General features: G+C 65.6%; 57 protein-coding genes and 1 tRNA gene (1 of these 58 running past the window's edge). 34 read left to right on the top strand and 24 right to left on the bottom strand.

Going from position 1 to position 55,083, the window contains the following annotated elements; translation table 11 throughout:
• Positions 1-151: 151 nt before the first annotated feature.
• Entirely contained in the window at positions 152-1,132 is a 981-nt protein-coding gene (locus NNX35_RS05130) for a DMT family transporter (RefSeq protein ID WP_255862269.1), read from the top strand.
• A gap of 195 nt (positions 1,133-1,327) precedes the next feature.
• On the opposite strand, the gene NNX35_RS05125 is transcribed toward NNX35_RS05130, so the two are convergent.
• The gene (locus NNX35_RS05125) at positions 1,328-2,869 is read right to left on the bottom strand and encodes a long-chain fatty acid--CoA ligase (protein WP_255765435.1); all 1,542 of its coding nucleotides are present in this window, start codon (positions 2,867-2,869) and stop codon (positions 1,328-1,330) included.
• A 121-nt stretch (positions 2,870-2,990) separates the two neighbouring features.
• Here NNX35_RS05125 and NNX35_RS05120 point away from each other — a divergent pair, with 121 nt between their 5' ends.
• The 4 genes from NNX35_RS05120 to NNX35_RS05105 are packed head-to-tail and all read left to right on the top strand — an operon-like array spanning position 2,991 to position 5,665.
• Positions 2,991-3,464: an RNA polymerase sigma factor gene (locus NNX35_RS05120; protein ID WP_255765434.1), complete on the top strand. Its 474-nt coding sequence runs from the start codon at positions 2,991-2,993 to the stop codon at positions 3,462-3,464.
• Complete coding sequence (locus NNX35_RS05115; RefSeq protein ID WP_255765433.1) at positions 3,451-4,080, top strand: methylated-DNA--[protein]-cysteine S-methyltransferase; 630 nt, start codon at positions 3,451-3,453, stop codon at positions 4,078-4,080. Before NNX35_RS05120 ends, NNX35_RS05115 begins: the two co-directional genes overlap by 14 nt.
• On the top strand, positions 4,077-4,760 hold the full coding sequence (locus tag NNX35_RS05110; RefSeq protein WP_255765432.1) for an alpha-ketoglutarate-dependent dioxygenase AlkB: 684 nt from the start codon (positions 4,077-4,079) through the stop codon (positions 4,758-4,760). Before NNX35_RS05115 ends, NNX35_RS05110 begins: the two co-directional genes overlap by 4 nt.
• Positions 4,757-5,665 carry a DNA-3-methyladenine glycosylase gene (locus NNX35_RS05105; protein WP_255862270.1) on the top strand — a complete coding sequence of 303 codons (909 nt, stop codon included), beginning with the start codon at positions 4,757-4,759 and terminating at the stop codon, positions 5,663-5,665. The genes NNX35_RS05110 and NNX35_RS05105 overlap by 4 nt, the downstream gene beginning before the upstream one ends.
• 17 nt (positions 5,666-5,682) lie before the next feature.
• Here the strand turns inward: NNX35_RS05105 and NNX35_RS05100 are convergent, their stop codons facing one another.
• Positions 5,683-6,063: a DUF1304 domain-containing protein gene (locus NNX35_RS05100; protein WP_255765430.1), complete on the bottom strand. Its 381-nt coding sequence runs from the start codon at positions 6,061-6,063 to the stop codon at positions 5,683-5,685.
• 221 nt (positions 6,064-6,284) lie between these two features.
• On the opposite strand from NNX35_RS05100, the gene pstS reads away from it, so the two are divergent.
• The 3 genes from pstS to NNX35_RS05085 all read left to right on the top strand — a co-directional run bounded on the left by pstS (position 6,285) and on the right by NNX35_RS05085 (position 9,284).
• On the top strand, positions 6,285-7,400 hold the full coding sequence (gene pstS / locus NNX35_RS05095) for a phosphate ABC transporter substrate-binding protein PstS (protein WP_255765429.1): 1,116 nt from the start codon (positions 6,285-6,287) through the stop codon (positions 7,398-7,400).
• A gap of 126 nt (positions 7,401-7,526) precedes the next feature.
• Positions 7,527-7,727 carry a hypothetical protein gene (locus NNX35_RS05090; protein ID WP_227920152.1) on the top strand — a complete coding sequence of 67 codons (201 nt, stop codon included), beginning with the start codon at positions 7,527-7,529 and terminating at the stop codon, positions 7,725-7,727.
• A gap of 78 nt (positions 7,728-7,805) precedes the next feature.
• Positions 7,806-9,284, top strand: a complete 1,479-nt coding sequence (locus NNX35_RS05085) for a mannitol dehydrogenase family protein (protein ID WP_255862271.1) — start codon at positions 7,806-7,808, stop codon at positions 9,282-9,284.
• 24 nt (positions 9,285-9,308) lie between these two features.
• Here the strand turns inward: NNX35_RS05085 and NNX35_RS05080 are convergent, their stop codons facing one another.
• Together NNX35_RS05080 and NNX35_RS05075 are read right to left on the bottom strand one after the other, a co-directional pair.
• Positions 9,309-10,040: a GAF and ANTAR domain-containing protein gene (locus NNX35_RS05080; RefSeq protein ID WP_255862272.1), complete on the bottom strand. Its 732-nt coding sequence runs from the start codon at positions 10,038-10,040 to the stop codon at positions 9,309-9,311.
• A 59-nt stretch (positions 10,041-10,099) separates the two neighbouring features.
• Positions 10,100-11,050, bottom strand: a complete 951-nt coding sequence (locus tag NNX35_RS05075) for a lantibiotic dehydratase C-terminal domain-containing protein (RefSeq protein ID WP_255862273.1) — start codon at positions 11,048-11,050, stop codon at positions 10,100-10,102.
• Between the two features lie 377 nt (positions 11,051-11,427).
• On the opposite strand from NNX35_RS05075, the gene NNX35_RS05070 reads away from it, so the two are divergent.
• The 4 genes from NNX35_RS05070 (at position 11,428) to NNX35_RS05055 (ending at position 15,474) form a co-directional block, all read left to right on the top strand.
• Positions 11,428-12,975: an ATP-binding protein gene (locus NNX35_RS05070; RefSeq protein ID WP_255862274.1), complete on the top strand. Its 1,548-nt coding sequence runs from the start codon at positions 11,428-11,430 to the stop codon at positions 12,973-12,975.
• Between the two features lie 56 nt (positions 12,976-13,031).
• Entirely contained in the window at positions 13,032-14,177 is a 1,146-nt protein-coding gene (locus NNX35_RS05065) for a zinc-dependent alcohol dehydrogenase (protein WP_255862275.1), read from the top strand.
• 16 nt (positions 14,178-14,193) lie between these two features.
• Positions 14,194-14,769 (top strand): hypothetical protein, encoded by a 576-nt coding sequence (locus NNX35_RS05060; RefSeq protein WP_255862276.1) that lies wholly within the window; start codon positions 14,194-14,196, stop codon positions 14,767-14,769.
• A gap of 111 nt (positions 14,770-14,880) precedes the next feature.
• Positions 14,881-15,474, top strand: coding sequence for a DUF1992 domain-containing protein (locus NNX35_RS05055; RefSeq protein ID WP_255867169.1), 594 nt, complete (start codon positions 14,881-14,883; stop codon positions 15,472-15,474).
• Positions 15,475-15,477: 3 nt separating this feature from the next.
• Here NNX35_RS05055 and NNX35_RS05050 read toward each other — a convergent pair whose 3' ends face one another.
• The 5 genes from NNX35_RS05050 to NNX35_RS05030 form a co-directional block, all read right to left on the bottom strand.
• Complete coding sequence (locus NNX35_RS05050; RefSeq protein ID WP_227920127.1) at positions 15,478-16,518, bottom strand: hemolysin family protein; 1,041 nt, start codon at positions 16,516-16,518, stop codon at positions 15,478-15,480.
• The gene (locus NNX35_RS05045) at positions 16,511-17,872 is read right to left on the bottom strand and encodes a hemolysin family protein (RefSeq protein WP_255867167.1); all 1,362 of its coding nucleotides are present in this window, start codon (positions 17,870-17,872) and stop codon (positions 16,511-16,513) included. Before NNX35_RS05045 ends, NNX35_RS05050 begins: the two co-directional genes overlap by 8 nt.
• Positions 17,873-18,058: 186 nt before the next feature.
• On the bottom strand, positions 18,059-18,214 hold the full coding sequence (locus NNX35_RS05040; RefSeq protein ID WP_255867166.1) for a hypothetical protein: 156 nt from the start codon (positions 18,212-18,214) through the stop codon (positions 18,059-18,061).
• A 201-nt stretch (positions 18,215-18,415) separates the two neighbouring features.
• Positions 18,416-18,928 carry a CarD family transcriptional regulator gene (locus NNX35_RS05035; protein ID WP_255765420.1) on the bottom strand — a complete coding sequence of 171 codons (513 nt, stop codon included), beginning with the start codon at positions 18,926-18,928 and terminating at the stop codon, positions 18,416-18,418.
• 296 nt (positions 18,929-19,224) lie between these two features.
• Positions 19,225-20,064, bottom strand: coding sequence for a formate/nitrite transporter family protein (locus NNX35_RS05030; RefSeq protein ID WP_255765419.1), 840 nt, complete (start codon positions 20,062-20,064; stop codon positions 19,225-19,227).
• 230 nt (positions 20,065-20,294) lie between these two features.
• Between NNX35_RS05030 and NNX35_RS05025 the strand changes: the two genes are divergently transcribed.
• Together NNX35_RS05025 and NNX35_RS05020 are read left to right on the top strand one after the other, a co-directional pair.
• Complete coding sequence (locus NNX35_RS05025) at positions 20,295-21,044, top strand: response regulator transcription factor (RefSeq protein WP_255867165.1); 750 nt, start codon at positions 20,295-20,297, stop codon at positions 21,042-21,044.
• Positions 21,041-22,585, top strand: a complete 1,545-nt coding sequence (locus NNX35_RS05020) for a cell wall metabolism sensor histidine kinase WalK (RefSeq protein ID WP_255867164.1) — start codon at positions 21,041-21,043, stop codon at positions 22,583-22,585. Before NNX35_RS05025 ends, NNX35_RS05020 begins: the two co-directional genes overlap by 4 nt.
• A gap of 13 nt (positions 22,586-22,598) precedes the next feature.
• On the opposite strand, the gene NNX35_RS05015 is transcribed toward NNX35_RS05020, so the two are convergent.
• Complete coding sequence (locus tag NNX35_RS05015) at positions 22,599-23,129, bottom strand: GNAT family N-acetyltransferase (protein WP_255867163.1); 531 nt, start codon at positions 23,127-23,129, stop codon at positions 22,599-22,601.
• A gap of 157 nt (positions 23,130-23,286) precedes the next feature.
• Here NNX35_RS05015 and NNX35_RS05010 point away from each other — a divergent pair, with 157 nt between their 5' ends.
• The 4 genes from NNX35_RS05010 to NNX35_RS04995 all read left to right on the top strand — a co-directional run bounded on the left by NNX35_RS05010 (position 23,287) and on the right by NNX35_RS04995 (position 26,042).
• On the top strand, positions 23,287-24,102 hold the full coding sequence (locus tag NNX35_RS05010; RefSeq protein ID WP_255862283.1) for a DUF1295 domain-containing protein: 816 nt from the start codon (positions 23,287-23,289) through the stop codon (positions 24,100-24,102).
• A 155-nt stretch (positions 24,103-24,257) separates the two neighbouring features.
• Positions 24,258-24,992 carry a glucose 1-dehydrogenase gene (locus tag NNX35_RS05005; protein ID WP_255867162.1) on the top strand — a complete coding sequence of 245 codons (735 nt, stop codon included), beginning with the start codon at positions 24,258-24,260 and terminating at the stop codon, positions 24,990-24,992.
• A 99-nt stretch (positions 24,993-25,091) separates the two neighbouring features.
• Positions 25,092-25,715, top strand: coding sequence for a TetR/AcrR family transcriptional regulator (locus NNX35_RS05000; RefSeq protein ID WP_255867161.1), 624 nt, complete (start codon positions 25,092-25,094; stop codon positions 25,713-25,715).
• 96 nt (positions 25,716-25,811) lie between these two features.
• Complete coding sequence (locus tag NNX35_RS04995; protein ID WP_255867160.1) at positions 25,812-26,042, top strand: hypothetical protein; 231 nt, start codon at positions 25,812-25,814, stop codon at positions 26,040-26,042.
• Here the strand turns inward: NNX35_RS04995 and NNX35_RS04990 are convergent.
• The 7 genes from NNX35_RS04990 to NNX35_RS04960 all read right to left on the bottom strand — a co-directional run bounded on the left by NNX35_RS04990 (position 26,039) and on the right by NNX35_RS04960 (position 32,863).
• The gene (locus tag NNX35_RS04990) at positions 26,039-27,196 is read right to left on the bottom strand and encodes an alpha-hydroxy-acid oxidizing protein (RefSeq protein ID WP_255867159.1); all 1,158 of its coding nucleotides are present in this window, start codon (positions 27,194-27,196) and stop codon (positions 26,039-26,041) included. The genes NNX35_RS04995 and NNX35_RS04990 overlap by 4 nt on opposite strands.
• A 56-nt stretch (positions 27,197-27,252) precedes the next feature.
• On the bottom strand, positions 27,253-27,894 hold the full coding sequence (locus NNX35_RS04985; RefSeq protein ID WP_255867158.1) for a GNAT family N-acetyltransferase: 642 nt from the start codon (positions 27,892-27,894) through the stop codon (positions 27,253-27,255).
• A 28-nt stretch (positions 27,895-27,922) separates the two neighbouring features.
• On the bottom strand, positions 27,923-28,786 hold the full coding sequence (locus NNX35_RS04980) for a hypothetical protein (protein ID WP_255867157.1): 864 nt from the start codon (positions 28,784-28,786) through the stop codon (positions 27,923-27,925).
• A 99-nt stretch (positions 28,787-28,885) separates the two neighbouring features.
• Positions 28,886-30,970: a xanthine dehydrogenase family protein molybdopterin-binding subunit gene (locus NNX35_RS04975; RefSeq protein WP_255867156.1), complete on the bottom strand. Its 2,085-nt coding sequence runs from the start codon at positions 30,968-30,970 to the stop codon at positions 28,886-28,888.
• On the bottom strand, positions 30,967-32,046 hold the full coding sequence (locus tag NNX35_RS04970) for a xanthine dehydrogenase family protein subunit M (protein ID WP_255867155.1): 1,080 nt from the start codon (positions 32,044-32,046) through the stop codon (positions 30,967-30,969). The genes NNX35_RS04975 and NNX35_RS04970 overlap by 4 nt, the downstream gene beginning before the upstream one ends.
• Positions 32,043-32,663 carry a (2Fe-2S)-binding protein gene (locus tag NNX35_RS04965; protein WP_255867154.1) on the bottom strand — a complete coding sequence of 207 codons (621 nt, stop codon included), beginning with the start codon at positions 32,661-32,663 and terminating at the stop codon, positions 32,043-32,045. The genes NNX35_RS04970 and NNX35_RS04965 overlap by 4 nt, the downstream gene beginning before the upstream one ends.
• Before the next feature lie 123 nt (positions 32,664-32,786).
• A tRNA-Met gene (locus NNX35_RS04960) sits at positions 32,787-32,863 on the bottom strand.
• Between the two features lie 45 nt (positions 32,864-32,908).
• Between NNX35_RS04960 and NNX35_RS04955 the strand changes: the two genes are divergently transcribed.
• The 4 genes from NNX35_RS04955 (at position 32,909) to NNX35_RS04940 (ending at position 37,271) form a co-directional block, all read left to right on the top strand.
• Positions 32,909-33,844, top strand: a complete 936-nt coding sequence (locus tag NNX35_RS04955) for a metal-dependent hydrolase (protein WP_255867153.1) — start codon at positions 32,909-32,911, stop codon at positions 33,842-33,844.
• A gap of 204 nt (positions 33,845-34,048) precedes the next feature.
• Positions 34,049-35,431 carry a sugar ABC transporter substrate-binding protein gene (locus tag NNX35_RS04950; RefSeq protein WP_255867152.1) on the top strand — a complete coding sequence of 461 codons (1,383 nt, stop codon included), beginning with the start codon at positions 34,049-34,051 and terminating at the stop codon, positions 35,429-35,431.
• A complete protein-coding gene (locus NNX35_RS04945) occupies positions 35,432-36,376 on the top strand; it encodes a carbohydrate ABC transporter permease (RefSeq protein WP_255765405.1) in 945 nt (314 codons plus the stop codon).
• Between the two features lie 103 nt (positions 36,377-36,479).
• Positions 36,480-37,271 (top strand): carbohydrate ABC transporter permease, encoded by a 792-nt coding sequence (locus tag NNX35_RS04940; protein ID WP_255867316.1) that lies wholly within the window; start codon positions 36,480-36,482, stop codon positions 37,269-37,271.
• A 37-nt stretch (positions 37,272-37,308) separates the two neighbouring features.
• On the opposite strand, the gene NNX35_RS04935 is transcribed toward NNX35_RS04940, so the two are convergent.
• The gene (locus NNX35_RS04935) at positions 37,309-37,782 is read right to left on the bottom strand and encodes a VOC family protein (protein ID WP_255765404.1); all 474 of its coding nucleotides are present in this window, start codon (positions 37,780-37,782) and stop codon (positions 37,309-37,311) included.
• 497 nt (positions 37,783-38,279) lie between these two features.
• Here NNX35_RS04935 and soxR point away from each other — a divergent pair, with 497 nt between their 5' ends.
• Together soxR and NNX35_RS04925 are read left to right on the top strand one after the other, a co-directional pair.
• Positions 38,280-38,759, top strand: a complete 480-nt coding sequence (soxR, locus tag NNX35_RS04930; RefSeq protein ID WP_255867151.1) for a redox-sensitive transcriptional activator SoxR — start codon at positions 38,280-38,282, stop codon at positions 38,757-38,759.
• Positions 38,760-38,866: 107 nt separating this feature from the next.
• A complete protein-coding gene (locus NNX35_RS04925) occupies positions 38,867-39,349 on the top strand; it encodes a nucleoside deaminase (RefSeq protein WP_255867150.1) in 483 nt (160 codons plus the stop codon).
• Between the two features lie 39 nt (positions 39,350-39,388).
• Here NNX35_RS04925 and NNX35_RS04920 read toward each other — a convergent pair whose 3' ends face one another.
• Positions 39,389-39,913 (bottom strand): GNAT family N-acetyltransferase, encoded by a 525-nt coding sequence (locus NNX35_RS04920; protein WP_227920072.1) that lies wholly within the window; start codon positions 39,911-39,913, stop codon positions 39,389-39,391.
• A 126-nt stretch (positions 39,914-40,039) separates the two neighbouring features.
• On the opposite strand from NNX35_RS04920, the gene rlmN reads away from it, so the two are divergent.
• Entirely contained in the window at positions 40,040-41,296 is a 1,257-nt protein-coding gene (gene rlmN / locus NNX35_RS04915; RefSeq protein WP_255765400.1) for a 23S rRNA (adenine(2503)-C(2))-methyltransferase RlmN, read from the top strand.
• 88 nt (positions 41,297-41,384) lie between these two features.
• Here rlmN and purB read toward each other — a convergent pair whose 3' ends face one another.
• On the bottom strand, positions 41,385-42,800 hold the full coding sequence (gene purB, locus NNX35_RS04910) for an adenylosuccinate lyase (protein ID WP_255765399.1): 1,416 nt from the start codon (positions 42,798-42,800) through the stop codon (positions 41,385-41,387).
• A 308-nt stretch (positions 42,801-43,108) separates the two neighbouring features.
• Between purB and NNX35_RS04905 the strand changes: the two genes are divergently transcribed.
• A complete protein-coding gene (locus NNX35_RS04905) occupies positions 43,109-43,351 on the top strand; it encodes a hypothetical protein (protein ID WP_255765398.1) in 243 nt (80 codons plus the stop codon).
• Positions 43,352-43,353: 2 nt separating this feature from the next.
• Complete coding sequence (locus NNX35_RS04900; protein ID WP_255867149.1) at positions 43,354-44,700, top strand: WXG100 family type VII secretion target; 1,347 nt, start codon at positions 43,354-43,356, stop codon at positions 44,698-44,700.
• Positions 44,701-44,745: 45 nt separating this feature from the next.
• Here the strand turns inward: NNX35_RS04900 and NNX35_RS04895 are convergent, their stop codons facing one another.
• Entirely contained in the window at positions 44,746-45,177 is a 432-nt protein-coding gene (locus NNX35_RS04895) for a phage holin family protein (protein WP_255765396.1), read from the bottom strand.
• Positions 45,178-45,218: 41 nt separating this feature from the next.
• Between NNX35_RS04895 and NNX35_RS04890 the strand changes: the two genes are divergently transcribed.
• From NNX35_RS04890 to NNX35_RS04875, 4 genes are all read left to right on the top strand, one after another.
• Positions 45,219-46,358: a histidinol-phosphate transaminase gene (locus NNX35_RS04890; protein WP_255867148.1), complete on the top strand. Its 1,140-nt coding sequence runs from the start codon at positions 45,219-45,221 to the stop codon at positions 46,356-46,358.
• 143 nt (positions 46,359-46,501) lie between these two features.
• On the top strand, positions 46,502-47,728 hold the full coding sequence (pdhA, locus tag NNX35_RS04885) for a pyruvate dehydrogenase (acetyl-transferring) E1 component subunit alpha (protein WP_370646952.1): 1,227 nt from the start codon (positions 46,502-46,504) through the stop codon (positions 47,726-47,728).
• Positions 47,725-48,702, top strand: coding sequence for an alpha-ketoacid dehydrogenase subunit beta (locus NNX35_RS04880; protein WP_255867147.1), 978 nt, complete (start codon positions 47,725-47,727; stop codon positions 48,700-48,702). Before pdhA ends, NNX35_RS04880 begins: the two co-directional genes overlap by 4 nt.
• 46 nt (positions 48,703-48,748) lie before the next feature.
• Positions 48,749-50,188 carry a dihydrolipoamide acetyltransferase family protein gene (locus tag NNX35_RS04875; RefSeq protein WP_255867146.1) on the top strand — a complete coding sequence of 480 codons (1,440 nt, stop codon included), beginning with the start codon at positions 48,749-48,751 and terminating at the stop codon, positions 50,186-50,188.
• Positions 50,189-50,212: 24 nt separating this feature from the next.
• On the opposite strand, the gene NNX35_RS04870 is transcribed toward NNX35_RS04875, so the two are convergent.
• Positions 50,213-51,508, bottom strand: a complete 1,296-nt coding sequence (locus NNX35_RS04870; protein ID WP_255867145.1) for a PLP-dependent aminotransferase family protein — start codon at positions 51,506-51,508, stop codon at positions 50,213-50,215.
• A 103-nt stretch (positions 51,509-51,611) separates the two neighbouring features.
• Complete coding sequence (locus tag NNX35_RS04865) at positions 51,612-52,580, bottom strand: helix-turn-helix transcriptional regulator (RefSeq protein ID WP_255765391.1); 969 nt, start codon at positions 52,578-52,580, stop codon at positions 51,612-51,614.
• A gap of 477 nt (positions 52,581-53,057) precedes the next feature.
• On the opposite strand from NNX35_RS04865, the gene NNX35_RS04860 reads away from it, so the two are divergent.
• On the top strand, positions 53,058-54,017 hold the full coding sequence (locus NNX35_RS04860; protein WP_255765390.1) for a lantibiotic dehydratase C-terminal domain-containing protein: 960 nt from the start codon (positions 53,058-53,060) through the stop codon (positions 54,015-54,017).
• Between the two features lie 31 nt (positions 54,018-54,048).
• A complete protein-coding gene (locus tag NNX35_RS04855; protein WP_227920034.1) occupies positions 54,049-54,237 on the top strand; it encodes a hypothetical protein in 189 nt (62 codons plus the stop codon).
• A gap of 66 nt (positions 54,238-54,303) precedes the next feature.
• Here NNX35_RS04855 and NNX35_RS04850 read toward each other — a convergent pair whose 3' ends face one another.
• A complete protein-coding gene (locus tag NNX35_RS04850) occupies positions 54,304-54,864 on the bottom strand; it encodes an NADPH-dependent FMN reductase (protein WP_255867314.1) in 561 nt (186 codons plus the stop codon).
• Between the two features lie 112 nt (positions 54,865-54,976).
• Here NNX35_RS04850 and NNX35_RS04845 point away from each other — a divergent pair, with 112 nt between their 5' ends.
• Positions 54,977-55,083 carry the 5' portion of a TetR/AcrR family transcriptional regulator gene (locus tag NNX35_RS04845; protein ID WP_255867144.1) on the top strand. The gene runs 490 nt beyond the window's last position, so the window shows 107 of its 597 coding nt (coding positions 1-107); it begins with the start codon at positions 54,977-54,979; the stop codon falls past the right edge of the window.

Below are 55,083 nucleotides of genomic sequence, written 5' to 3'. Positions count from 1 at the left end.
TAAGGGCGAGAATAGCGTGCCTCTCCTCAGATAGCAAGGATGCAGATTATCCGGACAAAGAGCATATTGAAAGCGCTCCCCGGGCCGGGTAGCGTCGCCGTCGTAATCCCGGACCCTCAGTCCCGGGCTGTCCTAAACCGCAGGGAGATTCATGGCACGGGCGCGGACAAAAGGCAGCCAAACGGCACTGCGGCCGGGAGCGGCCGGGATTCTCGTGGCGCTGGCATCGTCGGCGGTGTTTGGATTGTCCGGATCCTTTGCGAAGGCGCTGCTGGAAACCGGTTGGAGCCCCACCGGCGCCGTTGCTGTCCGGATGCTCGGAGCAGCACTCGTCCTCGCGGTTCCCACAGCTCTCGTCCTGCGCGGACGCTGGAGCCAGGTGCGGAGCAACTGGCGCACCATCGTACTGTTCGGGTTCATCGGGGTGGCCGGTTGCCAGTTCTTCTATTTCAACGCGGTGGAGCGCCTGTCCGTGGGCGTTGCCCTGCTCCTGGAGTTCCTTGCCCCGGTACTGATGGTGCTTTGGATCTGGGTCGCCACGCGACGCCGCCCCGGCATCCGCACGGTCCTTGGTACGGTGGCCGCCGTGGCGGGGCTGGTCCTGGTCCTGGACCTGGGCGGGAGCACGCGGATTGACCCGGTGGGAGTGCTGTGGGGACTCGCCGCCGCGGTCTGCCTGGCGAGCTATTTCTTCATCACCGCCAAGCAGAACGATTCCCTTCCGCCATTGGTGCTGGCCACGGGCGGGATGTTCGTGGGCGGTGCCACCATGGCCGCGTTGGGCCTCACCGGCGTCCTTTCCCTGGATTTCAGCACCACGGATGTGGACCTGGCCGGCTGGCGGACCGCATGGTGGGTCCCGCTGATCGGCCTGGTGCTGTTTTCCACGGTGCTGGCGTACGTCACCGGGATTATTGCGGCCCGCTCCCTCGGCTCGCGGGTGGCTTCGTTCGTGTCCCTGACCGAGGTGCTGTTCGCGGTCCTGTGGGCGTGGCTGCTGCTTTCGGAGCTGCCACGCCCCGTCCAGCTGGCAGGCGGGTGCCTGATTGTTGCCGGTGTTGTGCTGGTCCGTTCCGACGAATCGGCCGGGCTGCCGGGGGAGGCAGCGGCCGACGTCGAGCCCTACGCCTAGCCGCCGCTTAACCCTTCAATTCCCGCAACGCCTGCGGGCCGCAAACTGGAGACTGGCACTTGCTGGCCCTTCCGCGGGCACCGGAGGGGCCTGGAGGAAGGCGGCTTTAATATTCTCGCGAGCTCTGCGAGCGGAGAATTTCGTTGCCGCCGTTCCAGGCCCCGTAGGGGCCTAAAGGCCCCAGGCCCCGGGCCGCTACACCCCGGGCGCCTCAGCCGCCAGGGGAGCGGAAACCTTGATTTCCCGCTTCAGGATCTTGCCCGTGGGCCCCTTGGGCAGCGCGTCGGTCAGCTCGATCCGGCGCGGATACTTGTACGCGGCCAGCCGGTCCTTGGTGAACTGCTGGATGTCTGCGATCAGCTCGTCCCGTGCTGCGTCGTCAGCGGGCATTGCTTCTTCACGAAGTCCGACCACCGCCACGATTTCCTCGCCGTGCAGCGAATCGGGGATGCCGATGACCGCTGCTTCGGCCACGGCCGGGTGCTCGTAAAGGACCTCTTCGACCTCACGCGGGTAGACGTTGTAGCCGCCGCGCAGAATGATGTCCTTCTTCCGGTCCACTATGTAGATGTTCCCGTCCTCGTCGAAACGGGCCAGGTCCCCGGTCCGGAACCAGCCGTCCGGGATGGCAGCGGCCGTGGCGTCGTCGTTCTTCCAGTAGCCCTTCATCACGCCGTCGCCGCGGACGGACAGCTCCCCGACCTCGCCGACCGGAACGTCGTTGCCGTCCGGGTCCAGCATCCGGACCTCCGTCCCCGCCACGGTTTTACCGATGGAGCCGGGCCGGCGGTCGCCGCCGGGAACATTGAAGGAGACAATCGGCGAGGTCTCCGAGAGGCCGTAACCCTCCAGGAGTTCGATGCCGAAAACCTCCTCGAACTCGTGCAGGATTTCCAGCGGCATGGCGGAACCGCCGGTGATGGCTCCGCGCAGGGATGACAGGTTGGTGGTCTTGACCGCCGGGTGGCGGAGCATGCCCACGTACATGGTGGGCACGCCTTCGAAGATGGTTACGCCGTCGCGCTCGATGATCTCCAGGGCCTTGCCCGCATCGAAACGAGGCAGCAGGCTGATGGACGCGCCGGACAGGACGGACGAGTTCAGGGCCGCGGTCTGGCCGAACACATGGAAGAAGGGCAGGCCGCCGAAGTGGACATCCGTCTCCACCGTGTTCAGCAGGGACTGCGCCACGTAGGCGTTGGTGAGGAGGTTCCGGTGCGTGAGGGCTGCGCCCTTGGGCCGTCCCGTGGTTCCGGAGGTGTAAAGGATCACCGCGGTGTCCTGGTCATCCACTTCAGCCACTTCGGTGCGGCTGTCCGCACCGGCCAGCAACTGCAGGAATGCGGCCGAATCCACGGAAACCACCTCCACTCCGCCGGCCTCTTCCGCCCCGGCAGAGACTTCCCCGGCCACGCCTTCCCACGCGAAGGCAATCCGGGCACCCGAGTCCTGCAGGTGGTAGGCCACCTCGCGGGCCTTCAGCAGCGGGTTCATGGGAACGACGACGGCGCCGTGGCGCAGGGCGCCGAAGTACAGGAACGCCATCTGCGGGATGTTCGGCATCACCAGCGCAACGCGGTCTCCGGGCTCCACGCCCCGGCTGGCGAGGAAACCGGCAACCTTGGCGCTCATGGCGTCGAGGGCGGCGTAGGAGACTACGGTTTCATCTAGCTTCAGGGCTGTCCGCTCCGGAAAGCGCGCCACCGTGTCGGTCAGAATGCCGGCGAGGTTGTGCATGGGGTGATCTCCTTTGATCTGCGACGTAGAGGGAAGTCTAGCCACCGCCGTCGGACGCGGGAAACTTTCTTGACCCGGCGGCTCACAAACGGAGCGCGGAAAACGTCTACCGTATGTGGAAGTGAAACCCTTTGAGCAGATTGTCCGCGAACACGGCCCGTCCGTGCTGCGCGTCTGCCGTGCCGTCGTGGGCCCGGACCAGGCCGAAGATGCGTGGTCCGAAACGTTCCTCGCCGCCCTGGGCGCCTACCCGGACCTGCCCGAGGGCGCCAACGTCCAGGCCTGGTTGGTGACCATAGCCAAGCGGAAGGCCGTGGACCAGCACCGTTCCGCCGCCCGAAACCCGGTTCCGGTGGACGAAGTCCCCGAACCGGTGAGGGCACCGCAGGTGGACACCGACGGACTGTGGTCGGCCCTGAAAACCCTGCCGGTCCGCCAGCGCGAGGCGCTCGCGTACCATCACCTCGCCGGGCTCCCGTATGCCGAAGTGGCCCGGCTGCTCGGCGGCAGCGAAGCCGCCTGCCGCCGCTCCGCGGCAGACGGGATCAAGAAACTACGAACCCTGTATGAGGAGGACCGCCATGGCATCCTTTGAGACCACCGACGCCGGCCCCTCCAGTGCCGGGCTCCTGGACCCCGACCCCCGCGAGGGCGCGGTCCTTGCCGCCCTGCATTCCCGCCTGGCCGCAGGAGCCGGGTTAGCCGGGCTGCTGGACGTTGCCTACACCGTCATCGACAGTCCCGTGGGCCGGCTCATCCTTGCCGCCACCGACGCCGGCCTGGTCCGGGTCGCGTTCGAATGCGAAGGGGTGGATACCGTGCTGCAGGACCTCAGCACCCGGATCAGCCCGCGGATCCTCGAGGCTCCGGAGCGCCTGGCCCGTCCCGCCGCCCAACTCCGCGAGTACTTCGAAGGGACCCGGCGCAGCTTCGACCTGGACCTGGACCTGCGGCTCACCGCCGGATACCGGCGGACCGTGGTCCAGGCGCTGCAGCAGATCGGTTACGGGCACACCTCCACGTATGCGGGCATAGCCGCACTAACCGGAAACCCCGGTGCCGTCCGGGCTGTGGGCACCGCCTGCGGCCGCAATCCGCTGCCCCTGGTCATCCCCTGCCACCGGGTCCTGCGCTCCGACGGGACTACCGGCGGCTACCGCGGCGGTCCCGCCGCCAAGAAGATCCTCCTCGACCTGGAAGCCGCCGCATGAGCAACTCCCTCTTTCCCCGCGAACGATCCGAACCCGCCGTCGGCGCCGTCCATGTGCCGGGTTGGCTGCCGCCGGAGAAACAGCAGCGCATTGTCCAGGCCTGCCGGCAGTGGGCCATCGGGCCCGTTCCCATGCGCGCGGCCGTCCTCCCCGGCGGGCACACCATGTCCGTGCAGACCGTATGCCTGGGCTGGCACTGGCAGCCCTACAAGTACACGCGGACGGCCGACGACGTCGGGGGCGGCCGCGTTGCCGAGCTGCCGGACTGGCTGGTCGAGCTGGGCCGCGACGCCCTACGCGAGGCCTATCGGCAGCCCGACGGCGGGTACGCCCGGGACGATTTCCGGCCGGAGAACTACACCCCCGATACGGCGCTGATCAACTACTACGCCGAGGGCGCCCACATGGGCATGCACCAGGACAAGGACGAGAAATCCAGCGCACCGGTGGTATCCATCAGCATCGGGGACACCTGCGTTTTCCGGTTCGGGAACACCGAGACGCGGACCCGGCCCTACACCGACTTGGAGCTGGAATCCGGAGACCTGTTTGTCTTCGGCGGTCCCTCCCGGTTCGCCTACCACGGTGTTCCGCGGACCCTGGCAGGCACGGCGGACCCGGCATCCGGCCTGCCCGCGGGGCGGATCAACATCACGCTGCGCATGACCGGACTGTCATGACCGAGGGGGCGGCCCTGGCAGGCAGGCAGCGGCGTCCACTCCGGCACCGCGGCCCCTTCGCCTGGGAACCGCTCGCCGGTGCCCTGCAGGCGCACGCCGTGCCCGGCCTGGAGCGGGTTACCCGGACGGACGACGGCGCTACGGTCGAGCGGTTGCTGGAGGGAGCTTCGTCCCCCGTCGCCGTGGCAGTGTCCCTGGCGGACGCCGGAGTAGTCCTCGACCTGCCCGCGCTGCCCGCGGCGGAGGAAGCCGCCCTCATATCAACGGTCCGGACCTGGCTGGACCTGGATGCTGATCCGGGCGTAGTGGACCCGTTCCTCTCCCGATTCGAGCTGCTGGAACCCCTGGTGAACAGGCACCCCGGCCTGCGGGTGCCCGGCTCCACGGACGGCTTTGAAACCGGCGTCCAGACTGTCCTCGGGCAGCAGGTATCCCTCGCGGCCGCCCGGACCTTCGGCTCCCGGCTGGTTGCGGCGTTCGGGGAGCCCGGGCCGAACGGGTTGTCCGCTTTTCCGACGGCGGAGCGGCTGGCAGCAGTGCCGGCCGCCGAGATCCAATCCGCGGTCCGGATCACCCATGCCCGTGCCCGAACTCTTTCTGCGCTGGCCGAAGCCGTGGCCGGTGGCCTGCCGCTGCGCCCGGGAGCGGAGCCGGCGGCCGTGCGCACCGGCCTGCTGGCCCTGCCCGGAATCGGACCGTGGACAGCGGACTACCTGGCTGTACGGGTGCTGGGGGACCGGGATGCCTACCCGGCCGATGACTTGGTGTTGAAACGCGCTCTCGGGGTGGGGAGCGGGCGGGAGGCAGCCCTGCTTTCGCAGCCCTGGCGCCCGTGGCGCTCCTACGCCCTGTTCCACCTGTGGACCCGGGCAGCCTACGCGGTGCCGGCCCCCGCTGCGCGGTAGCTTCCGCCCGCGGCCCGTCAGGTCCCGAGCAGCGCAAAGACGAGGGACAACGCCGCCGGACCGCCCTGCACCAGGGACAGCCTGCCCATTCTCCTGTCGCTGAGCACCAGGACCACCGCAGCGAGCAGCATGCACGCAGTGGTGAAGGTCATCAGCGTCAGCCCGGCCACGGCATTACCGGCGACAAGCAGGACCACACCCAGTCCTGCGCCCACCGCCAGGAACAGGTTGTAGAACCCCAGGTTGTAGGCCAGTTGTGCGGTGGCCGCGGCATTGGTTCCCCGCAGCTGAAAGATCGCCGCGGTTTCCGGCTCGGCCCAGCGCAGGGATTCGAGCATAAAGAAGTAGAACGCCACGGCGGCGGCTACTACGGCAAAAATTGCGGCGGCAATCAGCACGGGCACTCCTTGCGGATGCGGGGGCTGCCGGCGCAGTCGCGCCCCAGCAGTGTTCTCCGCAGTGCCGTCAATGCTGACAGCAGACCCCGGCGATCCTCAAGGGGGAAGGGGTTTTCGGTTGGCAGGCGGGACCGATTCCCCGCTAGCCTTGAAAGGGCAGCATTTTTGTACCTGCCTCCCCGGCGCTGGACGCCGTATCCGCTTCTTTGGAAGGACACCCCTTGCGCCCGATCCGCCCCGCCCGTTCCCTGGCCACGGTGGTGCTGGCAACGCTTGCCCTGACCGCCTGCGGATCCGATTACCCCCTCGGTGACGCCCAGCGCGAGGCTGCCGAGAACAGCACCTCCAACCTCACCGGAGTGCTGTCCGGCGCCGGATCGAGTGCCCAGGGCCCTGCAATGGATTCCTGGATCGCCGGTTTCGGGACGCTGCATCCCAAAGTCCAGCTCCAGTATTCGCCGGACGGCTCCGGTGCAGGGCGCAGCGCGCTGCTGGCCGGTGCGGTGAACTTCGCCGGGTCCGACGCCTATCTGCAGGAAGAAGAGATAGAGGACGCCAAGGCAGTCTGCGGGCCGGAGGGTGCCCTGGACATTCCCGCCTACATTTCCCCGATTGCCGTGGCGTTCAACCTCCCCGGCATCGAGTCGCTGAACCTGGATGCCGTCACCATTGCCCGGATGTTCCGCGGCGAGATTGACACCTGGAACGATCCGGCCATCGCCGCACTCAACCCGGGCGTGCAGCTGCCTGAAACCCGGATCACTCCCGTCAGCCGGGCGGATGACTCGGGCACCACGGAGAACTTCACCGAATACCTGCACGAAGTGGCGCCCGATGCCTGGCCGGATGCACCGTCCGGAACCTGGCCGGGAGGGCTGCAGGGCGAGAACGCACAGGGAAGCTCCGGCGTCGTCAGCACGGTGACACGCACCGAGGGAGCCGTCACCTACGCCGACGACTCGGTGATCGACGATTCCATGGGCACCGCCAACCTGCTCGTCGGAACCGAATTCGTGCCGATCAGCGCCGAAGCGGCAAGCACCGCCGTCGAACAGTCCAAGCGCGTCCCCGGACGCGGGGAACATGACATTGCGCTCCAGCTGGACCGGCGGACCACGGCGCCGGGGGCCTACCCGCTGGTGCTGGTTTCCTACCAGATCTACTGCAGTTCGTATGACGACGCCGACCTCGTCGAGCGGGTGCGGACCTTCGGCCAGTACGTGGTGAGCGAGGAGGGGCAGCAGACCTCCGCGGAAGCAGCGAAGAGCGCCCCCATCCCCGAATCCCTGGCCGAAGAGGCCCGCGAGGCGCTGGAATCCATCACCGTCCGCGACTAGTTCCACGGGCCTGCGGTGCTACCTGCCGGTAGCACCGCAGCTTCCCCTGCTGCTCTTTCGTTGCCCTCTTGCGCCCCCTCATCGCCGGTGTCACCGTGGATTTACGCAACGCTGAAGGGGGCTGCTGTGGAACCCATCCGAATCGAACGCTGGTGGCCTTACCTGGACGGTTCGGCCAAGGACTGGTTGAGGCACAATCTCCGCCAGGACGGCCTGCCGCCCAAGGTCCAGGACCGGATTGCCGAGGCCGGCGGCCCCGTCATGGACCCCATCCTCGCCGAGCCGGACTGGGCCTTCATCGAACTGGACGCCCAGGCCGTCGAGTAGGGGTGCGGCACCAAGGCTGCTATGGGAGGGGTCGAGCCAATCTGCTAGATTGGCCGCACCCCGGCCTAAGGCGGCATTATGACCAAGCTCAGTGACGAGTCCCTGCCCCATCTCCCGCAGTCCATTGCCCGGCCCGGCTATGACCGCTCCCGGCTCAGCACCGGCATCGTGCATTTCGGTGTCGGAGGATTCCACCGGGCACACCAGGCGATGTACCTGGACCGGCTGATGAACGCTGGCAAAGCCCTGGACTGGGCTATTTGCGGAGTGGGTGTACTGTCCTCCGACGCCGCCATGAAAACCGTGATGGACAGCCAGGACTGCCTGTACACCTTGGTCCTGAAGCACCCCGACGGGGCCCTGGAAGCCCGCGTGATCGGCTCGATTGCCGAGTACCTTTTCGCACCCGAGAATCCCGAAGCGGTCATTGAAAAAATGGCATCCCTGGCCACGCGCATCGTCTCGCTCACGATTACCGAGGGCGGCTACAACATCAGCGACACCACGGGAGAATTCGATCCCGGAAATGCCGGCGTGGCGGCGGACCTGCAGCCCGGTGCGGTGCCCTCAAGCGTCTTCGGCCTGGTGGTCGAGGCACTGCGCCGCAGGCGCGAGCGAGGGCTGGCACCGTTCGCGGTGATGTCCTGCGACAACGTCCCGGGCAACGGCGAAGTGGCGCGAAAGGCCTTCGGGGAGTTCGCCCGGCTGCGGGACCCGGAGCTGGGCAAGTGGGTGCAGGAGGCTGTTTCCTTCCCCTCCTCGATGGTGGACCGGATCACTCCGGCGACCACCGATGCCGACCGCGCGCTGCTGTCGGAGGAGTTCGGCGTCGAGGACGCGTGGCCCGTGGTGGCCGAGGACTTCGAGCAGTGGGCACTCGAGGACGCCTTCCCGCAGGGCAGGCCACCGTGGGAAGACGCCGGTGTGAGCATGGCGACGGATGTGGAGCCGTACGAGCACATGAAACTGCGCCTGCTGAACTGCGGCCACCAGGGTCTGGCCTATCTGGGCTACCTTGAGGGCTACCGCTACGTGCATGAAGCAGCCCGTGACCCGCAGTTGGCACAGTTCCTGCTGGACTACATGGATAAAGAAGCCACGCCCACCCTGCTCCCCGTCCCGGGCATCGATCTGGCCGAATACAAGAAACGGCTGCTGCAGCGCTTCGGCAATGAACACGTCCGGGACACCCTCGCCCGCCTGTGCGCTGAAAGCTCGGACCGGATTCCGAAGTGGCTGGTTCCTGTGGTCCGCGAGAACGTGGCGGCCGGCGGCGAAGTCTCCCGTTCCGCTGCGATCATTGCCGCCTGGGCACGTTACGCCGAGGGCGTGGATGAGGCAGGCGAACCGATACGGGTTGTGGACAACCGGCGGGACGAGGTAATGGCCGTAGCCGCCCGGAACCGGGAGGATCCGCTGGCCTTCATTTCCCAGCAGCAGTTCTTCGGCGATCTGGCCTCCGATGCCCGGTTCACGGAAGCGTACCTATCCGCTCTGGGGACCCTGCACCGCAGCGGAGCCGCGGCTGCCGTCGCCGCACTGGTGGACAAGGCCTGACCGGACAGCGTCCAGAGGCACGCCCTAGTCGACGAAGTGGGTTTTCACAGCCTGCGAGGTCACGGACTGCACCACGCGCTCGGCGACGTCCCGGAGTTTCACGTTCCGGTTGCTGGAGGCGTCGCGCAGGATTTCGAAGGCCGCTTCCTGGCTGCATTTGTTCTGCGCCATGACAATGCCCACGGCAACGTCGATGGTGGTCCTGGCTCCCATGGCCGCGCGGAGGTGATCGGCGGTGCTCCTGTGCCGGGCGATCTGGACGGCCAATTGCAGGGTAACTGCCGCCTCGGCGGCGAACATTTCGGCTGACCGGATGATGTCCGGCGTGAAGTGACCGGCGTCCCGGGCATACAGGTTGAGCCCGGCACCGCCGTCGTTACCGAGGATGAGCGGAACGCCGAGGATGGAATAGAAGCCGCGGTCCCGGATGGCGTCCGCATACTCCGGCCACCGCGGGTCGGTGCGCACGTCTTCCACCACGACGGTCCGCCCTGTCCGCGAGGCCCGCATGCACGGCCCGTCTCCGAAGCCGTACTGGATTTCGTCCAGCGCCCGCGCCGCCTCGCTGCTGCTGGCCACGGTGGTGCCCTGCTTGTTCCGAAGCAGGGTCACCCCGGCCAGGACTTCGGCATCGCTGCTGAAAAGCTCAGCGGCACGCATGGCGAACCCCTCAAGGAAGAACTCCACCGACTCAGTCTGCAGAATTAGCTGCTGCAATTCAGCTGCAACGGACTGCTGGTCCGCGGTTAGGCTCATACGCTGATTCTATCGCCGCCCGGCCCCGCACCCGTCCGCGCAACCGCTGCCCGCCACGCCTAGGTGGCCTCCACCAATTCGGTTTCCTTCTCCCTGCTCCACGTCCTGGCATAGACCCCGATCAGTGCCTCCTGGCGAAGCGTGAATCCCAGCCGGTTCAACAGGCCGTGCGCCTGGTACACAGTGAGGTGCTGGGCGCTGCGGCTGGCTCCGGCCTTGTCTGCCCGGTAGAGGTAGGTGTCAATGGTCCGCAGCCAGCGCCGGCGCCAGTTGGTGACGGCGGGTTCGGAGGCGGTGGCCATCATCAGCCGGTGCACGGGCATCAACTGGGCCTGGGCCTGCGCACCGGTAGCCTTCTGCACTCCGGCAGCCCGCGGATCGGAAGCGGTGCAGCTATAGAGATGGCTGTCCCAGTAGTACTCCCAGGAAACACGACGGCGGTCCGGCCATGTGGAGGCCCGCGGTCCCTTCATCATGGCGTAGGCCGAATCGAAGAGAAGCAGGGATGCCAGCGCCGATCGGTTCTGTGCCTTCGCAAACCGGGCGGTTGCCCAGAGGCAGAGATCGGAGGAAAGCTCGAAGACTTCCTCTGCCAAGGCCAGCCCGTCAACGCCGCCGTAGCGGGCCAGGTCCGCTTCGACCGACGGCAGCAGCGCGTCCGTGCCGATTGTCCGGTCCAGCACCGGTTCGTTGAATTCATGCTCCACCGAGAGGCTGCGCACCGGATCCCCGGACTGCTCCTGCAGTGCCCCCAGCAGGGACTGAAGCCGATCCAGGGTTTCCACGGGGGCAAGTACCCGAAGCCGGACCTGCGCATTGGACGGCTGCATCCGTCGGGTATAGAACCACCGCTTGGTTCCGCAAAGCCTCGCCTGCGCAACGAGGGGGGTCACAAGTTCACCGATGATCCGGTCTGCCAGTTCGAAACTACCGGCATCGACGGTCAGGTTCCACCATGTGGGGTGAGGAGAGGGGCGGGAGGGGGTGCGGAGCGCGGCTGGCTGGGTCATGGCCATCCTTTCGGTGCTTGTTGTGCTGAGCCACCCCACCCGGAACGCCTGTTTCAGCGCGTCCCGGGATGGAAGTCTTTCCCAATCCAGCGGCCGTGTCCACCACCTGAGGTTCCTCGCTGCGAAGACGGGCGGAACCCATCCCGAAGCGCTCGATTAGTAGTAATATCTCCTGCTTGTGCACGCGGGTCCGGGGGTGCCGCACAGCCGCACCCCCGGTACTGCAGGGGCCGGGAATAGGGTAATTCCGTCATATTTACGGATATCGCAAGCAGGCTGATAAATTGTTTGGCCGGGCACAAGACTTCTTCGAATATCCGATGAATGCGGGCCCCGGAAATTGTCCCTGCATAACTTGTTCTTCCAAAAGGTCCGGCATGCCCATGATTTCCCGCCGTTTTCCGCGCATCGGCCGGCAACGGACGTCCATTCCGGACTGGCCGGCCCTTTTCCACTGTTCCCCGTCCGGATACGTTGTGGTTTCCGGGCAGGGCGTCATCCTGGAATCAAACTCCACTTTCGCGGCGTGGATCGGCAGGAACCGGAGCGCGCTCGCAGGCACCGTTTTTGCCGATCTCCTTTCGCCCGAAGACCTGCTGGAATACCAGCGCTGGAGCGCGGCACTCACAACAACACCTGCAGCGAATCTAAGCGTCGACTTCAACGGAGCCGGAAACACCAGGCTGCCGGCTCACATCTCGGCGGTCCGGACCGCCTCCCGCGGCCGCACCGTGGACCTGGTCACGGTTTTCCCCATGCCCGGAAGGCGCAGGTATGAACGCGACCTGGTTGACGCGCTCCAGCAGGCCGAAGCCGCAGAAGCCGCACGCGGTGCTGCCGAGCGCGCGGCCAAGGAGCGGGAATCACTTCTGAAAACCATCCTGGACACGGTGGACGTGGGGGTGCTCGTGGTGGATGACGAGGGCCGGGAAATCCTCGCCAACGCCCATATGGAGGCCAGCCGGACCATATTGGGGGCCGAAGACCTGAGCGACTTCGAGTCCGGAGCGTGGTCTGTCTACGGTCCGGACCGGATCACACCGCTTCCGGACGAGTTGCTCCCCATCCGCCGTGCCGTTGCCGGTGAATCCTTTTCGCAGCAGATCATGTGGATCGGCACCGGCGAGGGCAAGATGGCGGTCAGCGTGTGTGCACGCCCGGTGCGGAACGGAGGGGACTTCAAGTGCTCGGTCCTGGCATTCAGCGACGTCACCCAGCTGGTGCGCGCGCTGGCGGCACAGGGTGAGTTCGTGGGTAATGTGTCCCACGAGCTGCGTACACCCCTGACGTCCATCCTCGGCTACCTGGATATGGCCCTGGAAGAAGAAGGACAGTTGCCGGGCACGGTCGAATCGGCCCTGCAGGCAGCGGTTCGAAATTCCGAGCGGCTGCTGCAGCTGGTCTCCGATCTGCTGTCCGTGGCATCCGACAACGGCGCGATGGAACTGCAGGAAGTGGATCTGGCTTCCACCGTCGCAGCCGCCGCCGATTCCTTCCGCCCCCACGCGCGGATCAACGGGGTGGAAATCGGTGTTGAGGTGGCGGCCGGGCTGCGGGCAGTGGCGGACGAAGGCCGGATCCGGCAGGTGCTGGAAAACCTGGTGTCCAATGCCGTCAAGTTTTCACCCGGCGGCGGAACGGTGCGGATAGGGGCGCGGAGGCAGGATGAAGCCGTGGTGATTGAGGTCGCCGACACCGGAATCGGCATGACGCCGGCGGAGCAGGAACAGGTCTTCAGCAAGTTCTTCAGGTCCGGGCAGGTTCTCACCGCGGCCATCCCCGGGGCAGGATTGGGCCTGGTGATCACCCGCAGGATTGTGGAAGAGCACGGGGGGAGCATCGACTTCAGCAGCGAGGCGGGGCGGGGAAGCGTCTTCACCGTGAAGCTGCCGGCGGCTGGGCCGGGTACAAGCTTGCAAAGTTAGTAAGTCTGCTTATCGTTAAGGGGCCAGATCCGGCTTCAGAGCGAGGAGACTGTCCAATGCGAGCGATGGTGTACCGAGGGCCCTACAAGGTGAGGGTGGAAGAAAAGGACATACCGCCGATCGAGCACCCCAATGATGCCGTCGTGCGGGTCACCCGGGCGGCCATCTGCGGCTCCGATCTGCACCTTTACCACGGCCTGATGCCGGATACCCGGGTCGGCACGACGTTCGGCCACGAGTTCATCGGAGTGGTGGAGGAAGTCGGATCGTCCGTGCAGAACCTCAAGGTCGGGGACCGTGTGATGGTCCCGGCCAACATCTACTGCGGATCCTGCTATTTCTGCGCACGGGGGCTCTACTCGAACTGCCACAACGTCAACCCCAACGCCACGGCCGTAGGCAGTCTCTACGGCTATTCGCACACCACCGGCGGTTACGACGGCGGCCAGGCGGAGTTCGTCCGGGTCCCGTTCGCCGACGTCGGACCCTCCCTCATCCCCGAGTGGATGGACGAAGAAGACGCCCTGATGTGCACCGATGCACTCGCCACGGGCTATTTCGGCGCCCAGCTGGGGGACATCGTCGAAGGTGACACCGTAGTGGTTTTCGGTGCCGGCCCGGTGGGTTTGTACGCCGCCAAGTCCGCCTGGCTGATGGGCGCCGGCCGGGTGATCGTGATTGACCACCTGGACTACCGGCTCGAAAAGGCCCGGACCTTCGCCCACGCCGAGACCTACAACTTCACCGAGTACGACGACATTGTGGTGCACATGAAGAAGATCACCGACTACCTGGGTGCCGACGTCGCAATCGACGCCGTGGGAGCCGAGGCTGACGGTAATTTCCTGCAGCAGGTTACGGGCACGAAGCTCAAACTGCAGGGAGGGTCCGCAGTGGCACTCAACTGGGCGATCGACTCGGTACGCAAGGCCGGCACCGTGTCCGTCATGGGCGCCTACGGTCCGCTCTTCAGCGCCGTGAAGTTCGGAGACGCACTGAACAAGGGCCTGACGCTGAACATGAACCAGACGCCGATGAAACGGCAGTGGCCGCGCCTGTTCGAGCACATCAAGGCCGGCTACCTCAAGCCCAGCGAGATCATCACGCACCGGATTCCGCTGGAGCACATCGCCGAGGGTTATCACATGTTCTCCGCCAAGCTGGATAACTGCATCAAGCCCGTCATCGTCCCCGGTTCCTGAAAGGAAGGACACTGCAATGGCCTACACGCCGCAAAAGCCGACCCGAACCCCGTCCAGCGAGGAACTGCGCGCGCGGATCCCGGGCTGGGGTGTTGACCTCGATCCTCGGGACCGTCCTGCCGTGCCCAAGCTGCAGTTTGATCCCACCCTCAGCGGCGCGCATTGGGAATTCCCGGAACGGCAGGAAGAAAAGTTCCCGCGGGAGCGCTCGATCGAGCACAAGTTCCTCACCCCGGTGTTCGGCACCGCCTGCCCGCCCAAGGGACTGTCCGGCGTGATGCGCCGGTACGCCTACCGCCGGTACAGCGAGGCCCGTGCGGCCCACTGGCTGATCCTGCTCGCCGCGGACCGCGTAGACGCCGTGGAGAGCCATCTTGCTTCCTTCGCGACCCTGCACCCGGATAATCCGATCACGGAGACCGGGGTGCTGAGCGAGTTCACCCGCCACGGCGTCTCCTCCCGGGTGGGCCGGAAGCGGGCGGACGTCAATCACCAGTGGATCGACCCGATCATCGTCGGCGGCCCGTGGCTGCTGGCCGGTGCGGGGGCGGCTACCGCCGTCGGCGCCGTGGTGCGCCGGCTGCGGAAGTAGCGCGGAACCGGGCACGCCTTCGTCGTGTCTGCCGTTGGTCCTTAGTAGGAATACCGGAGAGGTCCGAATCGGTTAAGACACCACACGGGACACGTTAGGCGGCGGGAGATCATGGACGGCAGGGGCGTTGAGCAGTACCGGCGCAGGATGGAACGGGCCGCACAGCTGCGGGCGGCGGCGGCCGGCGGAGGGCTCGACGATGAAGACCTCCAGCGTGCAGAGGCCGAGGAAGGGCTGCGGCACAAGCGCCGGAAAGTCGACGACGCCGCCAAAGCCGATTATCTGGTTCGGGATGCCATGGCCCGGGGCGAATTCGACAACCTGTTGTACGCCGGAAAACCTATCCCGAACCTGGGCGACGGCCATGATCCGGACTGGTGGATCAAGGGGCTGATGCAGCGCGAGAACGTGACTGGATTGGGACCCAAGGCCATCCTGCTGCGCACGGAAGACGCGGAACTGGACGCTCGGCTGGACACGCGGTGGACCGAAAAGCAGGTTCGGGAGATCGTCCAGGATTTCAATGCGCGTGTCATCGATGCGCGCCGCCAGCTCGAAGGAGGTCCGCCCGTTATCACGCGCACCCGCGACGTCGAGCAGGAAGTGCAGCGCTGGCGGGAACGGAAGGCGGAGGAAGCCGAAAAAGAAGCCGCCGCCGCTCCGGAGCCGGAGCAGCGGCGGCCTTGGTGGAAACGCAGGCGCTAGGCGTTAGACGGTGGTGGCGTCGTGGACTTCGCCCACCAGCTCTTCGATGATGTCCTCGAGGAACAGGACACCCGTGGTGTTGCCCTTCGCGTCAAAAACCCGAGCCACGTGGGCGCCGGTGCGGCGCATGGTGGCCAGGGCATCCTCCAGCTCGCTGCCCCGGTAAGCGGACGCCAGGCGGCGGATCCGCTTGGCGGGCACCGATGCGGCGAACTCGTCCGGCGTGGTGAGGTCCATGACGTCCTTCAGGTGAAGGTAGCCGTCGGGATCGCCGTCGTCGTTGGTGAGGATGTACCGCGAGTAACCGTGGACGTCCACAGCCTGCTGCAGGTCCGCAGGGGTTGCGGTCTCGGGCAGCAGCACCATCTGGCTGATCGGAACTTCGACGTCGGCCACGGTCTTCTCCGTGAACTCGAACGCGGCCGTCAGGGTACCGCTGCGGTCTGAAAGGACACCGTCACGCGTGGACTGCTCCACGATGTTCGCGACCTCGTCCAGGGTGTAGGCGCTGGTGGCTTCGTCCTTGGGCTCCACCCGAAACAGGCGCAGGACACCGTTTGCTATGCCGTTCAGCGTCCAGATGATCGGACGGACAATGCGGGACACGATCACCAGGGGCGGAGCCAGCAGCAGTGCGGCGCGGGTGGGCACGGAGAACGAGATGTTCTTCGGCACCATTTCACCCACCACCACGTGCAGGAACGTCACCAGCAGCAGCGCCACCACAAACGCGATAATGCCGATGGCGTCTGCGGACAGCGGAGTCAGGCCCAGCGGAATCTCCAGCAGGTGGTGGATGGCCGGTTCCGAGACATTCAGGATGACCAGGGAACAGACGGTGATGCCAAGCTGGCTGGTCGCCAGCATCAGCGTGGCGTGCTCCATGGCCCACAGGGTGGTTTTCGCGGCCTTGCTGCCGGCTTCGGCCTTGGGTTCAATCTGTGACCGGCGGGCCGAGATGACGGCGAATTCAGCACCGACGAAGAACGCGTTGACCACCAGCAGCACTACGAGCCAGATGATTCCGGGCAGGTATTCACTCATGGGTCAGGTCCTTGGTCAGCGAGTCGACAATGCGGTCATGGGCGCTCACCGGGGTCTCCAGGGAGCCCGACGGGGTGAAGCGCAGGCGTTCGATGTGGTTGCGGACCACCCGTTCCACACGGAGCGTGCCGCCCTCGATTTCCACTTCGTCGCCCAGCTCCGGCAGCCGGTCCAGTACGTCCGTGACAAAACCGGCGATGGTGTCATATTCCTCGCCGTCGGGAACCTCGACGCCGGTGCGGTCCAGGAGTTCGTCCGGCCGGAGCGAGGCGTCGAACGTGATGGCGCGGCCCGTGCGGATGACGCCGACGCGCGCGCGGTCGTGTTCGTCCTCGAGTTCGCCCACAATCTCCTCCACGAGGTCTTCGAGGGTGACGATGCCGGCGGTGCCGCCGTGCTCGTCGGACACGATCGCGACCTGCAGGCCCTGGGCGCGCAGCAGTCCCAGCAGCGTGTCAACGCCCATGGACTCGGGTACATGCAGCGGTTCCACCATGAGTTCTGCGGCCGTGACGGAGGTCCGTGCGGCCAGCGGTACGGCGAAGGCCTGCTTGAGGTGCAGCACGCCCAGAACGTCGTCCGAATCGCGTCCGATCACGGGGAAGCGGGAATAGCCGGTTGCCGTGGCAACGGCGACCACCTGTTCGGCAGTGTCGGACTCGTGGACCGTCCGCATGCGGACCCGGGGGGTCATAACGTCCGCCGCGGAGTGTTCGGCGAAGCGCAGGGTTCGGTTCAGGAGCACGGCGTGGTCCAGGTCCAGCACGCCTTCCAGCGCTGAACGCCGAACCAGGGAGCTGAGTTCTTCGGCGCTGCGTGCGCCCGAGAGCTCTTCCTTGGGTTCGATGCCGAAGGACCGGATGATGGCGTTCGCCGTGTTGTTGAACAGCAGGATGACGGGCTTGAACACCGTGGTGAAAACGGTCTGGAAGGGCACTACCAGCTTGGCGGTGGCCAGGGGGAGCGCCAGGGCAAAGTTCTTGGGAACCAGTTCGCCGATGATCATCGAGAAGATGGTGGCGAGGAAAATGCCGGCGACGGCGCCGATGCCCGGCACCATCCCCTCCGGCAGGCCCAGCGCCGTGAGCGGGGAGCGCAGCATCGAGCTGATTGCAGGTTCGAAGGTGTACCCGGTCAGCAGGGTGGTCAGGGTGATGCCGAGCTGTGCGCTGGAAAGATGGGTGGAGGTGATCTTCAGCGCGTTGATTGTGGGATTGAGGCGTTTCTCGCCCTTGGCGCGGCGGGACTCAAGGTCCGCACGGTCCAAATTGACGAGCGCAAATTCGGAGGCGACAAAGAGTCCGGTGCCGACGGTGAGGAGCAATCCTACGCCGACCATGAGCCATTCATACATGGGGCTGCCCCTCTCTCGTGATAGCCGGTGCAGCCGGAGTGGGCACAGTCTGCAGGTCGGTCAGGACGGGGAGGGGCATGGGTTTATGTGAGGGAGGGTCATCCATAGTCCAAGGAATGTTACAGGATGGACCTGTTTGCTGTTCCAAGGTTTCCTTCAGGCTGTAGCCGGAAACCACGTCAATGCCTACCAGCTGCCCTGCCCGTGCCGATACGTGGGCTCGTGGTTGGTGGAGGCCGCCACCCGGTGCTGGCGCACCAGGCAAAACGGGTCATAAAGTTCGATCCCCAGCCGGCCGGTGCCGGGCACGGGCTGGCAAAAGCAGGTGCAGGGAAAGTTCACGGGCGCCTTTCCGGGCCCTCGCATCAAGGCCCTCGAAGTTCTCTTGATCCGCAGCGGAGGGTCCCCGCGGGAAGCGGAAACCGTCCTACTTTCCTTGATACAACGCCAGCGCGTCCTGAGCCAAAACGGGCAGTTTCCGCAGCCTTCCCGTCCTTCCGCACGCCGGTGGAATGCGGAAGGACGGGAAGCGGCGGCCGGGAACTAGCTGGTCGCCAGCTCCGGCTCGCTAACCGTTTCCATCAGGACGGAATCGAGCAGGTCACCGGCGTCCTCCGCTGACGAGGATCGGGCCAAGGCAAGTTCGGAGACAAGCAGCTGCCTGGCCTTCAGCAGCATCCGCTTTTCCCCGGTGGACAGGGGGTGGGTCCGCTCGCGGCACCACAGGTCGCGGACAACTTCTGCGATCAGGCGAAGTTCACCGGTGGACATTTTGCCTTCGTTGGCCTTGAACCGCCGGGACCAGTTGTCCGGTTCCATCCCCACGGGTCCGCGCAGCACCGTAAACACGGCCTCTACGCCGGCGTCGTCGATGACGGAACGTACCCCTACGTCTTCGGCGTTGTCCGCCGGGAGCTTGATGGTCAGTTCAGTCGCGTGGACGCGGAAGGTCAGGGTTTCCCGCTCCACTCCCTTGACTGTCATGGGGGAAATATCGGTAACGGTGACGGCGCCGTGGTGCGGGTACACCAGGGTCTGCCCGACGGTGAAATTCAAAATGACGTCCCTCTGTTCAAATGGTTCCGAGCTTGCTTCGGAAGCGGGCTCCCGAGACCGCTTGGACCTGTCCGGGCCGGTCACCGGTGAAGGGTGACGGCCGGGCGCGCGGGCAATAGAGAAGGAGTCAATTTCCAGGCGGGAGGTGCGGATCTTGCTGAAAAGGTTGACGGATTAGTCGTTGACTGTCCGGCTCGCGGTCCCCACGCTGTCCCGTCAGCTTATCCTCCCTGCGCAAGTGCCTTCTTTTCGGGGCCGCTTCCAGTGCTTGGTTCCGCCGCTCGGCGCACTTGTGCTCAGGCTTTCCCCCGTGAGGCGTCGGGGTCCTCGGGTGCCTCACTGCGCCGCTGTGCCACCAGTTCCTTGGTGCGCACCAGCCGCAGTGCCGTGACCAGCACCAGCCCGCCCAGCATGTTGAACAGCAGGGTGTAGCCGAACCAGCCCAGCCATTCGAGGTACGTGATTTCCGCGCCGGAGATGATCGCGCCGAAGATCAGCAGCGAGTCCAGGATGGAGTGGAAAAGCTGGAGCCCGGCGAGCAGGAAACCGCCGATTACCGTCGCCACGATCTTTGCCGGGTCCGAGGTGGTTCCCTGCTGCATACGGCTCATCAGGGTGATGGTGCTGCCGCCCAGAACCGCCAGTGCCACGGTCTGGAGTGAGAAGGGCGCCTCGGTAAAGTGCGACGCCGATGTTGCCACCGTGGACGACCACTGCGGAAAGGCCTGCATCACTATCCACATGAAGATCCAACCGCCGGCCAGGTTGGCCAGCAGGGTCCCGCCCCAGAGCTTGGCGAGCAGTTTCATGCTGCCTTCCCTTGCGGCAACTGCCGCGACCGGCATGAGGAAGTTCTCCGTGAACAGCTCGCTGTGGGCCAGGAAGAGGGCGATCAGGCCGACACTGAATGCCAGGCCCGCCAGGAGGTGGTCTCCCGTTTCATGCATCACGGCGAGATAGGCCATGACGCCCAGCCCAACCTCCATGCCGCCGAACACCCCGGTCACCAGGATGGTCCGGAAGGTGCGGTGCAGCCGTTCTGCGCCTTCCGTCACCGTCTTGTCGAAGGATTCCTTAAGTTCGTCCTCCACCGGCGCTGCGGACTCTCCGATTTCGCTGCGGCGTTCCTCGCTCATGGCGTCCTTCCGGTGCGGCTGGATCTTTCTGGATGCGGTGCTGTTAAACCATAAAGCGGCCGGGGCGCGGTTCAATTCCCATTCCGTGAGTCCGTACCCGTACCGGCTTCGCACAGACATGGCACAGTCTCAGCACAGGGTGGAGACAGCAGGGAAAATACCGGGACGCAAAAGGGAATTTTGCGCTTACGCTTGACCCAGCCACCGGCACCGAGCCAAAGGACGTATTCATGGCACACGTTTCGTCCCAATCGCCCACGGGTAATCTTCCGCGCCTCGCGCACCCGGACGGGAGTCCGATCCGGGCGCTGGTGGTCGACGACGAGACCAGCCTCGCGGAGCTTGTGGGCATGGGGCTGCGGATGCTGGGCTGGAACGTCGTTACTGCAGGTAATGGACTCGGTGCGGTCTCTGCTGCCCGCGAATTCCGGCCCGACGTCCTGGTGCTGGACGTGATGATGCCCGGGGTCAACGGGCTTCAGGCCCTGCAGAAGATCAGGACCTTTCTGCCGCAGGTTCCCGCTCTGTTCCTTACCGCCAGGGATGCCGTGGAGGACCGTATCTCAGGGCTGGCCGCCGGCGGGGATGACTACGTGACCAAGCCGTTCAGCATGGAGGAACTGATGCTCCGCCTGCACCGCCTGGTGCAGCGTTCCGGGGCCGCGGCGTCGGGCTCGGACGAACTGGTGGTCGGCGACCTGGTGATGAACCTCGAAACCCGCGAGGTCATCAGGGGCGGGGAGGACATTGCCCTCACGAATACCCAGTGGGAGCTGCTGCGGTACCTTATGGAAAACCCGAGGCGGGTGCTGAGTAAGGCGCAGATCCTGACGAATGTCTGGAACTACGATTTCGGCGGCCAGGCGAACATTGTCGAGCTGTACATTTCCTACCTGCGCAAGAAGATCGACGTCGGACGCCCGCCCATGATCCATACGGTCCGGGGCGCCGGCTACGTGCTTAAACCGGCGGCCCCATGATCCACGCGGGTACTCGTCCGGCTGCCGGGGGATCGCAGATACGCAGCCATCCGCTGCGTACCAAGCTCATACTCACCACCCTGGCGCTCCTGACTGTGACCTGTGCGGCGTTGGGCATTTTCAGCCACGTGGCCATGGACCGGTATCTCACTGGAGTGCTCGACGACGGATTGGAACGTGCGGCGGCCAGAGCCGGGTTCCGCCCCGGCCACTCTGCGGGGGAGTATCCGTCGCCCCAAAAGGAGCCGGCCCCGGGCACCGCCGGCACGGACAACGGAGCCGGGGAACGCGGTGACGGCAGCGACTACCAGTCCGGCCAGCGCCCGGGCTCCCTGAATGCCTTCTTCGAGGACGGCGCTGCCCGCCGATCCACGCTTGTGCTTGAGGACGGCTCTGCGGTGTCGCTGAACGGGGCAGACCTGGAACTGCTGGCGGGAATGGATCCGGCCCGCGGCCCCCAGGACATGAACCTGTCCAGCGAGCATTACCGGGTGGATGCGTTCCCCGCCCCGCCCGGCGCCGGGAACGGAATGCTGGTCACCGGACTTTCAACGGCGCAGCGGGAGAGCACCCTGGCCTCGCTCGATCTGACCATGGTTGTGCTGTCCCTGGCCGGCCTGCTCGTCACCGGGTTTGCGGGCACAATGATCATCCGCCGCTCGCTGCGCCCGCTGGATGAGCTGGCCGCCGTCGCGACCTCCGTATCCAAGCTGCCGCTGGCCTCCGGAGAGGTGGAGATTCCAGTCCGTGTGCCCCCGGCGGCCGCGCGGCCCGGGTCCGAAGTCGGAACGGTGGGGATGGCCCTGAACGGCATGATCGATCACGTTACCAACGCCCTGCGCGCCCGGCAGGACAGCGAAACGAAGGTGCGGCGGTTCGTTGCCGACGCCAGCCACGAGCTGCGCACGCCGCTCACCTCGATCCGCGGGTACACGGAGCTGGTCCTGCTCAGCGAACACGTCAGCCCTCCGGGCCGCGCCGCCTTGGAACGCGTGGACAGTGAGTCCAAGCGTATGTCCGCGTTAGTTGAAGACCTGCTGCTGCTGGCGAGGCTGGACGAGGGCCAGCGGGGCGAGCGGACCGGCGTCGACCTCACCGAACTGATCGTGGAGGCAGTCAGCGATGCGCAGGTCTCGGCCCCGGAGTATCAGTGGACGCTGATGCTGCCTGATGAACCGGTAGTGGTGTCCGCCGTCGAGCCCGAGCTGCGACAAGTGCTTATTAATCTGCTTTCCAATGCCCATAAGCACACTCCTCGGGGGACCCGCGTGGAAATCGGACTGCAGGCAGGAGCAACCTGGGCCACCTTGACGGTGACGGATGACGGCCAGGGGATAGAGCCGGACTTCATCGATTCACTGTTCTCCCGGTTCAGCAAGGCCGATTCCGCGCGGACGGGGAATACGAGCAACACGGGGCTCGGCCTGGCCATTGTCTATGCCCTCGTTGCGGCCAACGGGGGGACCATCGAGGTCGAGAGCAAACCCGGCCGCACCAGCTTCACCGTGGCCCTGCCGCTTGCTGGTGCGGTAGCGGTCTGAGCCCGTCGGGCAATTAATCGGGCAGGCCGATCCAGTACCGCCGCGTGCCGTCCCGGCTGTCCTCGTAGACTCCGCCGTTTTTCTCGATGACCGCCCGGGATCCGGCGTTGTCTTCGGCGCAGGTGACGAGTACCCGTGCAATGCCGAGATCACGGGCAACCGGCAGGGCGTCCTGAAGTGCGCGTGCGGCATGCCCCTGCCGGCGTGCGGAGGGTCGGACGCTGTAACCAATGTGGCCACCCTGCTCGAAGAGGAAATCATTCAGGGTGTGCCGGACGGCAAGCGAACCCAGGAACTCATCGCAGTCCACCAGCCACAGGTAGGTGCAGGGCACCAAGCCTTCCTGTCGCGGTGTGTCCGGGAACCGTTCCTTGACCAGGCCGTCGACGAAACCGGCAAAGTCCCCGGCAATTTCCGTGCGAATGCGCTCTTTCGAGGTGTCCCCGTACACGCCGGAACCGTCCATCCTCTCGCCGTTGAATTCCTCGGCCGCGGCCAGCCAACTGTTCCGGAAACGGACATCGGGGGTAATCAGGGTTGCCATTGGCAAAGTGTAGGGCTATTCCGCAATCGGGCTTGAATTCTCCGCATTAGTTCGATATCCGGAAGGTCTGCCGGGTTGTGTTCCCTGTATTACCCATGAATGCAGGGTCCCGCGGTGAAGGGTTCCGCAGACAGGGAACCGAACGTATCCTCCGAGGATGGACCCGGTTCGCGTTTGTTTGGAGATATTCGCCGCTGCCTGCGCCGGAACCTGGGTGCTGTCACTGATCACCCGGGAATACTCCTGGACAGACCGCATCTGGTCCGTCATTCCGCTGGCCTACCTTTGGGTTTTTGCTGTCGCGTCCGACGGCGACCACCGGGTAACGCTGATGGCGGTCCTGGTTACGCTGTGGGGCGTCCGGCTGACGTTCAATTTTGCCCGCAAGGGCGGTTACGCCCCGGGCGGTGAAGACTACCGGTGGGGGATCCTGCGCCAACGGCTGAAGCCGTGGCAGTTCCAGGCCTTCAACCTGCTGTTCATCAGCATCTACCAGAACATCGTCATCTGGGTGATGACCCTGCCGGTGCTGACCGTCTATCAACACCCCGGAGCGCTCACGGGCTGGGACTGGCTGCTGGCGGTCCTGTTCCTGGCCGCGCTGGCCGGAGAAACCGTGGCGGACCAGCAGCAGTGGAACTTCCAGCAGTGGAAAAAGGCACTGCGGACCGCCGGACGAATTCCGCCGGCCGACTTCCTCCGCACGGGACTGTTCCGGTACTCGCGCCACCCGAACTTCTTCTTTGAACAGCTCCAATGGTGGCTCTTCTACGGTTTCGCCGTCACCGCCTCGGGGGAGTGGCTGCATTGGACGCTGGCAGGGCCGGTTCTGCTGACCCTGCTCTTCGCCGGGTCCACCGCCTTCACCGAGAGCATTTCCCTGGCACGCTACCCCGACTACGCGCGGTACCGGCGCCGGACCTCCCCGCTCGTTCCGCTTCCTCCCCGCCTGAGTTCAAAGCACTCCCGCTAGGCGGGAAGGCAAGGCGGAATGTTGAGTGGGTCGCCGGGCAGAGGTGAGGGGTCCGAAGCTGTCTCCTCTGTCACATTCGACGGTTTAGGGAATGGGAAGTTCTTCTACACATGTTGAATAGGGCAGGATAGAAACGAACTTGAAGGAGAACGGCAATGGGACGCGTAAGCGGCAAGGTGGCACTGATCAGTGGCGGCGCACGGGGCATGGGTGCCTCGCATGCCCGGCTGCTGGTCGCTGAGGGTGCCAAGGTCGTCATTGGCGACATCCTCGACGACGACGGCAAAAAGACCGCCGCCGAGCTCGGCGACAACGCCCGCTACGTGCACCTCGACGTCACCAAGGCCGAGGACTGGGACGCCGCCGTGCAGACCGCCGTCACGGAATTCGGTGGACTGGACGTGCTGGTCAACAACGCCGGCATCGCGAACTTCGGGCACATCGAGGACTACAGCTTCGAGCAGTGGAACATGATTGTGAACATCAACCTCAACGGCGTGTTCCTGGGGATCAAGGCGGCCATCCCGGCGCTGAAGGAATCCAAGGGCGGCTCGATCATCAACATCTCCTCCACGGCAGGACTGCAGGGATTCGTGGAGCTGCCGGGCTACACGGCCACCAAGTACGCGGTGCGCGGCCTGACCAAGTCGGTGGCCCTGGACCTCGGCAAATACGGCATCCGCGTCAACTCGGTCCACCCGGGCGTCATCAAGACCCCGATGACCGAGGGCATGGAAAACCCGATGAACCACGTTGCCCTGCACCGCATGGGCGAGGCGCAGGAAGTCTCCCAGACGGTCCTCTTCCTGGCCAGCGACGATTCCAGCTTCTCCAGCGGCGCGGAATTCATCGTCGACGGCGGCGAGACCGCGGGCCTGGCCAACCACTAGGCCGAATACATCAAAAAGCTTGCGGCGTCCCCCAGCGCCGCGGCACGGAAGGGCTTCGCTTCGGCGGAGCCCTTCCGTGTATCTGAGAAGATAAGTCCCATGCCCGGACTGCACTCCCCAAAGCCGCATCGGCATTCACCGTCGGATGAGCCGCGGATAACACGCACCCGGGACGCGCTCGAGGCGGGCCTGTGGGAGCTGCTTCGGGACCACGAACTCGCGGATATCAGCGTGGCTGCACTCTGCCGGCAGGCCGGGGTGCACCGCACCACCTTCTACGGCCACCACCGCAACATTTTCGACTTCGCGGCGTCCGTGTACGCCGGCGTCGTGGACCGGCTGGGCACAGTGGAGCTGGACCAGCGCGGCACCGGCCGAACGGTCGCGGAGATCGGGGACCTGTACGTCGAGTCCATCCGGCAGATCCTGCAGCACACCAAAGCCGAACAGCGGGTCTACCGGGCGCTGTTCCACACCGAGACCTTCCTCGGGATCCTCGCCGATCAGCTCAACGGGCGGATCCTCCTGGCCCTGCATGTCTGGCAGGCCCACAACGTGGCGGTCCTGAACCCGGACGCAACCGCCGCCTTCCTGGGCGGCGCCTATGCCTCCTGGTTCGAACAGTGGGTGGTCAGCGACGACGACGACGTCGAGGCCCGGCTGGGTTCGCTGCGGAACCTGCTGCCCGTCTGGTGGCCGCGGGACGGTTTTCCGACGACCTAGCCCGCTCACCGCCACCCTTGCTTTACGGTGCTTCTTCCGATTTGCTGTGCGCAGCCTGGGGGGATACTTCGCGGGAGAGGCCAAAGGAGGACGGCAATGACGGCATGGATCCATCCGATGGAGCGCAGGGCCCGACGGTACTGGGCATTGCAGATGGTCAGCATAGTGGTGGCAACGGGTGGGCTGTTCGTGATCCTGCTGCTTGAGCCGACGCCGGGGCGGATCTGGGGTGCTGCTGCCGTGGCCTTAACCGGTGCCCTACTGGTCTGGGGCGCCTGGCGGGGCCTGAAGGAAGCTATCCATGAGTATCGGATGCATGATGCCTAGAGCCGGTGCAGCGATCCGCGCAGCGAGGCCAGGTCCGGGTAGCCGTTGACCGCCATGGTCAGGTCAGCTTCGGCGAGCAGGCTGCGCATCACATGTGTCACTCCTGCCTGCCCGGCCGCCGCCAGGCCATAGACATAGGGCCGGCCGATCCCCACCGCTGTAGCTCCGAGTGCCAGCGCGCGGAGGGCATCCACGCCGGAACGCACACCTGAATCGAAAAGCACAGGGGCGCCGTCGGCCGCCTCAACGACGCCCGGCAGGCAGTCAATTGCCGGGATGCCGCCGTTTGCCTGCCGTCCACCGTGGTTGGAGCAGTAAATGCCGTCCATCCCGCCGTCCAGCGCGCGCCGGGCGTCGTCAGGTGAGCAAATGCCCTTGAGGATGATCGGCAGCGAGGTCAGGGACCGGAACCACTCCAGGTCCTCCCACGTCATGGTGGGGTTGCCGAACAGCGAGGCCCACAGCATTACGGCAGCGGCAGGGTCTGGTGACCCCTGGTCGGCCAGGAGCTTCCGGAACCGGTCATCGGTCAGGTAGTTGGCCAGGCACTGGCCGGACAGCATCGGCAGGTAGGCGGCACTGAGGTCGCGGGGCCGCCAGCCGTTCACCCACGTATCCAACGTGATGACAATGCCCGAGTACCCGGCTGCTTCGGCGCGGTGCACCAGGGACTCGGCCAGCTCCCGGTCCGCCGGTGGGTAGAGCTGGAAGAACCCGGGGGTTTCACCGGCGGCTGCACGGACCTGTTCCAGCGGAGCGGAGGAGAGGGTGGACGCCACCATCGGGATGCCCAGCTCTGCGGAAGCGGCAGCCGTCGCCAGGTCGCCGTCGTCAGCCACTGCGCCCAGCACCCCCACCGGAGCGAAGAACAGGGGAGAAGGCAGCCGGTGCCCCAGCAGATCAATGCCCATGCTGCGCCGGGCGGCTCCGACGAGCATCCGCGGCATGATGCCGAGCCGCTCAAAGGCAGCCACATTGGCACGTTGGGTGTGCTCGTTGCCGGCACCGCCGGCCACGTAGCCCAGGATCCGCGGATCCATCCTGCTTTCTGCCAGGTCCTCCATCGCCGCGGAGCTCATGGGCAGATCCGGCAGGACGCCGCGTGCGCCGTTCATGTAGATGCCAAGCTGATAATCGCCGTAGTTCGTGCTCATGGAGGCTCCGCCTTTTCTTTCCGGCCGCTTTGCCGGTTTTCCGCTTTGCCCGGATGCTACTCCAGCGGCAGCGGGGCATCCTGCCGACCCGCGGCGAAACGTTCCAGCCGTTCCTCCAGGCCGGCGCGGACTGCCGGCCATTCGTCGGCCAGGACCGAGTACACCGCGGTGTCCCGCCAGCTGCCGTCGGCGCGGCGTTTGTCCCGGCGCCTGATGCCCTCGAAGACGGCACCGATCCCGCTGATCGCCGCGCGGGAACGGGTATTGAGCGAGTCCGCCTGGATGCTGATTCGTCCGAAACCGGCTGCAAAGGCGGAGCCGAGCAGGAGCAGCTTCGTTTCTGTGTTGACCGCAGTGCCCCAGACCGCGGGAGCGTAGGCGGTCCACCCCAGCTGCGCGGATTCGCCGGGCAGGTCCAGATCAGCGAGGCTGCTGGTCCCCACGACGGCGCCCGGCGTATTGCCGTGCACCAGCCGCACCGCGAACGGCAGCTCGTCCCAGCGGTAATAGGTGCGGGCCCAGGCAGTGAACCCGTCCAGATCGGTGTGCAGCCCGGCGGGTCCGCCGCCGTAGCCACCGGCAAAGACCTCAGGAACCGCAATGGCTCGGTGCAGGTCCGGGATCAGGTCAAGGGTGAGCGGCTCGAGCCTGACAAACCGGCCGGAAAGAACCGAGTGCCGGGGCCGTGCGGCGCTCATGCGGTCAATCCGGCATTGTCTGCCACGCTCAACCCGCCGTGACCTGGAACTTGTTGCGCCAGTCCGTGATCAGCCATTCGCCCGCGTCCTGCCCCGGCCGCGAGCAAAGCGTCATGGACGCCTCGATAACCTGTGTGTTGGTTCCGGGTTCGCCGACACCGGGTGCCACCTCCATTTCCGCGGATGCGGAAATCTCGGTGACGATGCTCTTGTTGTCGTCAGCCAGCCACACCTCGAGGACTTCGATGTCCAGCTTTGTGAAGCGTGACCGGTCCGGTTCGTAGACATACCGGTAGGAATCGCCGTAACGCTCCTGATGGAAGGTGCTTTGCATAACGACTCCACCAAAGGGCGAACCGTCGTTGAGGCTCTGCTGAGCCATGCCTTGGAGCTCCGGAGCGATCCGCTGCCCATTCGCGGCCCACCATTCCTCCGGCGTCCAGGCGCCGCCGTTAAGCGGGGAGTCGAGCCCTTCCTCGACCATAAAAGCCAGGTTGTTCCGGTGCGCTTCCTCGATTTGCGCCTGCGAGTACAGGGAAAGCAGCTTCGGCTCCACCACCGCCGGATCGAGGGTCCACGCCGGATCATCTTCGGCCGGCGAAACCTGCAGGTAGGTTCCGTGGGCCGTGTCCACGTTGCCCTTGACTCCCAGCCCGCGCTGGGAAGCGGACGACGTCGGCGGCGGACTCGTCGTCGGCGGTGCCGAGGGGGAGGGCTTGGCCTTCACTGATGCTTTTTCCGTCGATTTCACTGCGGGAGACGCCGAAGGCGAGCTGGAAGCGGTGGACCTGCTGGTGTCGGTGTTCGCCGGGTCGGTGCCGCAGCCGGCAAGGACGGTCACCAGCAAGGCCAGACCCGCTGCGGCCGGGCGCGGGCCGGCTGAAATACCCATGGTCACGATTCCCCCAATCGGAACACACCGATTCCCGGTGCGGAAAGCGCCAGTATAGGGCGGGAATTCCGGCCGAGCGCACCGCCACGGGCAGCCCGGTCAGGCCAGGAACTTGTCCGGGGTCAGCGGCAGGTCCCGGATCCGGGTGCCGGAGGCGTTATAGGCGGCATTGGCAATGGCCGCAGCGCTGCCCACAATCCCTATTTCTCCGATGCCGCGGGCACCCAGCGGGCCGGCATGCTCGTCACGGTCCTCGATCCACAACGCCTCCATGTCCAGCACGTCCGCGTTGGTGGGGATGTGGTATTCCGCAAGGTCGGAGTTCACGAAGATCCCGAACCGCGGATCCAGCACCCCTTGCTCGTGCAGTGCCATGCCCAGGCCCATGGTCATGGCGCCGAGGAACTGGGACCGGGCCGTGCGCGGGTTGATGATCCGGCCGGCAGAAAACACCCCGAGCATGCGGGGGACCCGGATCTCCCCGGTATCCGCGTGGATCCGGACCTCGGCGAAGTGCGCACCGAAGGAATACAGGGCAAGGTTCGCAGCCTCCGGGTCTTCCGGTGGCTGCGCTTCCGTGTGGGCCCCGGGGGAGGGATGCTCGCCGTGATCCTCCCGGAAGGCACGCGCGGCGGCAATGATAGTGCCGCCCCAGCTGGCCGTCCCCGAGGAACCGCCGGCCACGCTGGCAGTTGGGAACCGGGTGTCACCGATGCCCAGCCTGATCCGGTCCACCGGCACCCGCAGGGCATCGGCGGCGATCTGCGTCAGGGCGGTCCAGCTGCCCGTGCCGATGTCAGAGGCACCGATCTGCACCGAGTAGACGCCGTCCTGCTCATACTGGATCCGCGCCGTGTTCGAGGGCTGGCGCATGAAGGGGTACACGGCGCTGGCGGTACCCATCCCCACCAGCCAGCCGTCCTGCTGAACGGAGCGTGGGCGGGCCACCCGGTTCTCCCAGCCAAATCGCTCGGCCCCGAGGTCGAAGCATTCCAGCAAGTGCCGACTGGAGAACGGATTGCCGGTTTCCGGGTCCACCTCCGGTTCGTTGCGTCGGCGCAGCTCGATCGGATCCAGGCCGGCCGCCGCCGCCAGCTCATCCATGGCCACCTCGGGGCCGAACATGCCCGGGCATTCCCCCGGGGCCCGCATCCAGGACGGCACCGGTATATCCAGCGGCGCCAGCCGCGTGCTGGTTCGCCGGTTAGGGGCGGCGTACATCATCCGAAACGGCGCCGGGGTCTGCTCGGCGAACTCCTTGATCCGGGAGGTGTGTTCCAGGATGTCCAGCGACATGGCGGTGAGCCGTCCGTCGTCGGCCGCACCTAGCCGGACGTGCTGGATAGTGGGGGTTCGGTGGCTGGTCAGCGTGTACATCTGCTGCCGGCTGACAGGGAACTTCACCGGCCGGCCGTCCGTGCACTGCGCGGCCAAGGCCGCCATCACCACCTGCACGTGCGGCATACCCTTGGATCCGAAGCCGCCGCCTACGTGCGGCGCGATGACGCGGACCTGCTCCTCATCAAGACCCAGCACCTGCGCCAGCGTGCTCTTCACCGCGTGGACGCCCTGCGTGGAGTCCCAGAGGGTCAGGACGGTCCCGTCCCACTGCGCCACCGTGACGTGCGGCTCCAGCGGGTTGTTGTGTTCGGGCGGAGTGGAATACGTCGCGTCGATCCGCAGTGCGGCGGTGTCAAAGGCGCCGTCAAAATCGCCCTGGCTGCTGTCCGTCGGGGTGCCGGCGTTCAGCTCCTCGGGGGCATACAGTGCAGGATCGTCAGCGCGCAGCTGGGCGGTGAACGGCTCCTCCGTGTAGGTCACCTGCACGGCAGCGGCTGCCTCCCGGGCGGTTTCGGGGGTCTCGGCCAGTACTGCAGCCACTATCTGCCCCCGGTAGCCCACGCTGGGATCCTGCAGGACCGCCAGTTCCCGGTCCGAGCTGTCTGCCAGTCGGGGAGTGGTCTCCGCTGTAAGGATGGTCAGCACCCCGTCGAGGGCCTCCGCTGCGGCGGTCTCCACCCGCTCCACTCGACCGCGGGCAATGGTGGAAAGCACGGGATAGAGGTGGACGGGGTTCTCCACCGGCTGTTCATAGGCATAGGGTGCGGTGCCGCGGACCTTAAGTTCGCCGTCGAGCCGTTCATACGGGGTACCGATGGCGGAAGCGGGCATCAGCTTGCTCATGAGTTCAATTCCTCCCAGCCTGCGTCATCCGGGCCGCCGGGCCCTTCCGGATGGTCCGTCCCCGGTGCACTGGCGTCCGGCCTGGCGGTGCCGGTCAGGTCCCGCAGCACTGCGGCCAGGGTGTTCCGGACCATGGGCACCTTGAAGCCATTCCCGTTGAGCGTCTCAGCGTGCCTTAGCTCGGCATCCGCGGCGGCCCGGAAATTGTCCTCGGTGGCTGCGGCCCCGCGGAGCACCGCTTCGGCCTGGAGCGCCCGCCAGGGTTTGTGCGCCACTCCGCCCAGCGCTATCCGCACGTCCCGGATCACCGGGACGGCGGCGGCGTCGTCGTCCAGCTCCAGTGCCGCGGCCACGGAAACCAGGGCGAAGGCGTAGGACGCACGGTCGCGGACCTTGCGGTACGCGGAACGGGCCGGTGCCGGCGGGAGTTCAACGGCGGTGATCAGCTCGCCGTGGTCAAGTACCGTGTCCTTCTGCGGCTCGTTGCCGGGCAGCCGGTGCAGATCGGATACGGGGAGCACTCGTTCGCCCGCGGGCCCCATGACGACGACGGCGGCATCCAGGGCGGCCAGCGCCACCGCCATATCTGACGGATGGGTGGCGACGCAGTCCTCGGAGGCGCCGAGGATGGCGTGGTACCGGGTGTAGCCCTCCAGCGCGGAGCAGCCGGTGCCGGGCTCCCGCTTGTTGCATGGCGTGGTGGGGTTCTGGAAATACACGCAGCGGGTGCGCTGAAGCAGGTTTCCGCCGGTGGTGGCCAGGTTCCGCAACTGGCCCGAGGCTCCGGATAGCAAAGCCTGGGACAGGGCGGGGTAGCGGCTGCGGATGAACGTGTTGGCCGCCAGGTCCGCGTTGCGCACATTCGTACCGATCCTGACCCGCCCGTCTTCCTGCACATCCACCGTGTCCAGCGGCAGCCGGGAGATGTCCACCACCAGGGTGGGTTGGGCGACGCCGAGCTTCATCCGGTCCACCAGGTTGGTGCCCCCGGCCAGGAAAGCGGCCTCAGGGTTACCGCTCACCAAGGCGACAGCCGACGCGACGTCCTCGGCGCGGTGATAATCGAACGGGATCATGCGCGTTCCTCCGGATGCTCGGGCATCGATTCCGCGGTGGGGGAGTCCGCCACGACCGGAACCTCCGGGTCGGGCGCTCCGCCCCGCCGTGCCGCGGCTGCTTCGGCGGCCTGCCGGACGGCGGCAACAATGTTCACGTACGCCCCGCAGCGGCACAGGTTTCCGCTCATGCGTTCGCGGATTTCAGCATCGGTGAGGTCTATGCCGCCCTCGGCCTGCAGATCTTCCGTGGCCGTGGACGGGTGCCCGGCGGCGGCTTCCTCGATGATGCCCGCGGCGGAACAGACCTGCCCCGGAGTGCAGTAACCGCATTGGAACCCGTCCTGTTCCAGGAAAGCGCGCTGGACCGGGTGCAGTTCGCCGTCGGGCGTGCCGCCGGCCAGGCCCTCGGCCGTGATTACCTCGGCGCCGTCATGGGCTACGGCCAGGGCGAGGCAGGAATTGGCGCGGCGCCCGTCCAAAAGGACCGTGCAGGCGCCGCATTGGCCGTGGTCGCAGCCCTTCTTGGGGCTCGTGACGCCCAACTGGTCCCGCAGCGCGTCCAAGACCGTGGTGCGGGTATCCACCGTCAGGGTGCGCGCTTCGCCGTCCACCTGCAGGGTTATTCCGGCTTTCATGAGATGTGGACCACCTGTCCCTCGCGGTTTGTTCTCGCAAACTACCGGAGGAGATGTGGTGGAGACAACCAATGCCGGGACAAAAAAGATCCCGATCCGGTTTCCGGATCGGGATCTTTTTCTTGGTTGCGGGGGCAAGATTTGAACTTGCGACCTCTGGGTTATGAGCCCAGCGAGCTACCGAACTGCTCCACCCCGCGGCGTGGTCTCAACTTTACCGCAGATCCGCCGCACAGCGTAATCCAGTGGCCGGGCTCACAATTTCCGCCGTCCGGTTCGGTACGCTGGGGCGGGTGAGCCTGCCGAAAACCGATACCGCCGTCACCTATCCCGCCGGAGCCCTGACGGGCACGGGAGCCGTACTTCACGTGGAGACACTGCCGGACGGAAGGCTTGCGGTACTCCTGGACACCACTCCCGTACACCCGGTGGACGCCGGCTGGCCGGACCAGGGGCCGGACCGGGCAACGCTAACGACGCCGGACGGCCGCGAGGTGCCCCTGCTTGACTGCGTGGTCGGGGCCACGGACGGCACCGCACTGTTCCTGGGCGGGGACATCCCGGTCCGCAAGGGCACCGAGGGCTGGGTGTTCGCGGTGGTTCATCTGCTGCCGGGGGATACCGGCATTGCGGAGGGAAACCGTGTCGAGGTCCGGGTGGACGGCGAACACCGGGCCGCTCTTTCTGCCGGGCACACAGCCTGCCACCTGGCGGCCCTTGCCCTGAACCGGCAGCTGGCCGGGGCATGGAAAAAGGACGTGCCCGCAGACGCGGCCGGCAACCCGAACTTCGACGCCCTGGCGATCGAGACAACCACGATTCTGCCCGGAGGTTCCCGGGACGTTTACCGGTTGGGGAAGTCACTGCGTCGCAAGGGCTTTTTGCCGGACGCGTTGCTGACGGACCCTGCCGCCGTGGAAAAGGGTGTGAACGCAACGTTGGCGGAGTGGGTGGCCTCCGATGCGGAGGTCCGCATCGAGCGCGAATCGGATCTCCTTACCGGCATGCGCCGCTGGGTCTGCGACCTGCCCGGCGGATCGGTCGGCATTCCCTGCGGCGGCACCCATCTGGCCTCCTTGGCCGCTGTTTCCGAAATTGAAGTGCGGTTGAGCTGCGAACCCGGCGAGGGAGCCGCGGAAGTAGTTATGGATACCATTTGCACCCGCACCGGATCGGCTTAGCCGGCAAACGATTCCCGGCCTGCCGCCGCGGGTATTCCTCAGCGCCCTCTTTCGACAGCATTCCCCGCTGCCCCTTGCCTCCGGAAATGCCTTGCGCCAATTGATCCGGTAACCCAGGGATAACCCTTGCCCGCTCGAATGGATGAACGTAGTGTTCCGCGCACGTGAGCGGAACCGCTGTCTCAAATGAGCAAAGGTGACCAGATGAGATTTCGACGCAGCAGGGGGAATCGCAACCACAGCCGTTACCGGCTTCGAACGGGTCTGGCATCCGCGGCCGCAGCCGCCCTGGTGCTGACCGGCTGCGGCGGTTCCGAGGCGGAGGGCGGGGATGAGATTGTCGTAGCCATTGTCTCCAACCCGCAGATGCAGGACGCAATCACTCTTCAGGACGAATTCAAGGCGCAGTATCCGGACATTGACGTCAGCTTTGTGTCCCTTCCCGAAAACGAGGCACGGGCTAAGATCACTGCCTCTGTTGCCACGCAGGGCGGGGAATTCGACGTCGTAATGATCTCCAATTACGAGACGCCGATGTGGGCGGAAAACGGCTGGATCACTAATCTCCAGGACTATGCCGATTCCACCGAGGGATATGATCCCGACGATTTCGTCCCCACTATCCGTGAGGCACTGAGCTACGAGGGAGATCTCTACTCCGTTCCGTTCTACGGTGAATCCTCCTTCCTCGTCTATCGGCAGGACCTGTTCGATTCAGCCGGCCTGACCATGCCGGAAAGCCCCACCTGGGAAGACATCCGCGGCTTCGCCGAAGCACTCAACGATCCGGAAAATGACATGGCCGGTGTCTGTCTGCGCGGGCTGGCCGGCTGGGGTGAGGTCATGGCGCCGCTGGACACCATGATCAATACCTACGGCGGCCGTTGGTTCGACGAGGACTGGAACGCCCGTTTGGACGAGCCCGTAGTGGAAGAAGCCGTCACCGATTATGTGGACCTGGTGCAGAACTACGGGCAGGCCGGTGCCGCCACCAGCGGCTACGGGGACTGCCTGACCCTCTACAGCCAGGGAAATACGGCCATGTGGTACGACGCCACGGCCATGGTTTCCGCCATTGAGGACCCCGCGTCCTCCCTCGTAGTCGGGAAAAGCGGATACGCGCCGGCACCCGTCAAGGAGACGGAGTCCGCCGGCTGGCTTTACAGCTGGTCCCTGGCCATCCCCACCACCAGCAACTCCAAGGACGCTGCCTGGGACTTTGTTTCCTGGATGACGGATAAGGAATACATCCAGCTTGTGGGTGAGGAGATCGGCTGGGAACGGGTGCCGCCGGGCAGCCGGCTCTCCACCTATGAAATCCCCGAATACGCCGAGGTGGCCGAGGCCTATGCCGAGCCGACCCTGGATGCCATGGCCGGGGCATCCCAGGAAAACAGCATGGTCCGCGGTGTGCCCTACACCGGGCTCCAATTTGTCGGTATCCCGGAGTTCCAGGATCTGGGCACGCGGGTGGGGCAGCAGATTTCGGCGGCCATAGCCGGGCAGCAGACAGTCCAAGAAGCGCTGGAACAATCCCAGGGCTACGCCGAAACGGTGGCGGAAAGCTACCAGGACGGAGCGGGTTAAATGTCCACGTTGGTAGAGCGGCAACAGGTCCGCGCCAGGAAGGCCGCAACGGAGCGGGAGGGCGGGGGAATGTCCTCCGCCGAGGGGTGGCGGCGGCGGCTGCCGCTGTTGCCGGCCCTGATTTTCACCTTGATCGTGACGCAGGTGCCCTTCCTCTTCACCATCTGGTACTCCCTGCAGAACTGGAACCTGCTGCGGCCGGAGGGAAACCAGTTTGTGGGGCTGGGGAACTACATCGATATTTTCTCGGACTCCACGTTCCGCGGGGCGGCGCTGAACAGCGTCCTCTTCACCGTGGCCTGTGTTTTCTTCGCGATGTTGCTGGGCATCATCTTCGCCCTGTTGCTGGACCGCAGTTTCGCCGGCCGGGGAGTGGTGCGTACCCTCCTGATCACCCCGTTCCTGATCATGCCGGTGGCGAGCTCCCTGCTGTGGTCCATTTCAATCCTCAATCCGAGCTACGGCCTGCTGAACTGGGTGATCGGGCTGGTGGGCATCCCGCCGGTGGACTGGACGTCACAGCACCCGATCGTGTCCATCCTGATGGCGCTGGTGTGGCAGTGGACGCCGTTCATGATGCTGCTGGTCCTGTCCGGGCTGCAGGCGCAGTCCAAGGACGTGCTGGAAGCCGCACAGGTGGACGGCGCGGGGTGGTGGCGGACGTTCATCTCGGTGACGTTGCCGCAGCTGCGCCGGTACATCGAACTCGGAATCCTGCTTGGCGCCATCTATGTGGTGAACACCTTCGACCAGATCTACCTCATGACCGCCGGCGGACCCGGGACGGCCAGTGCAAACCTGCCGTTCTACATCTACCAGCGGGCTTTCCTTGGCTTTGACATCGGCCAGGCCGCTGCCATGGGCGTGGTGGTTGTCATTGCCACCATCATTGTGGCCACCCTGGCCCTCCGCCTGATTTTCAAGAGCTTCGACGTAAAGGACTGACGACGTGGCTACCCAGACTGCTGCACCTACTCCCGCCGGGAAAGAAACAACTCCCGCTGCCAATACCGTTCGGAAACCGGCCCGGCGTTTCAACTCCGCACCCATCCTCACCACGGTGACGTGGGTCCTGGCACTGATTTTCTTCTCACCGGTGCTCTGGATGGTGCTGACCTCCTTCAAGCAGGAGTCCGCCGCCGCATCCGATCCGCCGGTGTTCTTCTTCGCCCCCACGCTGGAACAGTACCGGGCGGTGCTGGACAGCGGGGCCGGAAGCTATTTCGCCAACTCCGCGATAGCCACCGGCGTCTCCACCATCCTGGTGGTCATCCTGGCGGTGCCGGCCTCCTACGCCTTGAGCATCCGGCCGGTGAAAAAGACCTCGGACGTGCTGTTCTTCTTCATCTCCACCCGCATGCTGCCGGTAGTGGCCGTGATTATGCCGATCTACGTGATTGCCGGGCAGCTGAAGGTATTGGATAACGTGTGGACGCTGGTGGTGTTGTACACCTCGATGAACCTGCCCATCGCCGTGTGGATGATGCGCTCGTTTTTCCTGGAAGTGCCCGGCGAGGTGCTGGAGGCGGCGCAGATGGACGGAGCCGGGCTGATGAAAACCCTCCTGCGGGTCCTAATGCCCATGGTCGCCCCCGGCCTTGCCGCGACGGCCTTGATCTGCGTGATTTTCGCCTGGAACGAGTTCTTCTTCGCACTGATCCTCACGGCGGGCCAATCGGCTACGGTCCCGGTCTTCCTGGTGTCCCAGATGACCAGCGAAGGCCTGTTCCTGGCGCAGCTCTCGGCAGCATCGGTGCTGGCTTCGCTGCCGGTGGTGATTGCCGGGTGGGTGGCGCAGAAGCAGCTGGTCCGCGGCCTGTCCATGGGCGCGGTCAAGTAGCCGGCACGCGCCTTGACCGGGCCGCACCGGAGCCCGGTCAAAGCGCGGAGTTCTGCTCCTGGACCGTGGCGTTGGAGGAAACCTCGAAGGTGCGCTCGGGCGGCTCGACATTGGAGGGATCCATCCACATGAACTCCCAGACGTGTCCGTCCGGGTCGGTTGCCGAGCCGCTGTACATTCCGGGCATATGCTCCTCAGCCGGCGCGTAGAGGGCACCCCCGCCGGAGGCGCAGGCGGCCAGGAAACGGTCCACTTCGTCCGTGCTGTCGCAGCTGATGCAGTTCAGTACTTCCTTGCCTGCCGAAGCCAGATGCGGCGTGTCCCCTTCGGGGAGGAAGCCCTGGTAGAAGTCCTGCTGCAGCAGCATCACCACGATGCTGTCCGAAATGACGATGGCGGTGGCGTTTTCATCACTGAACTGCGGGTTCTTGGTGAATCCGAGACCCAGATAGAAGTTCTCTGCAGTCTTGAGGTTCGCCACCGGCAGGTTGGGGAAAATCATGCGTTCCATGTCTGGTCCTTCCTTCGAAGCCCGCGGGTGCCCTTCGCGGCGGAGAACCCACGGTGGAGGTGCGTTCGGGCAGTGCGCTGTTCATTCACAATCCCACTGCCCGCCCCTGCTGACAACGGGTACCCGGAACGATCGGCAGCGGAACCATGGCTCCGCCCACGACGGGCTGTCAAGGCCACGATTCACTTTAGAAAGGAAACCTCCTCCGGTCTCAGTGGAAAGGGAAGAGCAAGTGTCCGCTCTCGGACAGTACCCTCGCCAGCAGGTCTGCAGAACGCTGATCTCGAGGCCTTCCCTGCGGAGTCTGCCGGGGATCGGACTCGAGTCCGGGAAGACTGCGGCGGTTCTTCTTGGCCTGTCTGCGATTCATGGCGATGCCTCCCTTGTGGCTCCCCCTTCGGGAGCTTAGGGCTACAGCAAACGTGCTCAAGTGCACTTGAGGTCAAATCCCCGTCACAGTTCTTCGGTTGCCCGGCAGCGTGCGCAACACTGGACGAGTGAACCAACCACCACGCCAATTACTGGCTATCGGCGAGGTGGCGGAGCGCGCCGGTATTTCGGTGCCTGCCGTCCGCTACTACGAAGAGCGCGGATTAATCGTTTCCTACCGCACCAGCAGCAATCAGAGACAGTTCCCGCGCCACGTCCTGCGCCGGCTGGCTGTCATTTCCGCAGGCCGTCGTATCGGTCTGTCGCTCGAGGAAGTGGGTGTTGCCCTGGGCGGGCTACCCCCGGACCGGGCGCCCACGAAGAGCGAGTGGGCTGCCATGAGCGCCGACTGGTCACGGATGGTCGCCGGAAGAATCCGCGTACTTCAGGCGTTGCAGGCGTCCCTTGACGGCTGCATCGGATGCGGATGCCTGTCCCGGGAACGGTGCGGGATCTTCAACCCCGGCGATCAGGCAGCACTGGAGGGACCCGGCTCCCGCTGGGAGCGCGAGGCCCGCGGCAAGGCAGGAAACAATTTCGCATCATGACGCAGCCCATATTCCCCTTGTCCCAATAACTGCTAGTCTCACTGCTGCGAAGGCGGGCCGGACACTTCCGGCTATCTACCTGGCACAACCGGACCAAGGGAGAAGCCATGAGCAGCACTTCGGACGATATTTACCTGGCCCAGGCCATTCGCCTTGCCACGGAGAATGTGGCCAACGACGGCGGACCGTTCGGTGCCGTCGTCGTCACCGCCGAAGGCGCGGCGTTTGAGGGCGTGAACCGGGTGACCGCGAACAACGATCCCACCGCACATGCCGAAGTCACGGCCATCCGCAACGCGTGCGCCACCCTGGGCACCTTCGACCTCACGGGTGCGGTGCTCTACACCAGCTGCGAACCCTGCCCCATGTGCCTGGCGTCCTCGCTCTGGGCCCGTGTGGACCGCGTGGTTTTTGCCGCGGACCGGCACGACGCCGCCAGCGCAGGTTTCGACGACGCCGCCTTCTACGAATTCTTTGAAACGCCGCTGGAGCAGCGCTCCATGCAGGTCACCCAGCGGGGTGTGGAGGGCACCCCCTCAATGGCTCCGTTCAATGCCTGGACCGCGGCGTCGGAGCGGATCGACTACTAGGCTGCGGCTCGTCCGGCGCTCGCAGCGGGCGCCGGACGCCTAGAACCGGTGCTCCAGCGCGGCGCCGATGGTCTTGGAGTAGCAGGTTGACCCATCGGAGGCGATATACGGGCCGAAGTTCGGCACCACCCGGTAGCCGGCGTTCTCGTAAAAGCGGTGGCCGTCCGGCTGGGCGGAGCCTGCTTCTGCCGTAAGGACAGCGAATCCCATCTGCTTCGCTCGTGCCTCCAACGCCCCGAGGACCGCCGTCGCCACTCCTGAACCGCGGGCATACGGCAGGACATACACCCGCTTGATCTCCGCCGTAGTGGTATCCAGCCGCCGAAGCCCCCCGCAGCCCAGCGGCTGGCCCGTACTGCGCTCGTAGGCGATGAGGAAGACTGCGGAATCGGACGCGCGCGGCGGATTGGGGTCGTGTTCCGCAGTGCCATAGCGGGCGTCCAGTTCTGCCTGCTGGGCTTCGCGCAGGTCAGCGCCTACGGGGTTGCTCCACGGCACTTCGCGGATCCGCAGGTGCGGGGTGGAGTAGGGACGGAATCCGGAAAAGGGTCGCAAATCCGACATGCTGCCTCCAGCGTCAGGGGTAGTGCTTCCCACGCTAGGAGCCCGCGGTTTCACCCGTGTTTCGGCAGTGTGCCGTCCCGGCAAAAGGAATGTTCCGGATATGCGAACCGTGCGAGAATAGTAGCGATGTCAACTGTCGATTCTTCCCCCGAGAAAAACACCGCCAAAAAGCAGCGCACCGCCCGCGCGCTTCCCACCGCCACCGGACTGCAGGTCCGCCCCGCCACGGAGGGTTGGGAACAGGCCAAGGAGCCCGACGGCCGCCCGCTGCTGCAGTTCAAGTCGCCGCGCGTGTCCCAGCCGCCGGCGCATCTGGCCGATATGACGCTGGCCGAACGCCAGGAGAAGCTGAAGTCCCTGGGCCTGCCTGCGTTCCGCGCGAAGCAGCTGTCGGTGCACTACTTCCAGCACTACACCACCGACCCCGAAGCCATGAGCGACCTGCCGAAGGAACGCCGTGACGAGCTGGTGGGCGAAATGTTCCCCACGCTGCTCACCGAGATCAAGCGCCTGACCACCGACAACGGCGACACGATCAAGTTCCTCTGGCGCCTCTTCGACGGCTCCCTCGTCGAGTCCGTGCTGATGCGCTACCCCGGCCGCATCACCCTATGTGTCTCCAGCCAGTGCGGCTGCGGCATGAACTGCCCGTTCTGCGCCACCGGCCAGGCCGGCCTGACCCGCAACATGTCCACCGCGGAAATCCTGGACCAGATTGTCCAGGCAAACCGCGTGATCAAGGAAGGCGGCCTCGGCGGCAAGCGCCGCGACGGCGGCCACGATGCCGAGCGCGTCACCAACATTGTCTTTATGGGCATGGGCGAGCCGCTGGCCAACTACAAGCGCGTGATGAACGCCGTCCACCGGATGGCCGCCGAGGTTCCCGAAGGCCTGGGCATGAGCGCCCGCAACATCACCGTCTCCACCGTGGGCCTGGTGCCGGCCATCAAGAAGCTTGCCGAGGAGAACATCCCGGTGACCTTCGCACTGAGCCTGCACGCCCCGGACGACGAACTGCGCGACGAGCTGATCCCGGTCAACAGCCGGTGGAAGGTGGACGAGGCCCTGGACGCCGCGTACAACTACTACCGCGTCACCGGCCGCCGCGTCTCCATCGAGTACGCGCTGATCAAGGACATGAACGACCACGCCTGGCGTGCGGACCTGCTGGCCAAGAAGCTCAATGCCCGCGGCCGCGGCTGGGTGCACGTGAACCCCATTCCGCTGAACCCCACGCCCGGTTCCATCTGGACGTCGCCGGAGCCCGAGGTCATGCAGGAGTTCATCAACCACCTGATCGACGCCGGCATCCCCACCACCATCCGCGACACCCGCGGCAAGGAAATCGACGGCGCCTGCGGCCAGCTCGCCGCGGCGGACTAGCACCGGGAACAACCACTTAACGACGACGGCGGGAGGCCGGGCTGCGAGCCCGGCTCCCGCCGTCGTCGTTTTGGCTTAAGCGGGCAGCCTATTTGAGGTGGTCCACCAGGGTGTCCGCGATGCCCGTGTACTTGGCGGGGGTGAGGGCCTGCAGGCGGGCTTCCGCCTCGGCGGGAAGGCCAAGCCCGGCAATGAATTCCTTCATCCGCTCGGCGTCCACGCGGTGGCCGCGGGTGAGGTCCTTGAGTCGTTCGTAGGGGTTTTCCATGCCCTCAACGCCGGCCACGGCTTCGGCGCGCATCACCATCTGGATGGCTTCCCCGAGCACCTCCCAGTTGGAGTCCAGGTCAACGGCCAGGACCTCTTCGGCGACGTGCAGCCGCTGGAGTCCCTTGGCGACGTTGGAAATTGCCAGCACCGAGTGTCCGAAGGCCACACCGATGTTGCGCTGCGAGGAGGAGTCGGTGAGGTCGCGCTGCCAGCGGGAGGTGACCAGGGTGGAAGCCAGGGTGTCCAGCAGTCCGTTGGAGATTTCCAGGTTTGCTTCGGCGTTCTCAAAGCGGATCGGATTCACCTTGTGCGGCATGGTGGAGGAGCCGGTGGCGCCTTCCACGGGGACCTGCGCGAAGTAGCCAATGGAGATGTAGCTCCAGACATCCGTGCAGAAGTTGTGCAGGATGCGGTTGAAGCGGGCGATGTCTGCGTAGAGCTCTGCCTGCCAGTCGTGGGATTCGATCTGCGTGGTCAGCGGGTTCCAGGCCAGGCCCAGGCCTTCCACGAAGCTGCGCGCCACCTGCTGCCAGTCTGTCTGCGGAGCCGCGGCGTAGTGGGCCGCGTACGTTCCGGTGGCGCCGTTGATCTTGCCCAGGAACTCAGTGTTGCGGATCCGACGCAGCTGGCGGGTGAGGCGGTAGACGGTGACGGCCAGTTCCTTGCCCAAAGTGGTGGGGGTGGCCGGCTGTCCGTGCGTCCGGGACAGCATGGGCACGGTGCGGGTGTCCTCCGCCATCCCGGCAATCTGGTCCACCAGGTCCTGCGCGGCCGGCAGCCAGACGTTTTCGACGGCGCCCTTGATGCCGAGCGCGTAGGAAAGGTTGTTGATGTCTTCGGATGTGCAGCCGAAGTGCACGAGGCTCTTCAGATTCTCGAGACCGAGGGCCGGAAGCCTGTCGGCAATGTAGTACTCGACGGCCTTGACGTCGTGCACGGTGCGCTTTTCAATTTCGCCCAGCTCGGCCACGGAGTTGCCGTCGAAGCCCGTCACGATTTCCCGCAGCTGGTTCTGCTGGTCTTCCGTAAGCGGCGCGGTGCCCGGCAGGACGGCGTTGGAGGTCAGGTGAATCAGCCATTCCACCTCCACATGGGTCCGGTCCCGGTTAAGTGCGGCTTCGGACAGGTAGTCCACCAGCGGCGCGGTGGCGCTGCGGTAGCGGCCGTCCAGCGGGCCCAGGGCGATAGCGGGGGATACGGAGGCGAGGGAGACACGGGGTTCGGATGCGGCCATGCGGCAATTCTTTCATGCCGGCGCAGCGCTGTTGGTGTGTGACTCATCGCTGCTCTGCGGTTTTGCCCTGGGTCGGCACACTTTCCCTCGACACCCGGGCATCACCGTGCACAGGTCCCGGTTGTTTCCACCGGAGGCGTGCGGAACCCGCGGTCCGGTGACATGCACGGCACCCTTGACGGACCGGCGTCGTTCTTGAGCGGTCCTGGTCCCGACCCCTCCTGACCCGGCCCTGCACCCGGAAGGCCTGGGCCGGTTCATTCGAGATGTGGACAATCCGTCACCCGAGGGAGGAAACGATGAACCAAATGGCTGCTGCAGCGTACGCGGCGGAGACGGAACGGTTGCTTTTGGCGTTCGCTGTAGAAACCGACGAACTGGAGCATGAGGTTGCCGCCGCCGCAGTTGTCCAGTGGGAGTCTCCCGCGGCAGACGCGTTCCGGCAGGAGCTCCTTGCCATAGCGCAGCGGTTTCCCGACGTTTCGCTGCAGCTGCGGTTCTCCGCGGGCGAGCTGCAGCAGGATCCGCTCATGTTGGCTGCGGGGAGCTGACAATGGCGGAGATAGGAACCTGCGACCGGCCGATGTACGAGGTGCGGGGCGGGGCCGCAGGTCTCCTGGTCCAGTACGAGGACCTGGTCCGGGTTGCGGGCAGGTTGGAGTCGACCGCGGACCGCGTGCGGCTGCTCGGGCAGAGGGTGACGGAGCTTTGGCTGGAGGTCGGGGCCGTTGGCGGCGGTTCGGCGCCGGCTGACCGCGTGCGGTTGCGGATGCAGGAGGCGGCCCACACCCTAAAAACCTCCGCTGCCGCCGTCGATGCCCTTACGGGCGGGGTGCGCGGGAGTGCCCGTGCCTATGCGGAAGCGGAAGGCCGGATCAAGGAACGGACGCCGTCCATCGGCCTGTTCCCGGTGAACCCCTGGTTCGTCCGCGGCTCCTATCCGCGGGCTGAGTGGTGGTTCCCAACCCTGCGGCAGTCAGAGACGGGCCTTGCCGATCCGGCCTCCGAAACCTTGATGAACGCTGCTTTGCTCCTGCTTTACGGCGCCGGGAGGGGGAAGCTGCGGCCGGTGGAGGTATCGGAGCTGCCCGGCGAACAAAGCCGCGTACGCCTGGACGGAACTGCTGCCGGGCTGCTGGAGCGGTCGAAGGTACTGTTGCGGGAAAACAGGCCAGGCGTGATCGAAGTCCTGCCGGTCACGGGGAGCGACGGAAAGAAGACGTTTGTTGTCACCCTTCCCGGCACGCAGAGCTCCGGCATTTCCCCCGGAAGCGAGAACCCGTTCGATGCCATGGGTGTCTTCGAACCTTCGCTGAAAGACAGTTCGTACGTTACGGCGGGAGTGCGGGAGGCCTTGCGGCTGGCCGGGGCGGAAGCGGAGGATGCCGTCATCCTTTCCGGTTACAGCCAGGGCGGGGACCATGCCATCCGCGTTGCCGCATACCTGGCCGAGGAAAGCGACTACAACGTGGCGTACCTGCTGACCGCCGGCAGCCACACCGGAGCCGCCGACCTGCCCCCGGGCGTCCCCGCACTGCACCTCGAGCATGTGCAGGACTGGGTGCCCGGGATCGACGGCATCGCCAATCCTGATACACCGGACCGGGTCACCATGACCCTGACAAATCCGGTGGCCACACCGGTTGGGGAGGACGCCGGTTTGGGTCCCGGGCACCGGCTGGACAATTACCGTCGGGGTGCCGCGCTCGCAGACGCCAGTGATGATGCGTCGCTGCGGGCCTCTGTGGCATCCCTCGGCGCCGCCGTTGCGGCCGGAAGCGTTGCAACCAGGCACTTGTACCGTCTCTCCCGGGAAGAACTGCCGCAGCGGGAAGTGAGGGTTGTGCCGAGGCCTTCGCCGGGGCCGAGGAAGGACTACCGGCCGCCCGTCGGACCCTAGCTTTCCGGAAGATCGAAGCGGTTCGCCTCCCGCTTCAGCTGGGGGCTAGTTGCGGCTCCGGCTGTAACTCCGGTTCCGGCTCCGCCTGCCGGTGACCGTATCCAGGACCAGCGACACAAGGCTGATGACAACAGCGCCCAGAACGGCGGTCCAGAAGAAGGAATCGACCTCGAAGCGGATGGGAGTGTAGCTGCTGAGCCAGGCGGTGAGCTCTAGCATGGCGGCATTGATGACTATCCGGAACAACCCCAGGGTCAGGATGGCCAACGGCAAGGTCAGTCCCTGCGCGATGGGACGGACCAGGGCGTTCACCACGCCGAAAATCAGGCCCACAAAAAGATAAGCGAGCACCGTATCGATCACCGGATCACCGCTGAGGCTGCCGGTCGGCGCGCTCACCGTGAGGCCCGGTAAAAGCCAGCCGGCCACCCAGAGGGCAACGGCGTTCAGGACTATCCGCAGCAACAGAGAGAACATGCCCCCATGCTGGCAGAAAACGGACCATTACTGTTAACGCCATGACCACTACCGAGAATGACACCGACGCAGTTGAAGTTCCCGCACCCGGCGTCGCCCCACGGCCCGTTATCGGGATGCTGCCCCAATACGCCGCCGGCAAGCCGCCGGTGGTTGTAGAAGGGCTGCAGAGCTACAAACTCTCTTCCAATGAGAACCCGTTCCCGCCGCTGCCCGCCGTGCTGGATGCGATAAACGCTGCCGCGACGGTAAACCGGTATCCGGATCCGCTTTCCACTGCCCTGCGCAATGAACTCTCCACCTTCCTGGACGTTCCTGCGGAAGACATCGTTACCGGCGGCGGCAGCCTGGGAGCACTGAATCAGCTGCTCGCCACCTTTGCCGGACAGAACACGGACGGAGCAGCAGACGAGGTTATCTACCCCTGGCGTTCCTTCGAGGCCTACCCCATCAGCGTCGGCCTGGCGGGCGCCCGGAGCGTCCAGGTGCCACTGAACTCCGACGGCACCCATAACCTGGCAGCCATGGCCGAAGCGGTCACTGACCGGACCAAAGTGATTCTGCTGTGCACCCCCAACAACCCGACCGGCCCGGTCCTGACGACAGCACAGGTGGAGGACTTCCTCCGGCGGATCCCCACCCACATCATTGTGGTCATCGATGAAGCGTATGAGGATTTTGTCCGGGACGAGGACGCCGTCAACGGCGTCGAAATGTACCGCAGGCACCCCAATGTGGTGGTGCTGAGGACCTTCTCCAAGGGTGCTGGACTGGCCGGACTGCGCGTGGGCTACTCCATTGCGCACGCGCCGATCACCCAGCACCTCCGGGTGGCGGCTGTCCCGTTTGCCGTGTCCACCATCGCCGAACAGGCGGCCGTGGCCTCCCTCCGGCACCACGACCAAATTGTGGAGAGAATACAAGGACTCGTTGCTGAACGGACCCGGGTGGTGGAAGGGCTGCAGGCGCTGGGCTGGTCCATTCCTGCTGCGCAGGGGAACTTTGTATGGCTGGCCCTGGGCGAAAATACCCCCGAGTTTGCAGCACTGGCGGGGCAGCAGGCGCTGGCTGTCAGGGCCTTCGGTAACGAAGGTATGCGAGTGACCATCGGCGAAGAGGAAGCAAACACGCGGTTCCTGGCGTTATGTGCGACTTATACAAAAGGCCCACGCGTTTCCTAGCGTGTCTTAGGTAGGGCCTGAAGCCGCACCGTCGTTAGGCTTTGGAAGGTAACTTCCACTTATATGCGACGCAGGGAATGTATTCCCTGCGAGGTATATTTCCAGCGCGGTGCGGCTTTCGGCTGTCCAGGCAAGGAGAAGGCATGGACGTAGGACATTTGCCGGCCAGTGAATTCGACTCGGCCGGACTAGAGCAATCCCTCATGGGTGCTCCGGAGGAAAACCCTGTCCCCGACATGGTTCAGCTGCTCAGTATCGACGGCGAGCTCCTGCAGGACGAGACCTACGGCAGCTACGTCCAGGGCCTGACTTCCGAGGAACTCCGCGGGTTCTACCGCGACATGTTCCTGGTCCGCCGGTTCGATGAAGAAGCCACCGCCCTTCAGCGGCAGGGCGAACTGGTGATGTGGGTTCCGCTCACCGGCCAGGAAGGCGCGCAGATCGGTTCCGGCAGGGCCCTGGAGCCTCAGGATTACGTATTCCCCACGTACCGGGAACACGGCGTCGCCTACACTCGGGGCCTGGAACTCGCCCAGCTGCTCCGGCGGTTCCGCGGCATCTCCCACGGAGGCTGGGACCCGCGCGAGGCCAACTTCCACCTCTACACGCTGGTGCTGGCCGCCCAGGTGCCGCACGCGGTCGGCTATGCCATGGGAATGGCCCGCGACCGGCTGGTCGACCCCAAGCTGCCCGAAGCCGCCACTGTTGCCTACTTCGGCGACGGGGCGAGCTCCGAAGGCGACGTGCACGAAGGCATGGTCTTTGCCGCGTCCTACAACGCACCGGTGGTCTTCTTCTGCCAGAACAACCACTGGGCCATCTCCGTGCCCACCGAAGTCCAGTCACGCATCCCCCTGGCCAACCGGGCACAGGGCTACGGCTTCCCGGGAGTGCGCGTTGACGGCAACGACGTCCTGGCCGTCCACGCCGTGACGCGCTGGGCGCTGGAACACGCCCGTTCGGGCGGCGGTCCGGTGCTCATCGAAGCCTTCACCTACCGGATGAGCGCGCATACGACGGCGGACGACCCCACCAAATACCGCCTCAGCGCAGACGAGGAAGCCTGGCTGGACCGGGACCCGCTGCTGCGGATGGAAAAGTACCTGCGCAGCCAGGGGCTGGCCGATGACGCGTTCTTTGAGGACCTCCGCGAGGAAGGCCGCAGCATGGCCGTCCGGCTCCGCGAGAACGTCCAGCAGATGGAGGCGCCGGGCTTTGAAGACGCCTTCGCCGACGTCTACGCAGAGGCCCATCCGCTGATCCGCGAAGAGCTGGACGAGCACCGCCGGTACGAAGCCGGATTTGCCGGCGCCGACGACGACGCCAGCCCCGCCACCACCAACCCCGCCGCCCCGGAGCACACCGCATGAGCACCACCATGACCATGGCCAAGGCCATCAACGCCGGTCTGCGCGCAGCCCTCGAATCCCACCCGAACTCCCTGCTCATGGGCGAGGACATCGGTTCCCTGGGCGGTGTATACCGGGTCACCGAGGGCCTGTTGGCCGACTTCGGTGCGGACCGCGTTATGGACACGCCCCTGGCTGAATCCGGAATCATCGGGACCGCCATCGGCCTGGCCCTGCGCGGCTACCTGCCCGTCTGCGAAATCCAGTTCGACGGGTTCGTCTTCCCGGGTTTCAACCAGATCACCACCCAGCTGGCGAAAATGCACTCCCGCAGCGAGGGGGCGCTCAGCGCACCCGTGGTCATCCGGATCCCGTACGGCGGCGGCATCGGCTCCATTGAGCACCACTCGGAATCACCCGAAGCGCTCTTTGCCCACACCGCAGGTCTGCGCATCATCACGCCGTCGAACCCCCAGGACGCCTACTGGATGATCCAGCAGGCCGTGGCCTGCAAGGACCCGGTCATCGTCTTCGAACCCAAGCGCCGTTACTGGCTCAAGGGCGACGTCGACACCACCGCCCCGACCTCGGATCCGTTCTCTGCCCATATCGTCCGCCAAGGAACCGACGCAACCATCGTCGCCTACGGCCCGCTGGTCCCCGTCGCCTTGGCCGCAGCCGCAGCGGCTGAGGAGGACGGACGGTCCGTCGAGGTGGTGGATCTGCGGTCCATTTCACCCATCGACTTCGACACCGTGACCGAGTCCGTACGGAAGACGGGACGGCTGATTGTCACCCACGAAGCCCCTACCTTCGGCGGGATCGGCGGCGAGATCGCCGCACGGGTGGCCGAACGCGCCTTCCTGTCCCTGGAAGCTCCGGTGCTTCGCGTGGGTGGCTTCCACATGCCCTACCCGGTAGCGAAGGTCGAGGAACACTACCTGCCGGACATCGACCGCCTGCTTGAGGCGCTGGACCGCTCCTTCGCCTACTGATGCGCCTGCCCGCCCGCCTACACTCCATGACGAAGAACGAGTTGCAATGACTGAAAAGACATTCCGCCTGCCGGACGTGGGCGAAGGCCTGACCGAAGCCGATATCGTGCAGTGGAAGGTGTCGCCGGGGGACACGGTGGCCGTCAATGACGTGATCGTGGAAATCGAAACGGCGAAGTCCCTGGTGGAGCTTCCCTCCCCGTTCGCCGGCACGGTCTCTGCCCTGATGGTTGCGGAAGGCGAAACGGTCGACGTCGGCACGCCCATCATCAGCGTGACGGTCGACGACGGCGCCGGGCCCAAGGCGCCGACGGCGGCAGGGAAGCCTGCAGCCTCCGCGCCGGAAGAGGTTCCCGCGGAAACCAACCCCATGCCGTCCGCAGCGGCAGGGGAAGCTCCGGCAGCCTCGCTGACCGGCACCGGCCCCAAGCCGGACGCGGTGCGTCGCCGCCCGCGCCGCCCCGTGTCCTCCGGTGCGCCGGCGGCCGCGAAGCCGGAACCAGCCGCAGGGCCGGCTTCGGCCGCTCCCGCCGCTCCGGCTCCGGCAGCTCCGGCTCCGGCGCCGTCCGGCACCGCAGCAGTCCAGGACCGGGTCAACCGGCTGATCCAGCGCGTGCTGGCCAAACCGCCGGTCCGCAAGGCTGCCAAGGACCTGGGCATCAATCTGGCGGACGTCACCGCCACCGGAGCCAGCGGCGAGGTAACCAAGCAGGACCTGATCAGCTACCAGGCCCAGCGTGAAGCAGAGCGCGAGTCGGCCGGCGACTTCTGGTCCCCGGGTGCCGGTGCCATTGATTCGCGGATTGAACGGATCCCTGTCAAGGGAGTGCGCCGCGCCACCGCAAAGGCCATGGTGGAAAGCGCCTTCAGCGCACCCCACGTCAGCATCTTCGTCGACGTGGATGCGTCCCGGACCATGGAGTTCGTGAAGCGGCTGAAGGCGGCCAAGGACTTTGAAGGCATCCGGGTTTCTCCGCTGCTGATCCTGGCGAAGGCCGTCATCTGGGCGGCCGCACGCAATCCGTCCGTCAACGCCACCTGGGCCGGTGACGAGATCCTGGTGAAGCACTTCATGAACCTCGGGATTGCGGCGGCCACCCCGCGGGGACTGATGGTGCCGAACATCAAGGATGCGCAGGAACTGTCCCTGAAGGAACTCGCGATCGCCCTGAACACCCTCGCAGCAACGGCCCGGGAGGGACGGACCCCGCCGGCCGATATGCGGGGCGGCACGCTGACCGTGACCAATATCGGTTCGCTGGGCATCGACACAGGGACCCCGATTATCAATCCCGGCGAGGTGGCCATCGTGGCGTTCGGCACCATCAAACAGAAGCCCTGGGTGGTTGACGGCGAGGTGGTGCCGCGCTGGATCACCACCCTGGGCGGTTCCTTTGACCACCGCGTGGTCGACGGCGACCTGTCTGCCCGCTTCATGGCGGACGTCGCCTCAATCCTGGAAGAGCCTGCACTGCTCCTGGAGTAGGCCCTTACGGCGCCGGACGGGTCCTCAGCGGACCCTTACTTCGCCGACGGCGGCACTCAGGATCGGTGCCAGCCGGCGCACACCCTCGGCTATGTCTTCGGAGGAGACGGCACTGAAGGCCAGCCGCAGCTTGTTGGAGGGGCCCTCGCCGGGCGTGAACGCCGCGCCCGGGATGAAGACTGTCCCGGCGTCGATCGCTTCATAGAGCAGGGGATAGGTGTCCACACCCTCGGGCAGCGTCACCCAGATGAAGAACCCGCCGTCCGGCCGGGTCCACGTGACACCCTCGGGCATGTGTTCGTCCAAGGCGTCCAGCATCGCGGAGCACCGCTCGGCGTAGAGGCTGCGGGAGCTGCGTACATGGCCCATCCAGTCGTACTCGCGCAGGTACGCGGAGACCAGCATCTGGGTCAAAGGCGAGGGGCAGAGGACCACGGCCTCGCAGGCGAGGTAGAACCGCCGGTAAAGGTGGCGGGGGACCAGTGCCCAGCCGAGCCGGACTCCGGGGGCGAAGATCTTGGAGAACGAGCCCAGGTACAGCACGTCCTGGGCGTTCCCTGCACGCATCGGGGCCAGGGGTTCGCCGTCGAACCGGAGGAGGCCGTAGGGGTTGTCCTCCAGGATCAGGATGTTGTTCCGCCGGCAGATTTCCACTACCGCCTGCCGGCGGTCGGCGGTCAGGGTGACGCCGCTGGGATTGTTGAAGCTCGGGATCGTATAGAGCAGCTTGATGGTTTTGCCTTCGGCGCGAACCTCGCGGATCCGCTGCTCGAGTGCCTCCGGGACGAGGCCGCCGTCGTCCATCGGGACGGTGCGTACATCCACCTCGTAGGCCTCGAAGGCATTCAGTGCCCCTACGTACGTGGGATCCTCGCAGAGGATGACGTCTCCCGGATCGCAGAAGACCTTGGCTGCGACATCCTGCGCGGACTGCGAGCCGGTGGTGATGACGATGTCGGCCGGATCGGCGTCGAGGATGCCCTCCGCAGCCATGACCTCGCATGCCTGCGTGCGCAGCTCTTCCATCCCCTGCCCGCCGCCGTACTGCAGCGCCTCCAGCCCATGTTCCGCAATAATGCGCTGGGCGGTCCGGCCGAGGTCTTCCAGGGGGAGCGAACGCAGATAGGGACTCCCGCCTGCCAGGGAAATCAGGCCCGGACGGATGGAAATGTCGAAGACATCCCGTACCGCGGACTGCTTGATGTGGAAGGCACGGTTGGAGAACAGCACCTCGTGGCGATGGGAGCCGGCGGCGCGTTCCAAAGCGGCCATGGTGTCAACGGGCAGTTCTACGGCATCGGAGAATTCCTCGCGGGTCATGCCACCCATGCTAACCCCAATAGTTGACCGTCAGGCAACGGCTGTTTAGTACACCAATGCCGGGCACTCCGGGTCCGGCTGAACCCGATCAACCGGTGGAGCCTTAGATCCAGCCGGCCTTGTGGGCCTTGATCCCGGCCTGGAACCGGCTCTCCGCACCCAGCTCCTCCAGCATCCAGGCGATGTGGCGGCGGCAGGTCCGCACACTGATGCCAACCCGTCGGGCAATGGCCTCATCCGAATAACCGGCCGCCAGCGCCGTGAGGACGGACCGCTGGGTGCTGGTGAGGCCCTCCCTGCCGGGGTCGTCAATCAGGAACGGCTCCGCCAAGCCCCACGCAAACTCGAAGAGCAACCCGAAGATACGGATCAGGTTGGTATCCCGCACTACCAGCCCGGCAACGTCGCCGGGGTGCAGATCGCGGGCCACCACCGCCACTTTGTCATCGAAGATCAGTGTTCTCAGCGGCATGTAGGGAAGGGTGCGGAACTGCCCTCCTGCTTGGGTAATAACTTCCACGGCTTTGCGGGTGGGCACATGGTCCCGCGTGCTTGCGTGATACAGCGTTTGCCGGCGGACGCCGCTGCGCAGGAGATCCAGGTCCTTCTGCACGCTTTCCTCATGGATGTCTGCGTTGGCACCCTGTCCCGGACGGGCGATCAGCACACGGTCGGTGGCGCTGCGCCCGTACTCGATCAGTACCCGCTGGACTTTCTCCTGGTCCTCGACCACCTCCACCGAGGAATCGGCGGCCAGGCGCTTGCGTGCCTCGACATAGGCCGGGGTCAATGCCGCCATTTCCCGCCGGCGGGTGCTGATTCTTCCGCGCAGTTCCAGCAGGGTCCGTTCGTCCGGATCCACCAGTTCCGCGAGGGCAACATCAGGAGAAACCGCCGTGTAGCTCGGGCAGTCCGCGCCCTGCTGCAGCAGGAGGCAGCTTGCGGTCAGTTCGGAGATGGCGCCGTCGATTACCTTGCTGGTGTACCCCAAGGCCTCGGAAGCCTCCTTCGCCGTCCACCCCGGACGGCTCACGGCAAAGCGGTAGACGTCGAGCGAAACCTGAGACAGCACGGCGAATCCTTTCAAAGCATCAGCTGTAGCCCCCACAGCTACCCTACCCAGCGGGCCCGGTTTCCGGGCCGCATGTGACAAAAGTGTTTTGTGACCGCAACACACTTTGGAATGCAGGACATGGCCGGTTAATGCCAACGGCGGCGGTGCAAAGTTCCTGCCGCGGAAAACCTCAGGCCATGGGGCTTTCCGTCCCGGCTGCAACCGGGATAAGGAACCCCGAGGGTCCACATCCGGACATGTCAGGAACCGGGCAGCGGAGGCTATTTACAGGCCGTGCAGCGGCGGGGGAAGCTTTCGGAGTCAATCAAGGCGCCGGCTGAGCAACAGCCCAAGACCCAAGGGGGATAGCAATCATGAAGAGCTGGGATTGGTTCTAACTGAGGCCCCCAAGGGGCCATAGACAAGTAACTCGAACACTAGAACACTGAAAGGCCGCCCAGTGGCGGTAACCGCACCCCGAGGGGAAAGACGCATATGAGCCAGCTAGCTGCAGTTCGACCAGCCTCACGGACGCAACCGGGCACTCATTGGTGGTCGCTCTCCATTCATACCGGGGGCTTTGATGTAGCGGACGGCATCATCGGAGAACTGGTTACCCCGCTGGCGGCTCAGGCCCAGCTCCTGGGCGCGCAGCGCTGGTATTTCACGCGGTGCTCGGATCCGGCCAACGCACATGTAAAACTCCGGGTGCTCGCACCTACAAGCACGCTGGACCGGCTGCAGTCGCTGATGGTGGCCCTGCAGGACCAGTCCAGCGGTGTCATCGGCCACCTCGAAACCAGCCAGCAGTTCAGTGAGCCGGCAACGGACCGGCTCAGCCCGGGTGGCGGCGAGCCGCAGGACCCGCGCATTGAAGCAGACCTCGCGAAATACGGCGGTGTGGAAGGACTTTCCCTCGCCGAAGAGGTTTTCGAGCTCTCTTCCGATCTGGCGAGCTGGGCGACCGCACGCTTCCCCAAGGTCCAGAACCGCTGGGCACTGGGATCGCTCCTGCTGTTCGATGCGGCCCGGAGCATGATGAAAGGACCCCGGGCATCAGCGTGGCCGGACCGGCGACGCCTTTCCTGGGACTATTACTGGGACAGCCACCTGCGCAGCTGCACGGCAGGGTTCGGCCCGCGGGCCGCCGGTGTGCGGCAGGCCATGACGGTCCAGGTGGGCGCGAAGGTCATGCCCACCCACCGGCTAATGGCAGCGACGGCAGCCGAATCCGCCGTCGAAAACTGGCGGCGGCGCTGGTTCCGGGGCATTGACACGTATTTGTATCGGGCGGACAAGGCTCGGCTGAGCCGTAGCGCCCAGCACCTGACGGTCTACCAGGCGCACATGCTCCTGAACCGCCTGGGCCTGAGCCTCCGCGAGGAAGCGGCCATGGGATTGTACGCACGGACCTGGAGTCCGGAACGGGAATCAGTTCTGCTCGATAAGCGCTGAACCTGCGCACAATGGGAAGGGGGCCCATCCGGTGGCCGATCATGAAGAAGTAGTGGTAGCGGACGCGCAGGAACTCGGCTCGGTCCTCGGTTGCTCGGAAGACGTCCTGGCGGATCTGAAGAACAGCGGAGTCCTGGCGCCCTACGGCGAAGCCTGGAATGTTGGTCCGGCGCGTGAATACCTAAGGGACGCGGCCTGGGCGGACGAGGTCTGGTACTAGCAGGACGCCGAACGCAGAAGAGGGACGGACCCGTGACGGTCCGTCCCTCTTTTCTGTCTGTTTTGCCTAGGCTACGGAGACAGACGCCTCAGCGAGAACGCGGACGGCCTCGCCGAGCTGGGCCACGGTGTCCGGGTCATCCTGCGGGTGCAGTCCGGCGTAACGCGTTACGGATCCGCCGATGGCCAGGCGCACTTCCTCGACTACGCGGGCGCCGGCGATACCGACCGACTTGCGTGCATCGTCCTGTGCCCAAACGCCGCCGTACTGGCCGAAGGCGGCACCGATGACGGCGGTGGGCATACCGGAGATGGCACCGGCGCCGAAGGGGCGGGACAGCCAGTCAATGGCGTTCTTCAGCACTGCAGGCATGGTGCCGTTGTACTCGGGGCTGATCAGCAGCAGGCCGTCGGACGCAGCGGCGGCGTCGCGCAGTACCTGTGCTGCCTCCGGGACGAGCCCCTCCACATCAATGTCCTCGTTGTAGAACGGAATTTCGCCCAACCCCTCGAAGAGCTTCACCTCGACGCCTTCCGGAGCGCCGGCGGCTGCGGCTTCAGCGAGCTGGCGGTTGATGGAACCGGCGCGGAGGCTGCCGACGAGGGTCAGGATGGTGGTGCTCAAAATTGGAACTCCTGTCTTGGCCGCGCCGCCTTGGGGGCACGGGCACGGATTCTTCTTCAAGGCCTTAAGCGGACTACAGTCCGATTTTATTCCCCACGGCGATACACTGGCCCGCATGGGCGGGAGAGGACCATCACAAGCGGGTATCCGGGTGGATGCCGCCCGGAACCATCACCGCCTGCTCGAAGCAGCTTTGGAACTCGTGGCCGCCGGCGGTGCGGA

Origin of the sequence: Arthrobacter sp. zg-Y844, from assembly GCF_024385465.1 — a bacterium.
GTDB lineage: Bacteria > Actinomycetota > Actinomycetes > Actinomycetales > Micrococcaceae > Arthrobacter_B.
The sequence above is the reverse complement of the archived record's forward strand: the minus strand, read 5'-3'. Positions and strand labels throughout refer to the sequence as shown.

Excerpts from the sequence above, each read along its gene's own strand:
- NNX35_RS05130 (WP_255862269.1), top strand. The coding sequence starts at position 152 with ATGGCACGGGCGCGGACAAAAGGCAGCCAAACGGCACTGCGGCCGGGA.
- NNX35_RS05125 (WP_255765435.1), bottom strand. The coding sequence starts at position 2,869 with ATGCACAACCTCGCCGGCATTCTGACCGACACGGTGGCGCGCTTTCCG.
- NNX35_RS05115 (WP_255765433.1), top strand. The coding sequence starts at position 3,451 with ATGGCATCCTTTGAGACCACCGACGCCGGCCCCTCCAGTGCCGGGCTC.
- NNX35_RS05110 (WP_255765432.1), top strand. The coding sequence starts at position 4,077 with ATGAGCAACTCCCTCTTTCCCCGCGAACGATCCGAACCCGCCGTCGGC.
- NNX35_RS05105 (WP_255862270.1), top strand. The coding sequence starts at position 4,757 with ATGACCGAGGGGGCGGCCCTGGCAGGCAGGCAGCGGCGTCCACTCCGG.
- NNX35_RS05085 (WP_255862271.1), top strand. The coding sequence starts at position 7,806 with ATGACCAAGCTCAGTGACGAGTCCCTGCCCCATCTCCCGCAGTCCATT.
- NNX35_RS05080 (WP_255862272.1), bottom strand. The coding sequence starts at position 10,040 with ATGAGCCTAACCGCGGACCAGCAGTCCGTTGCAGCTGAATTGCAGCAG.
- NNX35_RS05075 (WP_255862273.1), bottom strand. The coding sequence starts at position 11,050 with ATGACCCAGCCAGCCGCGCTCCGCACCCCCTCCCGCCCCTCTCCTCAC.
- NNX35_RS05070 (WP_255862274.1), top strand. The coding sequence starts at position 11,428 with ATGCCCATGATTTCCCGCCGTTTTCCGCGCATCGGCCGGCAACGGACG.
- NNX35_RS05065 (WP_255862275.1), top strand. The coding sequence starts at position 13,032 with ATGCGAGCGATGGTGTACCGAGGGCCCTACAAGGTGAGGGTGGAAGAA.
- NNX35_RS05060 (WP_255862276.1), top strand. The coding sequence starts at position 14,194 with ATGGCCTACACGCCGCAAAAGCCGACCCGAACCCCGTCCAGCGAGGAA.
- NNX35_RS05055 (WP_255867169.1), top strand. The coding sequence starts at position 14,881 with ATGGACGGCAGGGGCGTTGAGCAGTACCGGCGCAGGATGGAACGGGCC.
- NNX35_RS05050 (WP_227920127.1), bottom strand. The coding sequence starts at position 16,518 with ATGAGTGAATACCTGCCCGGAATCATCTGGCTCGTAGTGCTGCTGGTG.
- NNX35_RS05045 (WP_255867167.1), bottom strand. The coding sequence starts at position 17,872 with ATGTATGAATGGCTCATGGTCGGCGTAGGATTGCTCCTCACCGTCGGC.
- NNX35_RS05030 (WP_255765419.1), bottom strand. The coding sequence starts at position 20,064 with ATGAGCGAGGAACGCCGCAGCGAAATCGGAGAGTCCGCAGCGCCGGTG.
- NNX35_RS05025 (WP_255867165.1), top strand. The coding sequence starts at position 20,295 with ATGGCACACGTTTCGTCCCAATCGCCCACGGGTAATCTTCCGCGCCTC.
- NNX35_RS05020 (WP_255867164.1), top strand. The coding sequence starts at position 21,041 with ATGATCCACGCGGGTACTCGTCCGGCTGCCGGGGGATCGCAGATACGC.
- NNX35_RS05015 (WP_255867163.1), bottom strand. The coding sequence starts at position 23,129 with ATGGCAACCCTGATTACCCCCGATGTCCGTTTCCGGAACAGTTGGCTG.
- NNX35_RS05010 (WP_255862283.1), top strand. The coding sequence starts at position 23,287 with ATGGACCCGGTTCGCGTTTGTTTGGAGATATTCGCCGCTGCCTGCGCC.
- NNX35_RS05005 (WP_255867162.1), top strand. The coding sequence starts at position 24,258 with ATGGGACGCGTAAGCGGCAAGGTGGCACTGATCAGTGGCGGCGCACGG.
- NNX35_RS05000 (WP_255867161.1), top strand. The coding sequence starts at position 25,092 with ATGCCCGGACTGCACTCCCCAAAGCCGCATCGGCATTCACCGTCGGAT.
- NNX35_RS04995 (WP_255867160.1), top strand. The coding sequence starts at position 25,812 with ATGACGGCATGGATCCATCCGATGGAGCGCAGGGCCCGACGGTACTGG.
- NNX35_RS04990 (WP_255867159.1), bottom strand. The coding sequence starts at position 27,196 with ATGAGCACGAACTACGGCGATTATCAGCTTGGCATCTACATGAACGGC.
- NNX35_RS04985 (WP_255867158.1), bottom strand. The coding sequence starts at position 27,894 with ATGAGCGCCGCACGGCCCCGGCACTCGGTTCTTTCCGGCCGGTTTGTC.
- NNX35_RS04980 (WP_255867157.1), bottom strand. The coding sequence starts at position 28,786 with ATGGGTATTTCAGCCGGCCCGCGCCCGGCCGCAGCGGGTCTGGCCTTG.
- NNX35_RS04975 (WP_255867156.1), bottom strand. The coding sequence starts at position 30,970 with ATGAGCAAGCTGATGCCCGCTTCCGCCATCGGTACCCCGTATGAACGG.
- NNX35_RS04970 (WP_255867155.1), bottom strand. The coding sequence starts at position 32,046 with ATGATCCCGTTCGATTATCACCGCGCCGAGGACGTCGCGTCGGCTGTC.
- NNX35_RS04965 (WP_255867154.1), bottom strand. The coding sequence starts at position 32,663 with ATGAAAGCCGGAATAACCCTGCAGGTGGACGGCGAAGCGCGCACCCTG.
- NNX35_RS04950 (WP_255867152.1), top strand. The coding sequence starts at position 34,049 with ATGAGATTTCGACGCAGCAGGGGGAATCGCAACCACAGCCGTTACCGG.
- NNX35_RS04945 (WP_255765405.1), top strand. The coding sequence starts at position 35,432 with ATGTCCACGTTGGTAGAGCGGCAACAGGTCCGCGCCAGGAAGGCCGCA.
- NNX35_RS04935 (WP_255765404.1), bottom strand. The coding sequence starts at position 37,782 with ATGGAACGCATGATTTTCCCCAACCTGCCGGTGGCGAACCTCAAGACT.
- NNX35_RS04925 (WP_255867150.1), top strand. The coding sequence starts at position 38,867 with ATGAGCAGCACTTCGGACGATATTTACCTGGCCCAGGCCATTCGCCTT.
- NNX35_RS04920 (WP_227920072.1), bottom strand. The coding sequence starts at position 39,913 with ATGTCGGATTTGCGACCCTTTTCCGGATTCCGTCCCTACTCCACCCCG.
- rlmN (WP_255765400.1), top strand. The coding sequence starts at position 40,040 with ATGTCAACTGTCGATTCTTCCCCCGAGAAAAACACCGCCAAAAAGCAG.
- purB (WP_255765399.1), bottom strand. The coding sequence starts at position 42,800 with ATGGCCGCATCCGAACCCCGTGTCTCCCTCGCCTCCGTATCCCCCGCT.
- NNX35_RS04905 (WP_255765398.1), top strand. The coding sequence starts at position 43,109 with ATGGCTGCTGCAGCGTACGCGGCGGAGACGGAACGGTTGCTTTTGGCG.
- NNX35_RS04900 (WP_255867149.1), top strand. The coding sequence starts at position 43,354 with ATGGCGGAGATAGGAACCTGCGACCGGCCGATGTACGAGGTGCGGGGC.
- NNX35_RS04895 (WP_255765396.1), bottom strand. The coding sequence starts at position 45,177 with ATGTTCTCTCTGTTGCTGCGGATAGTCCTGAACGCCGTTGCCCTCTGG.
- NNX35_RS04890 (WP_255867148.1), top strand. The coding sequence starts at position 45,219 with ATGACCACTACCGAGAATGACACCGACGCAGTTGAAGTTCCCGCACCC.
- pdhA (WP_370646952.1), top strand. The coding sequence starts at position 46,502 with ATGGACGTAGGACATTTGCCGGCCAGTGAATTCGACTCGGCCGGACTA.
- NNX35_RS04880 (WP_255867147.1), top strand. The coding sequence starts at position 47,725 with ATGAGCACCACCATGACCATGGCCAAGGCCATCAACGCCGGTCTGCGC.
- NNX35_RS04875 (WP_255867146.1), top strand. The coding sequence starts at position 48,749 with ATGACTGAAAAGACATTCCGCCTGCCGGACGTGGGCGAAGGCCTGACC.
- NNX35_RS04870 (WP_255867145.1), bottom strand. The coding sequence starts at position 51,508 with ATGACCCGCGAGGAATTCTCCGATGCCGTAGAACTGCCCGTTGACACC.
- NNX35_RS04860 (WP_255765390.1), top strand. The coding sequence starts at position 53,058 with ATGAGCCAGCTAGCTGCAGTTCGACCAGCCTCACGGACGCAACCGGGC.